53 protein-coding genes, 1 tRNA gene and 1 pseudogene (1 of these 55 running past the window's edge) are annotated in these 56624 nt (G+C 64.6%); 20 read left to right on the top strand and 35 right to left on the bottom strand.

Going from position 1 to position 56624, the window contains the following annotated elements:
• The 10 genes from CKO27_RS03440 to CKO27_RS03395 form a co-directional block, all read right to left on the bottom strand.
• Nucleotides 1-69 carry the beginning of a flagellar basal body-associated FliL family protein gene (locus CKO27_RS03440; RefSeq protein ID WP_200373482.1) on the bottom strand. 498 nt of this gene lie to the left of the window's left edge, so only the first 69 of its 567 coding nucleotides appear in the window; it begins with the start codon at nt 67-69; its stop codon lies beyond the left edge, outside the window.
• Nucleotides 70-151: 82 nt separating this feature from the next.
• The gene (locus CKO27_RS03435; protein ID WP_200373481.1) at nt 152-1654 is read right to left on the bottom strand and encodes a flagellar hook-length control protein FliK; all 1503 of its coding nucleotides are present in this window, start codon (nt 1652-1654) and stop codon (nt 152-154) included.
• Entirely contained in the window at nt 1651-2115 is a 465-nt protein-coding gene (locus CKO27_RS03430; protein ID WP_200373480.1) for a flagellar export protein FliJ, read from the bottom strand. Before CKO27_RS03430 ends, CKO27_RS03435 begins: the two co-directional genes overlap by 4 nt.
• A 5-nt stretch (nt 2116-2120) precedes the next feature.
• A complete protein-coding gene (gene fliI, locus CKO27_RS03425) occupies nt 2121-3515 on the bottom strand; it encodes a flagellar protein export ATPase FliI (protein WP_200373479.1) in 1395 nt (464 codons plus the stop codon).
• Nucleotides 3512-4453 (bottom strand): FliH/SctL family protein, encoded by a 942-nt coding sequence (locus CKO27_RS03420; protein WP_338115868.1) that lies wholly within the window; start codon nt 4451-4453, stop codon nt 3512-3514. The genes fliI and CKO27_RS03420 overlap by 4 nt, the downstream gene beginning before the upstream one ends.
• Nucleotides 4450-5460: a flagellar motor switch protein FliG gene (gene fliG, locus CKO27_RS03415; protein ID WP_200373478.1), complete on the bottom strand. Its 1011-nt coding sequence runs from the start codon at nt 5458-5460 to the stop codon at nt 4450-4452. The genes CKO27_RS03420 and fliG overlap by 4 nt, the downstream gene beginning before the upstream one ends.
• Nucleotides 5450-7126 carry a flagellar basal-body MS-ring/collar protein FliF gene (fliF, locus tag CKO27_RS03410; protein ID WP_200373477.1) on the bottom strand — a complete coding sequence of 559 codons (1677 nt, stop codon included), beginning with the start codon at nt 7124-7126 and terminating at the stop codon, nt 5450-5452. Before fliF ends, fliG begins: the two co-directional genes overlap by 11 nt.
• A gap of 36 nt (nt 7127-7162) precedes the next feature.
• On the bottom strand, nt 7163-7501 hold the full coding sequence (gene fliE / locus CKO27_RS03405) for a flagellar hook-basal body complex protein FliE (RefSeq protein WP_200373476.1): 339 nt from the start codon (nt 7499-7501) through the stop codon (nt 7163-7165).
• A 408-nt stretch (nt 7502-7909) separates the two neighbouring features.
• The gene (locus CKO27_RS03400; RefSeq protein ID WP_200373475.1) at nt 7910-9286 is read right to left on the bottom strand and encodes a sigma-54 interaction domain-containing protein; all 1377 of its coding nucleotides are present in this window, start codon (nt 9284-9286) and stop codon (nt 7910-7912) included.
• Entirely contained in the window at nt 9283-9888 is a 606-nt protein-coding gene (locus CKO27_RS03395; protein WP_200373474.1) for a PilZ domain-containing protein, read from the bottom strand. The genes CKO27_RS03400 and CKO27_RS03395 overlap by 4 nt, the downstream gene beginning before the upstream one ends.
• A gap of 135 nt (nt 9889-10023) precedes the next feature.
• On the opposite strand from CKO27_RS03395, the gene CKO27_RS03390 reads away from it, so the two are divergent.
• The gene (locus CKO27_RS03390; protein ID WP_200373473.1) at nt 10024-10299 is read left to right on the top strand and encodes a late competence development ComFB family protein; all 276 of its coding nucleotides are present in this window, start codon (nt 10024-10026) and stop codon (nt 10297-10299) included.
• On the opposite strand, the gene CKO27_RS03385 is transcribed toward CKO27_RS03390, so the two are convergent.
• A complete protein-coding gene (locus CKO27_RS03385; RefSeq protein WP_338115867.1) occupies nt 10296-11738 on the bottom strand; it encodes an HDOD domain-containing protein in 1443 nt (480 codons plus the stop codon). The genes CKO27_RS03390 and CKO27_RS03385 overlap by 4 nt on opposite strands.
• Before the next feature lie 282 nt (nt 11739-12020).
• Between CKO27_RS03385 and motA the strand changes: the two genes are divergently transcribed.
• The 4 genes from motA (at nt 12021) to CKO27_RS03365 (ending at nt 15820) form a co-directional block, all read left to right on the top strand.
• Nucleotides 12021-12875, top strand: coding sequence for a flagellar motor stator protein MotA (motA, locus tag CKO27_RS03380; protein ID WP_200373472.1), 855 nt, complete (start codon nt 12021-12023; stop codon nt 12873-12875).
• 12 nt (nt 12876-12887) lie between these two features.
• Nucleotides 12888-13781, top strand: coding sequence for a flagellar motor protein MotB (gene motB / locus CKO27_RS03375; protein WP_200373471.1), 894 nt, complete (start codon nt 12888-12890; stop codon nt 13779-13781).
• Nucleotides 13782-13997: 216 nt separating this feature from the next.
• Nucleotides 13998-15092 (top strand): hypothetical protein, encoded by a 1095-nt coding sequence (locus CKO27_RS03370; RefSeq protein ID WP_200373470.1) that lies wholly within the window; start codon nt 13998-14000, stop codon nt 15090-15092.
• Nucleotides 15089-15820 (top strand): OmpA family protein, encoded by a 732-nt coding sequence (locus tag CKO27_RS03365; RefSeq protein ID WP_200373469.1) that lies wholly within the window; start codon nt 15089-15091, stop codon nt 15818-15820. Before CKO27_RS03370 ends, CKO27_RS03365 begins: the two co-directional genes overlap by 4 nt.
• Nucleotides 15821-16017: 197 nt before the next feature.
• On the opposite strand, the gene dapB is transcribed toward CKO27_RS03365, so the two are convergent.
• The 5 genes from dapB to hrcA all read right to left on the bottom strand — a co-directional run bounded on the left by dapB (nt 16018) and on the right by hrcA (nt 21975).
• The gene (gene dapB / locus CKO27_RS03360; protein ID WP_200373468.1) at nt 16018-16833 is read right to left on the bottom strand and encodes a 4-hydroxy-tetrahydrodipicolinate reductase; all 816 of its coding nucleotides are present in this window, start codon (nt 16831-16833) and stop codon (nt 16018-16020) included.
• 45 nt (nt 16834-16878) lie between these two features.
• Entirely contained in the window at nt 16879-18021 is a 1143-nt protein-coding gene (gene dnaJ, locus CKO27_RS03355; protein ID WP_200373467.1) for a molecular chaperone DnaJ, read from the bottom strand.
• A 128-nt stretch (nt 18022-18149) separates the two neighbouring features.
• Nucleotides 18150-20072 carry a molecular chaperone DnaK gene (dnaK, locus tag CKO27_RS03350; protein WP_200373466.1) on the bottom strand — a complete coding sequence of 641 codons (1923 nt, stop codon included), beginning with the start codon at nt 20070-20072 and terminating at the stop codon, nt 18150-18152.
• 91 nt (nt 20073-20163) lie between these two features.
• Nucleotides 20164-20817, bottom strand: coding sequence for a nucleotide exchange factor GrpE (grpE, locus tag CKO27_RS03345; RefSeq protein WP_200373465.1), 654 nt, complete (start codon nt 20815-20817; stop codon nt 20164-20166).
• A gap of 84 nt (nt 20818-20901) precedes the next feature.
• A complete protein-coding gene (gene hrcA, locus CKO27_RS03340; RefSeq protein ID WP_200373464.1) occupies nt 20902-21975 on the bottom strand; it encodes a heat-inducible transcriptional repressor HrcA in 1074 nt (357 codons plus the stop codon).
• A gap of 218 nt (nt 21976-22193) precedes the next feature.
• On the opposite strand from hrcA, the gene CKO27_RS03335 reads away from it, so the two are divergent.
• The 4 genes from CKO27_RS03335 to CKO27_RS03320 all read left to right on the top strand — a co-directional run bounded on the left by CKO27_RS03335 (nt 22194) and on the right by CKO27_RS03320 (nt 26737).
• Nucleotides 22194-23093: an NAD(+) kinase gene (locus CKO27_RS03335; protein WP_200373463.1), complete on the top strand. Its 900-nt coding sequence runs from the start codon at nt 22194-22196 to the stop codon at nt 23091-23093.
• Entirely contained in the window at nt 23087-24754 is a 1668-nt protein-coding gene (recN, locus tag CKO27_RS03330) for a DNA repair protein RecN (protein ID WP_200373462.1), read from the top strand. The genes CKO27_RS03335 and recN overlap by 7 nt, the downstream gene beginning before the upstream one ends.
• A 55-nt stretch (nt 24755-24809) precedes the next feature.
• Nucleotides 24810-26036, top strand: a complete 1227-nt coding sequence (locus CKO27_RS03325; RefSeq protein WP_200373461.1) for an HD-GYP domain-containing protein — start codon at nt 24810-24812, stop codon at nt 26034-26036.
• Nucleotides 26037-26383: 347 nt separating this feature from the next.
• Nucleotides 26384-26737 carry a hypothetical protein gene (locus CKO27_RS03320; protein WP_200373460.1) on the top strand — a complete coding sequence of 118 codons (354 nt, stop codon included), beginning with the start codon at nt 26384-26386 and terminating at the stop codon, nt 26735-26737.
• Nucleotides 26738-26761: 24 nt separating this feature from the next.
• Here the strand turns inward: CKO27_RS03320 and CKO27_RS03315 are convergent, their stop codons facing one another.
• Together CKO27_RS03315 and leuA are read right to left on the bottom strand one after the other, a co-directional pair.
• A complete protein-coding gene (locus CKO27_RS03315; RefSeq protein ID WP_200373459.1) occupies nt 26762-28003 on the bottom strand; it encodes a cyclic di-GMP phosphodiesterase in 1242 nt (413 codons plus the stop codon).
• Between the two features lie 78 nt (nt 28004-28081).
• The gene (leuA, locus tag CKO27_RS03310) at nt 28082-29749 is read right to left on the bottom strand and encodes a 2-isopropylmalate synthase (protein WP_200373458.1); all 1668 of its coding nucleotides are present in this window, start codon (nt 29747-29749) and stop codon (nt 28082-28084) included.
• A 353-nt stretch (nt 29750-30102) separates the two neighbouring features.
• Between leuA and CKO27_RS03305 the strand changes: the two genes are divergently transcribed.
• Together CKO27_RS03305 and CKO27_RS03300 are read left to right on the top strand one after the other, a co-directional pair.
• Entirely contained in the window at nt 30103-30567 is a 465-nt protein-coding gene (locus CKO27_RS03305) for an Lrp/AsnC family transcriptional regulator (RefSeq protein ID WP_200373457.1), read from the top strand.
• A 114-nt stretch (nt 30568-30681) separates the two neighbouring features.
• Nucleotides 30682-31071: a hypothetical protein gene (locus tag CKO27_RS03300; protein ID WP_200373456.1), complete on the top strand. Its 390-nt coding sequence runs from the start codon at nt 30682-30684 to the stop codon at nt 31069-31071.
• Between the two features lie 12 nt (nt 31072-31083).
• On the opposite strand, the gene CKO27_RS03295 is transcribed toward CKO27_RS03300, so the two are convergent.
• Nucleotides 31084-31989: a patatin-like phospholipase family protein gene (locus CKO27_RS03295; protein ID WP_200373455.1), complete on the bottom strand. Its 906-nt coding sequence runs from the start codon at nt 31987-31989 to the stop codon at nt 31084-31086.
• A gap of 500 nt (nt 31990-32489) precedes the next feature.
• Between CKO27_RS03295 and CKO27_RS03290 the strand changes: the two genes are divergently transcribed.
• The 3 genes from CKO27_RS03290 (at nt 32490) to CKO27_RS03280 (ending at nt 35303) form a co-directional block, all read left to right on the top strand.
• The gene (locus CKO27_RS03290; protein ID WP_200373454.1) at nt 32490-33914 is read left to right on the top strand and encodes a L,D-transpeptidase; all 1425 of its coding nucleotides are present in this window, start codon (nt 32490-32492) and stop codon (nt 33912-33914) included.
• On the top strand, nt 33911-35041 hold the full coding sequence (locus tag CKO27_RS03285) for an aminotransferase class V-fold PLP-dependent enzyme (protein WP_200373453.1): 1131 nt from the start codon (nt 33911-33913) through the stop codon (nt 35039-35041). The genes CKO27_RS03290 and CKO27_RS03285 overlap by 4 nt, the downstream gene beginning before the upstream one ends.
• A gap of 186 nt (nt 35042-35227) precedes the next feature.
• Nucleotides 35228-35303, top strand: a tRNA-Lys gene (locus tag CKO27_RS03280).
• 353 nt (nt 35304-35656) lie between these two features.
• On the opposite strand, the gene CKO27_RS03275 is transcribed toward CKO27_RS03280, so the two are convergent.
• The 14 genes from CKO27_RS03275 to CKO27_RS03210 form a co-directional block, all read right to left on the bottom strand.
• A complete protein-coding gene (locus tag CKO27_RS03275) occupies nt 35657-37180 on the bottom strand; it encodes a CAP domain-containing protein (protein ID WP_200373452.1) in 1524 nt (507 codons plus the stop codon).
• 1 nt (nt 37181) lies between these two features.
• Nucleotides 37182-37766 (bottom strand): hypothetical protein, encoded by a 585-nt coding sequence (locus CKO27_RS03270; protein ID WP_200373451.1) that lies wholly within the window; start codon nt 37764-37766, stop codon nt 37182-37184.
• A 66-nt stretch (nt 37767-37832) separates the two neighbouring features.
• Nucleotides 37833-38102 (bottom strand): hypothetical protein, encoded by a 270-nt coding sequence (locus CKO27_RS03265; RefSeq protein WP_200373450.1) that lies wholly within the window; start codon nt 38100-38102, stop codon nt 37833-37835.
• A 176-nt stretch (nt 38103-38278) separates the two neighbouring features.
• Complete coding sequence (locus tag CKO27_RS03260; RefSeq protein ID WP_200373449.1) at nt 38279-38605, bottom strand: Mor transcription activator family protein; 327 nt, start codon at nt 38603-38605, stop codon at nt 38279-38281.
• 92 nt (nt 38606-38697) lie between these two features.
• Entirely contained in the window at nt 38698-39693 is a 996-nt protein-coding gene (locus CKO27_RS03255; protein WP_200373448.1) for a coiled-coil domain-containing protein, read from the bottom strand.
• Nucleotides 39694-40057: 364 nt separating this feature from the next.
• Nucleotides 40058-40531 carry a hypothetical protein gene (locus tag CKO27_RS03250; RefSeq protein ID WP_200373447.1) on the bottom strand — a complete coding sequence of 158 codons (474 nt, stop codon included), beginning with the start codon at nt 40529-40531 and terminating at the stop codon, nt 40058-40060.
• Entirely contained in the window at nt 40528-42384 is a 1857-nt protein-coding gene (locus tag CKO27_RS03245) for a DUF927 domain-containing protein (RefSeq protein WP_200373446.1), read from the bottom strand. The genes CKO27_RS03250 and CKO27_RS03245 overlap by 4 nt, the downstream gene beginning before the upstream one ends.
• Nucleotides 42385-42542: 158 nt before the next feature.
• Nucleotides 42543-43490: a toprim domain-containing protein gene (locus tag CKO27_RS03240; RefSeq protein WP_200373445.1), complete on the bottom strand. Its 948-nt coding sequence runs from the start codon at nt 43488-43490 to the stop codon at nt 42543-42545.
• Nucleotides 43487-43900: a hypothetical protein gene (locus CKO27_RS03235; RefSeq protein ID WP_200373444.1), complete on the bottom strand. Its 414-nt coding sequence runs from the start codon at nt 43898-43900 to the stop codon at nt 43487-43489. Before CKO27_RS03235 ends, CKO27_RS03240 begins: the two co-directional genes overlap by 4 nt.
• A complete protein-coding gene (locus CKO27_RS03230) occupies nt 43897-44211 on the bottom strand; it encodes a hypothetical protein (protein WP_200373443.1) in 315 nt (104 codons plus the stop codon). The genes CKO27_RS03235 and CKO27_RS03230 overlap by 4 nt, the downstream gene beginning before the upstream one ends.
• 138 nt (nt 44212-44349) lie before the next feature.
• On the bottom strand, nt 44350-44721 hold the full coding sequence (locus CKO27_RS03225; protein WP_207280582.1) for a hypothetical protein: 372 nt from the start codon (nt 44719-44721) through the stop codon (nt 44350-44352).
• 103 nt (nt 44722-44824) lie between these two features.
• Nucleotides 44825-45067, bottom strand: coding sequence for a hypothetical protein (locus CKO27_RS03220; RefSeq protein ID WP_200373441.1), 243 nt, complete (start codon nt 45065-45067; stop codon nt 44825-44827).
• 122 nt (nt 45068-45189) lie between these two features.
• A complete protein-coding gene (locus tag CKO27_RS03215) occupies nt 45190-46089 on the bottom strand; it encodes a hypothetical protein (RefSeq protein WP_200373440.1) in 900 nt (299 codons plus the stop codon).
• A complete protein-coding gene (locus CKO27_RS03210) occupies nt 46086-47192 on the bottom strand; it encodes a tyrosine-type recombinase/integrase (protein WP_200373439.1) in 1107 nt (368 codons plus the stop codon). Before CKO27_RS03210 ends, CKO27_RS03215 begins: the two co-directional genes overlap by 4 nt.
• A gap of 969 nt (nt 47193-48161) precedes the next feature.
• Here CKO27_RS03210 and istA point away from each other — a divergent pair.
• The 4 genes from istA to CKO27_RS03190 all read left to right on the top strand — a co-directional run bounded on the left by istA (nt 48162) and on the right by CKO27_RS03190 (nt 53325).
• Complete coding sequence (gene istA / locus CKO27_RS03205; protein ID WP_200373438.1) at nt 48162-49376, top strand: IS21 family transposase; 1215 nt, start codon at nt 48162-48164, stop codon at nt 49374-49376.
• Nucleotides 49376-50164, top strand: a complete 789-nt coding sequence (istB, locus tag CKO27_RS03200; RefSeq protein ID WP_200373437.1) for an IS21-like element helper ATPase IstB — start codon at nt 49376-49378, stop codon at nt 50162-50164. Before istA ends, istB begins: the two co-directional genes overlap by 1 nt.
• Before the next feature lie 432 nt (nt 50165-50596).
• Nucleotides 50597-51532: an AAA family ATPase gene (locus tag CKO27_RS03195; RefSeq protein WP_200373577.1), complete on the top strand. Its 936-nt coding sequence runs from the start codon at nt 50597-50599 to the stop codon at nt 51530-51532.
• A gap of 734 nt (nt 51533-52266) precedes the next feature.
• Nucleotides 52267-53325, top strand: coding sequence for a zinc-binding dehydrogenase (locus CKO27_RS03190; protein WP_200373436.1), 1059 nt, complete (start codon nt 52267-52269; stop codon nt 53323-53325).
• Between the two features lie 172 nt (nt 53326-53497).
• Here the strand turns inward: CKO27_RS03190 and CKO27_RS03185 are convergent, their stop codons facing one another.
• Complete coding sequence (locus tag CKO27_RS03185; RefSeq protein WP_200373435.1) at nt 53498-53800, bottom strand: hypothetical protein; 303 nt, start codon at nt 53798-53800, stop codon at nt 53498-53500.
• Nucleotides 53801-54096: 296 nt separating this feature from the next.
• Nucleotides 54097-54399: a hypothetical protein gene (locus CKO27_RS03180; RefSeq protein ID WP_200373434.1), complete on the bottom strand. Its 303-nt coding sequence runs from the start codon at nt 54397-54399 to the stop codon at nt 54097-54099.
• A gap of 734 nt (nt 54400-55133) precedes the next feature.
• Here CKO27_RS03180 and CKO27_RS03175 point away from each other — a divergent pair.
• Together CKO27_RS03175 and CKO27_RS03165 are read left to right on the top strand one after the other, a co-directional pair.
• Nucleotides 55134-55725, top strand: a pseudogene (locus CKO27_RS03175) (IS5 family transposase); the annotation flags it as partial.
• A gap of 35 nt (nt 55726-55760) precedes the next feature.
• Complete coding sequence (locus CKO27_RS03165; protein ID WP_200373431.1) at nt 55761-56510, top strand: dynamin family protein; 750 nt, start codon at nt 55761-55763, stop codon at nt 56508-56510.
• Nucleotides 56511-56624: the final 114 nt, after the last annotated feature.

The following is a 56624-nucleotide window of genomic DNA, read 5'->3' as shown; positions in this document are numbered from 1 at the left end:
CAGTTTGTTGCTCGGGGCCTTTTCTCCGGGCGCGGCTTCGGTCTTTACGGCTTTTTTCTTATCCGCCATGTTTCATCCTCGCGGCACCAGCCGCCAATGTCGGGATCCGTGAATCCAGGATTGCCGAATTCAGGATCGAATGTATACAGGATCAAATGTACAAATCGAGTCGCCGCGCAAGCGCCGACAGCGTGCTGTCGACGACCGAGCCGACGGGCTCCTCGAGCCCGCCTTCCTCGGTGTCGGCCGGCCAGTGTCCCCTCCCCGTCGGCGCCTCACGATCCGTCCCGTCGCGTCCTTCCGCGCTTCGATCCGACACCGACACGTTGCCCAGCGAGAGCCCGTCGCGCTCAAGCGCCTCGCGAAGTCGGGGCAAGGCCGCCTCGAGCACCTCCCGAACGATTGGATGGGAAGAGACGAACTGAACCTGGGTCCGGTCCCCGTCCATGGAGACCCGCACGTCCAACGCCCCCAGACTGGGTGGATGCAGCTTCATTTCCGCCGCTTCGACACCGCCACGCAGGAACCACTTCAGTTGCTCCGCCAGGCGCGTCTCGCCGCCGGGTCGAAGCAATTCGCTCAGATCCAGGGAGCGGGCAGAGACCCCACCCGATGGGGAGTCGACCGCGGCGGGAGCGATCCGTGCCGAGCCGGCGAGACCAAGCTCGGGGGATGGGTTCAGCGAATCCGACAGCGGATCCGACTCATCCGACTGGCCCGTCCGGACCTCGCCTTTCATCAGGAAGGCCAGCAGCGAATCGCGGATCGACGTCCCCCCATCCTGGGCCGAGAGCCTATCCAGCGTGCCCGTCGGCTCGGAGGATGAGCCCATGCCCAACTCGGGCGCAAGAACCGAGGGAACCGATTTCAGGATCCAGGACGCCAGCGCCTCGTCGCCGTCGCTCGTCCCCGCGGCCATGATCTCCAAGCCCAGGGAGCCGTCAGAGCCAGCCGATCCAGCGGCCGGTTCCGAGAGACCCTCGGGACCGATCGGCGACCCCTCGGCGGCCAGGGCGGCATCGAACCTGTTCGTGACGAGTCCTTGCGGCCACGGTCGAAGGGCCGTCAAGCCGCCAACCGCTCCCGCCGATCCGGCGGCCGGTTCCGAGAGACCCTCGGGACTGATCGGCGACCACTCGGCGGCCAGGGCGGCGTCGAACCTGTTGGTTACGAGCCCTCGCGACCCATCGGCGAGCGAAGACGACCCCGACGCCGGGGCATCCGCGCGGCCGAGTTGGTTCGATACGGCCAACTGCTCCAGGACGAAGGATGGCAAGGAACAGAGTGAACCGCTCGTTCGATCGCCCGTCTCGTCAATGGCGGCATCCGTCTCGGAGCCGTCCCGGCTTCCCGCGAGCGTCGTCAGGCTGTCATCCATGACGCCCAACCCGAGCGGGACATGGCCATCGAGCGGAACCGCCTGCCCTTGCACGAGCGCGAGAAACTGACTCAGCAGCGCCCCGTTGTCGATCGCCGCGACCGTGTCCGGATCCTCGCCCCACTGGATCATCAGGGCCTTGAGCTGGCCGGCCATCGACTCGACGAAATCACCGCCCTCGACCGATTCCAGCACACCGGCCTCGACCGTCCCGCCGCTCAACAACTGGGACAGAAGACCCGACAGGGTGGCTTGCACGGGGTTCGCTTGCATCATCTCGATCCTCCCTCGTCGGCCGACGAAAAACCGGCGTCCTGGTCGCGCTGAAAGGCCTTGCGGGTGGCCCACATATCCTGTTCGCGCTGTTGCCGGCGATTGTCCACGACGGCATCGAGCCGCCGTCGCCGCTCGATCAGCTTACCCAGCGAGAGACTGGCCTGGTGGCGCTCCATCCAGATCTCGCGTGCCTGATCGACCTGACTCTGGGCTGCCGCGACCCGCAGTTCCTGCTGTTGCAGGGCCTCGCGCAATTGCTGATGCATCAGTGAGAGCTGCTTCATCAAACGGGCGTCGTTCGGGACCAGGGCATTGAGATAGACCCCCTGATACTCCGTGAGCTGTTCGCGCTGCTGCTCGGCCCGGTTGAGCTCGGCCAGCCGCCCACCCAGCACCACGGCGGCCTCGTTCTCCTGGGCCTCACGCAGCAACAGCAACCGCTGGAAACGTTTCACGCTCATGACCCCTAGCCTCTCCCGTGGCCTGGCTGAAGATTCAGCAGGTTGAACAATTGATCGCGCGAGGATTCGAAACTGGCGGCCTCGCGCCGGTCCTGGCCCAGATAGGCTTCCAGACGCGGGTTGATGGCCACAGCCTCGTCCAACTGGGGATCCGAACCCTTGCGATAGGCGCCGACCGCGATCAGGTCGCGGTTGCGCGCGTAGGTCGACATCAGATTGCGAAAGCGATAAGCGGCCTTCTGATGCTCCGGCGTCACTACCGCGCTCATGACGCGCGAGACCGAGGCCCCGACATCGATCGCGGGATAGCGGCCGGTCTCGGCGATCTCGCGCGAGAGCACCACATGGCCGTCGAGGATGGCACGGGCCGAATCGACGATGGGATCGTTCTGATCGTCGCCCTCGGCGAGCACGGTGTAGAAGGCCGTGATGGAACCGCCACCCTTATCGCCATTACCGGCACGTTCCACCAGTTGCGGAAGTCGCGCGAACACCGAGGCCGAGTAACCCTTGGTCGCCGGCGGCTCGCCGATCGCCATGGCGATCTCGCGCGCGCCCTGGGCGAAACGGGTCAGCGAATCCATCAGCAGCAGGACATTGAGTCCGCGATCACGGAAATACTCGGCCACGGTGGTCGCGACCCAGGCGCCGTGCTGACGCAGCAGGGGTGATTGATCGGCCGGAACCGCCACCACCACGGTGCGTCGGCGCGACTCGACGTCGAGGATGTCGTGGATGAATTCATTCACCTCGCGTCCGCGTTCGCCGATCAGACCCACGATGATCACGTCCGCCTCGGTATGGCGGGTCATCATGCCGAGCAGTACGCTCTTGCCCACGCCGCTGCCGGCGAACAGACCGATACGTTGACCCCGTCCGACCGACAGCAACCCGTTGAGCGCGCGAATGCCCACGTCGAGCGGCTCGACCACCGGGGTGCGCGTCAGTGGATTGATCGGGCGTCCCTCGATCGGGACCATCTCCTGGGTGCGGATCGGACCGCCGTCATCGAGCGGCTTGCCGAGCGCGTCGATGACACGCCCCAGCAGCTCGGGACCGACCGGAATGCGTCGACTCTGCTCCAGCGGCTCGATCCGCGCACCTGGAATCAGGCCCTCCAGCCGACCCTCGGGCATGAGAAAGGTTCGCTCGCCCTGGAAGCCGACCACCTCGGCGCCCAAACGCTTGCCGTTGGCGGTATGGATGAGCGCGCGGCCACCGACCGGCAGCCGGATCCCCTCGGCCTCCAGCGTCATGCCGACCATGCGCGAGAGCCGGCCCTCGGGCTGGGGCGGGAGCGTCTCATCGATCCGCTGGCGCGAGCGTGCCAGCCGATCGCGCAGACCCGTGACGAGCTGCTGGGAACCCTGATGCTTCAGATCCTCGATGAGGTCGCTCATGAACCGGGCTCCACTGGACTCGTCGTTGGGATCTCCCGGTGGCTCGCCAGGGACTCGGCCGCCTCCTCCTCGCTCGGCACGGACACCTCCGTCGGCGACTCGATCAACCCGGATGGCTCATCCCCATCCTGATCCTGATCTTCCTGATCCACCTCGGCTCGCGGCTCGAAGACGGGCGAAGTCTCGACAAGCACTGGACTAAGTTCGGGTTCGGGCTCGGGCTCGGGTCGCGTCAGTTCGCCCCAGATGGCCTCGATGCCCTGGCGCAGTCTGACCTCCAGGCTCGCATCGATACGGCTTGGGCCACTGACGAGGATGCAGCCGCCCGGCTCCAGATCCGGATTCGCGATCCAGGTGACCGTCTCGCCATGCGCGCTGGCATAGATTTCCAGAATCCGCTGGTCGTCCGGATGAACCTCGACACGCACTCCATGATTGCGGGAGGGAAGCTGCCCAAGCGCCGACTGGAGCACCTGCTCGATCAACTCCGGACGGGTGGCCAGCTCGGCCAGCACCACGCGCCGGGCCAGGGCCGACACCAGCGCCAGCAGTTCGGGCTCCAGGGCATCCGCGGAATTCGCCAGAGGATCGGCGAATTCACGGGCGATCCCCACGAGCGATCCGACCGTCGCGCGCAGTGTGCTTTCCTCGTGCGCGCGCCATTCCTGCTCACGTCGCTCGCGTTCCTGCCGTTCGGCCGCCGCCTCCCTGGCCGCCAGTTCCAGCCCCTCCTGGTAGCCCGTTTGATAGCCCGCCCGAAATCCGGCCTCGGCGCCCGTCTGCCGGGCGGTTTCCGTGATGGCCGCCAACTCCTCGGGCGATAGCGTGCCGCCCTCGGGTTGGGGCGGAGTCGCGGAATCCAGGGCCACATCGGGCGGCATCCAACGCTGGATTTCCGATCCACCGAGCGCGAACGGCATGGCGTCGAAGGAAGTCACAGCATCGCCTCTCCGCCCTTGCCGCCGAGGACGATCTCACCACTGTCGGCCAGGCGCCGCGCCACGGCGAGGATTTCCTTCTGAGCAGCCTCGACGTCGCTGATGCGCACCGGCCCCTTGGTCTCCAGATCGTCCCTCAGCATCTCGGCGGCGCGCTTGGACATGTTCCTGAAGATCTTATCCTTCAGCTCATCCTCGGCGCCCTTCAGGGCCAGGACCAGCGATTCGGTCGTGATCTCGCGCATGAGCGTCTGAATCCCGCGATCGTCGACATCCACCAGATTGCCGAAGACGAACATCAATTCCTGGATCCGCACGCCGAGATCCTCGTCGACCTGGCTGACGCCATCCATGATCGACGACTCGCGGGCGGACTCCATGTAATTGAGGATGCTGGCGGCGGTCTGAACGCCGCCGATCATCGAGGACTTGGCGGTATTCTTGCCGGACAACTGACGCTCCAGGATCTCGTCGAGTTCCTGCAGGGCGGCCGGCTGCACGCCATCCAGGGTCGCGATGCGCAGGATGAGGTCCGATTGCATCCGATCCGGCAGATGCGACAGGGTCTCGGCCGACTGATCGGGATCCAGATGGGAAAGCACGATGGCCACGATCTGCGGATGCTCGTGGCGGATCATCTCGGCGATCGCCCGAGGATCGAGCCACTTGAGCGCCTCCAGCCCCTTGGAGTTGCGCCCGAGCAGGATGCGGTCGATGAGCCCCGCGGCCTTCTCGTCTCCGAGCGCCGAGCGCAGGACATTGCGGACATAGTCGTCGGCGCCGATACCGAGCGAGGTCTGGTCCTGGACCACCTCGGAGAACTCCAGCAGCACCTGATCGATATCGCTGCGCGACACCCGCTCGAGCGAGGCCATGGCGCCACCGATCTTCTGGACCTCCTTGGGTCCCATATGCCGGAGAATCTCGGCGGCGGCCTCCTCGCCGAGGCACATCATGAAGATGGCCGCGCGTTCGGAACCGGTGAATTTCTTGGTTTCAGTTGCCATCTTCCGCCAACCATGACTTCATGACTTGCGCGACCCGTTTCGGATCCTCCCTGACCATCTCGCGCACCGCGTCCAGGTCAAGCTGCTGCTGATCTGGTCCCTTGGGTCCCATCAGCGAGGCCATCGCCGAGGGCTGGTGACTCAGGGCCACCAGATCCTCTCCTTCCCCGTCGGACCCGGACTCATCTGTCAAGGCCGGACGTTCCTCGCCATCCTCCAGCGCCGCCGGCTCCTCGGGTATTTCCGGCTTGGGCGCGAGCTGCGCCAGGGCGGGCTTGACGACGACCAGCAGGACGATGAGCGCCATCAGGAAGCCACCCACCACCTTCACCAGATCCAGGAACCAGGGCTGGGTCCAGATGGGAATGTCTTCATCGGTCAAGACATCCGGGACGAAGGAGGCCGAGCTGACCCTCAGTGAATCTCCGCGCGTCTCGCTGAAACCGATCGCCTCGCGCACCAGTTCCCGAATGGTCTCCATTTCCGCCTCGGAGCGCGGGACACGCACCGGCTCGCCCGCGTCGTTGACCTGATCCTGATAGTCGACGACGACCGCCGCGGTCAGGCGACGCACGCCACCGGGCGTCTCCTGGGTGTGGGCGATGGTTCGATCGACCTCGTAGTTGCGGGTCGCCTGTTGACTTCGGCTACTCGGAACGGTGGCGGTTCCCGCCGCCGCCGGCGGCGGTGCGCCGACCGCCCCACCCGCCGGCGGCTGATTGGTCAGGGCGCCGGGGATGCCGCCCGCCGCTGGATCGGCGCCGATGCGCTCTTCCTCGTTGGTCTGCTCGGAGCGAATCGCGGTGCGATCCGGGTCGAAGGTCTCCTGGGTCCGCTCGACGCGCGAGAAATCGAGATCCGCGGCGACCTGGACACGCATCCGATCGCGACCCACGATGGGCGTCAGCAGAGCTTGCACGCGATCCACGTACCTGGACTCGACTCGGTGGGCGTAGTCGAGATGATCCAGGCTGAGCCGGTCGGTCTTGTCCTCGCCGTCGCTGGTCAGGAGACGGCCCGACTGATCGACGACGGTAACATGATCGGGCGTCAACTCGGGCACGCTGGAGGACACCAGATGCACGATCGCGCCGACCTGCTTGTCCGTCAGACTCCGATTGCCCTTGAGATGGACCACGACCGAAGCGGTCGGCGGGGTCCGCTCGCGCACGAACACCGAGCGTTCGGCCTTGGCGATATGCACCCGCGCCCGCTCGACCGGATCCAGGGCCGCGATCGAACGCCCAAGCTCGCCCTCGAGCGCGCGCTGAAACCGAGCGCCCTCCATCAGACGGCTGGTCCCGAAACCGGCATCCTGCTGGAGCAGCTCGAAGCCGATATCGGCCGACTTGGGCAGGCCCTGACCGGCGAGCAGCAGACGGGTCTCCGCGATCATCTGCTGCGGGATCTCGATCCGGCCACTGATGTTGTCGATCTTGTAGGGCACGGCCAACTGGTCGAGAGCCTGCATCATCTCGGCGGCCTCGGCACTGTCGACCTGAGCGAAGAGCGGCGCGTAGGTTGGCTTGAGCGCCCAAAAGATAATGGCCGCCGCCGCCACCAATCCGCCCGCGATCATGCCGATCAGGGCGAGTTGACGCCCGACCGGCATTTCCGTGAAGGTCCGCATGCCGGTGGACAGCGTGGCGGTAAGAGAAGACGCCATGGGTATTTCGCTCCGATGACCCGTTTATCCGGCGACCTAGACCTGCATGCTCATGACTTCCTGGTACGCCGACAGCAGCCGATTGCGCACCTGGTTGGTCGCCTCGAAGGCGATGCTCGCCTTGTTCATGGCCACCATGACCTGCGGCAGACTGGTGTTGGCGTCACCCAATTCGAACCGCGTCTGCTTGGTCGTCGAATCCTGTTGAACTTCGTTGACGTCACGCACCGCCTCGCGCAGCTTGGAAGCGAAATCCTGACCGCTCGCGCCGCGAGCCTCCTGGACAGCGGCGACCGGACCCGTGCCCTCGACGCGACCCGACTGGGCGAGGGCTCGCATCTGATGCAGCACGCTCTGGATCTGCATGTCGCTCATGTCTACCGGATCTCCTGGCTCGTGCCTCGCGGGGTTCGAGGCCCGTCCTCCCGCGACCCCGGCCCGGGTCGCCCATTGGAAGGGCGGCGTTCATAATGATGCCTCAATCCAGCAAATTCGGTGCCGTCGACGGAATCGGAATTGGCGAGTTGTGAAAGGCATCACGGAGGGAGGAGGCGCCAAGCGCCAGGGCACGACCGGCGAGGCCCCTGTCACGGCGCCTCGACTTGACGTCTCGAAGGTGGGCGGGCGCGGCCATCCACCGGACCAGGGAGCGCCAAAGGCTCCGGATCGACCAGGACGATGGTCCGGGGTCGGCCGGGGCGACTCCGGAAACGACGGTTTATTGACGCCGACCGACCACGACAAGGGTTCATTCATCCGCCTCGCCCCGCGAGGCGAGCGACGTCAAAGGCTCGACGCCTCGTCCCTGGCGTCGCGCTCCAGACCGAACTTGCGCATGCGCTCGACCAGCGTCGTGCGCCGCATCCCAAGCCGCCGCGCGGCCCTGGCCACGACATGATCATTCTGTTCGAGCGCGGCCAGGATCATCCGACGCTCCAGATCATTGAGATATTCACGCATCTCGACACCCTCGGGCGGCAGAAGATCGGCGCCAGGGATTTGGCCGGGCCTGCAGGCCACCCGCCCCGCCGGCGCGCGCTCACCGAGCATCGGAAACGGCTCTAGGTCGGTCGGCCGAAAGCGTGTCGGCAACTGCGCCAGATCGACCAACTGCTCCGGATACATGATGGAAAGCTGTTCGAGCAGATTCGCCAGCTCGCGGATGTTGCCCGGCCAGGGTTGTCGCTCCAGGTGTTCCAGCACCGCCGGCGTCAGCCAGGCCGGCTGACCGCCCTGCTCGCGCAGGCGCTCCTCCAGGGTCGCGACCAGCAGGGGAATATCGCTCTGGCGCTCGCGCAGCGACGGCAGTTCGATCGGAAAGACGTTCAGACGGAAGAAAAGATCCTGCCGGAAGTTGCCGGCCACGACCGCCTCTTCCAGATTGCGGTGAGTGGCCGAGATGATGCGGGCATTGGCCTGGATCGGCTTGTTGGAGCCGACGCGCTCGAAGGTCCGCTCCTGGAGTACGCGCAGCAGCTTGACCTGCATCGGCAGCGGCATGTCGCCGATCTCGTCGAGAAAGAGCACACCGTCGCCGGCCAGCTCGAAGCGCCCCGCCCGCGCGGTGAAGGCGCCCGTGAAGGCGCCTTTTTCATGGCCGAACAGCTCGCTCTCCAGAAGCTCGGCCGGAATCGCGCCGCAGTTCACGGCGACGAACGGCTTGTCGGAGCGATGGGAGGCGTCATGGATCGCGCGCGCCACCACCTCCTTGCCGGAGCCCGTCTCGCCCAGGATGAGGACGGTCGCGTCGGTCTTGGCGACCTGGGCGATCAGTCGCTTGACCGCCAGCATTCCAGGGTGGCGCCCCACCAGATCGACGCCCAACGGAGGCTCGGAGGTCGCCAGGAACTGGAGCCGCTGGAGGATCTGGATCACCGTACCGGGCGAGAGTGGCGAGGCGGCGACGAAGGCGCGCCCCTCGGAGCGAATCGGACCGCCGTCAAGGGCTTGACACACCACCGGCAACCGCCAGTCCGACGCTAGTCGAGCGAGCGTCCGGTCGAGTCCGGCCGCCGTATCGCACACCCAGAGCAGCGACACCTCCGCGGTCGACGCCTGGTCGATGGCGCTCAGATCGCGCACATCGCACCCCAGGAACTCCAGGATATGTCGCGTCGCGAGCCGCGCGGATGCCTCGCCGTAGAGACCGATTCTCGTCACCTGAGCGGTTTCCCCTCTCTTCCATCGAAATCCCTGAACGGATCCGCCGCTCGCCTGGCGGAAACCTTGGTCTCGCCGCGCGGCCCCTCCCCGCTCATCCGGCGTCGCGCGACTTCGCGCCGATGCAGGCGAAACACCCAACGCCCCAGGGCCTCCCGGAACAGGGGGTCCGGCGAACGCCAGATGGCCCCGGCCAGATCATCGCGGTGGACCCACTCACCCAGTTCGAGCACCAAGGGTCGCGCCAACCACTGACTGGGATAGAGTTCGATACGGTTGGCCCCAGGTCGCGTCAGCGAGGCCGGCAGCACCAGACCCTCGCCGCTGATCCAGACCCAGGCGCGTCGCGGGATTCTATCCGAAAGCAAAAAAGAGACCAGATCCGTCAGGAGATCAATCTTCGATTCAAGCCGCTGCAACTCCGGGGACGGCGGCTCTTCCTTGGCGTATCCCTGGGATCCGTCCTCGAGAACGGCGACCGCGTCGAGCAGGCGCGCGGCGGCCTCATGGGTGGTGGGAATCCGGTCGCTCGGCGCGATCGGCAATTCCAGATGAACGACGAGCCCCTCGCCGAGCACGTCCCGCCAGTCATCCACGATCATGATCCACCTGGCCGTTGGCCGAGAAATGAGCGGGCTCGATCCTAACCGCTTCGGAGGCACCGGAAAAGCCGTTCGCCACCGGATCGCGCTCTACTGCTAAGATCACGCGAAAACAACGGCCGCTCGGATTAAACCATGCCCTCGAATATCAAGAATTACTACGAACGCCTCGTCATGGAATGCATTCAGGACACCCTGGGCGAGAGCGAGGAAGCCGCCGACGGCGACTTCGTCGAGGATCTCGCCTGCCTGACGCTCAATGCGCTTCCGCCCAGATACGTGCGCCACACGGTCGACCTCTCGTCCCATCTCGGTGACGCGGATCGGGAGGCGATGAACCAGGAGGTCATGCGCGCCGTCGACAACGCGCTCACGACGATTCGCCGCCGCGAGGCCCGCGGCGAGCGCTAGGGGCGATCTCCGGTCGACCCGCGCCCTGGCTGACGGAGTGTTTCCAAAGCGCTTTCGGCCTCGGCGATCAGTCGCAGAAAGCCCTGATAGCCGCGCGCGTCCAGCGCGCAGTTCGCGGCTCGCCGGTCGGCATAGACCAGGCCGATCGGATGCCCGCCGACCCAGAGCGACCTGGCGAAAAAACCATCGACACCCGTCAGATCCTTGACGGGACTCGGGACGCGCGCAAGGAGTTCGGCGCGGTTCTCGTCATTGAGCCAGAGTTCGAAGGGCGCCTCGCGCAGACGGCCAAAGAGCCCGCTCTGATCCAGTGCCAGGCGGAAACGGTTGAAGCCGGGCTCGAAATCCGTCCCGACCAGATGCTCGGCCGTCAAGACCCCGGCCTCTGGATCGTAGGCCGCGAACACCACGCGATTCAGCCCCAGCCCCCGGTGCAGTCCTCGCAGCAGGATCTTGATGACGACCTCGCGATCCAGCGTCCGCTCCGACTGGAGGGCCAGGCTCGCGACCTGGTAGTCATCCTGTCGTGGCGCCAGACAGAACCGTGGCAGGCGGGATCCGTCCAGATCCTCGCCCTCGGTCTCGCCGGACAGGGCCGCCAGGGGGCTCAAACCATAGTCGAGTGCCCGGCGGTTGAATTCCCCGAGCACGCCATTGATGCGATCCACCAGGGTCGAGATATCCAGGTCGAGCAGGCGGGCGGCCAGACGGAGGTCGGCGGGCTGGCTGGGATGGCGCCAGCCGGAGCAGGCATGACTGGCCACCTGGGTCGCCAGCATCACGCACAGCGTCCTGGTGTGGCGGGCATTGCGGGTACGCATCGACTCGCGCACCATTTCCGGCAGCCCCCACTGGGTCGCCAAGCCCAGACCCAGATCCTCCAGGCTCTCCCCGAGCGCGACATATTCGGCCTCGTTCGGATAGACCCGGGCGCTATCCACCAACTCCAGATAGCGTTTGATCCGGGCGTCGCCATGCGCGAGCAGGAACAGCTCGCCCAGGTTGTTCAGCAGGGCCGCGAGACTGACCTCGGTCGGGAAGCGATCGCGGTCGAGCTCCGCCCAGTCCAACGCCAGGAGCGCGCCGAGCAAGGCCCGCCCGGAGCCCCGCCGGTACGCGGCCAGGCGCTCGGGCGGGAGCACATCCTCGGCCAGGTCGGCCTCGCCCGCCATTCGCGCGAGCGTCTGGGTACCCAGCATCTGAGCCGCGTCCTCCAGCGAGGACAGCTCGACCCTGAAATGTCGATGCTTGACCGCGTTGGCGCGCTGAAGCACGCGCAGCGCCAATGCAGGGTCGCTCATCACGGCCAGACCAATCCAGCGCCGCGGCGCGCGCTCGTCCGCCAGCAAACCCGCCAGCTCTTGGCGCGTGTGAGCGAGTATCGGCATCTCCTCCGGCCTCGCCTCGGCCATCGCGGTCGTCCACCAGGTCGTTTGCACCCTCGCCGGGCCTCCTTCCTCGTTAGCCTCGATCACAAAACCCCTCGATCCGCCAATTGCTAGAAGCGGATCGGCCGATGCTACTATAGGGCAACGAAAGCGACCGTCACAGCCAATCGCGGGAGACTCCCACTGAGTTGCCGGCCGAGTACGCGAGTGCGGCGATCGCAGAGGCGCCCGACCTAGGACGGCAACGGCGGCAATCTCCTTTCAAGGCAGGGCGTTTGGGTTCCGGGACAGGGATCCCGTGCGCTCCCGACAGACACACCCGGAACCAATCACGTGAATATGATCCTGGGCTCGATCATCGTCTTCGCGTCGGTCCTCGGCGGATTCGCCGCCGGGGGTGGCCATATCGCGGCTCTCTGGCAGCCCTTCGAGCTGGTCATCATCCTCGGCGCGGCCTTGGGTGGTTTCATCATCGCCAATCCCATGAGCGTCGTCATGAAGTCGCTGAAGTCCATCCCCAGCCTCTTCACCGGCTCCAAATACAAAAAAGCCGATTACCTGGATGCCCTGGGCTTCATGTACGACCTTTTCAACAAGGCGCGCAAGGAAGGTCTCATGGGCATCGAGGGCGATATCGAGGATCCCTCAAGCAGCGCCTTGTTCCAAAAATATCCGCGACTCGTGAAGGACCATCATGCCTGCGACTTCATCTCCGACTACATGCGGCTCGTGGTCAGCGGCAACATGAATCCGTTCGAGCTGGACAACCTCATGGACATCGAACTGAACACCCATCATCACGAGGCCGAGGCGACCGCGCATGCCGTGCAACGTGTCGGCGATGGCCTGCCCGCCTTCGGCATCGTCGCCGCCGTCCTTGGCATCGTCCACACCATGGGGGCCTTGGGTGGTCCGATGGAGGAACTCGGCACCCTGGTCGCCGCCGCCTTGGTCGGAACCCTCAGCGGTATCCTGATCGCCTACGGTTTCGTCAGCCCGATCTCCACCATGCTGGAGCGCTACGCAGCCGACGAGACCCGCTATCTCTCCTGTATCAAGGCTTGCATCCTCGCCAACATCCAAGGTTACAGCCCACAGGTGTCGGTCGAGTTCGGCCGCAAGACCATGTCCTCCGACTTCCGCCCCAGCTTCAGCGAATTGGAACAGCATCTCAAGGGCAGTAAGTAGGAGACCATCGCCATGGCGATCGACACCAACAAACAACCCATCATCATCAAAAAGGTGTTCAAGTCGGGTGGCCACCATGGTGGTGCCTGGAAGATCGCCTTCGCCGATTTCGCCACCGCGATGATGGCGTTTTTCATGTTGCTCTGGATCCTGGGATCCACGACCAAGGAGCAGAAGGCGGCCATCTCGGAGTATTTCAATAATCCCTCGGCCTTCGATGGCGTCAGCGCCTCGCCATCCCAGAACGAGGGCGAGGGAACCGGCTCGAAGCCCGCCATCATCCAGTTCGACGGCGCCGTCGACATGGCCCCCGAGGCACCACAGCCGACGACCCTGGACCAGGAACAACTCGAGGAGATGGCGGCCGCTCAGGATCAGGAGCGTCTGGAGTCACTGAAGGAGCTTCTGGAAAAAGCGCTGGAGCAAAGCGAAACACTGATTCCTTATAAGGAACAACTCCTGATCGATATCGTGTCGGAGGGTCTGCGCATTCAGATCGTCGACAAGGAGAACCGCTCCATGTTCGATTCCGGCAGCACGCAACTCAAGAGCTATACGGCCGCCATCCTCAAGGAGCTGGGCACCATGATCAACCAGGTTCCCAACCGCATCAGCCTGACCGGTCACACGGACGCGCGTCCACTGGCGCGTGGTGGTTTCAGCAATTGGGAGTTGTCGACCGAACGCGCGAATTCCGCCCGACGCGCGCTGTTGGCGGGCGGAATGCAGGAAGGGAAGATCGGCCGAGTGGTTGGATTCGCGGATACGGTTCCATTCGATCAGAGCGACCCCAACAACCCGATCAATCGGCGCATCAGCATCATCGTCATGAACAAGAAGACGGATGCAACGATCCATGAGGAGACCACCATCGAGAAGGAGCTGGCCAAGCCGAAATCACCGTAGGTTCGGTCCCCTTGATCGCCGTCCGCCCCCATCCGTCGGGATATTGACGAACCAGCGAACGATGAGTGGCAACAGGGGCCTGGCGCCCCAAGCACAAGGCCGCAACCCATTGTTCCGCCTCGCCGAGAATAGCGTTGGCCTGAATTATGCTTCCGTCTGACGTGAGCGCCCCCGGTTACCCGTGGGCATCCCGACACAGACGAGCGGAAGGTTGTCATGTTCGAATTGATCGCGGGCGGTCTGCTTGGAACCCTGAGTCGCCTAGACAACGCGATGATGGTCATCGGCGTCTTTACCGCCATCCTTCTGTCGCTGTTCGCGAGCGCCCTGATCCTCATCGCGCGCGGTCGCGCGGCGGCCTATACCCGAAGCGTTCCGACACTGCTCACGACCTTTGGAATCCTCGGAACCTTTCTGGGAATATCCACCGGTCTGCTGCACTTCGATGTCGGTGACATCGAAGCCAGCATTCCGATGCTGCTAGGCGGGCTCAAGCTTGCCTTCGCCAGCAGCATCGCCGGAATCTTGCTCGCGGTTTGTTTACGTCTCGTGCTGGTGCTGGGCGTCGAGAGGACGTCGGGCTTCCAACCGTCTGGCGCTTCATCGCTGACCGACGCCAACACTCCGACAACGCTCGGCGATCGCCAGGCGGAGGTGGCGGACGCACAATTGGCGGCGACCCGGCAACTGGTCGAGCAGATCGCGCGGATGGACGCTCGCCTGGTTCAGACCCTTGAGCGACAGCATGAGCAACAGCTCGCGGCCTTCAGGGATTTCGCCGATCAGCTCAGCGAGATGGGATCGCGCCAACTAATCGCCGCGCTCGAGTCGGTGATCCGCGACTTCAACAGCAACTTGGGCGAGCAGTTCGGCGAGAACTTCCGTCGTCTCGACGCCTCGGTAGAAAAATTGGTGCGTTGGCAGGATCAATACCGCGAGCACATGGAGACACTCAGCCAACAGATCGACCACGCCATCGCGGGCGTGACTCAGTCCGAGGCAAGTCTCCAAGCCCTGACCCAGCAGGCACGGCAGATCTCACGCTACATCGAGGATCAGGAATCAACCATGGTCAGCCTGCGGCGGGAAAGCATCGAGCTAGAGGCGCTGCTCGGCGGCATCGCGGAACTCCGCGACCGGGCCAACGAAGCCTTTCCAGCCATCGATAACCGCCTGAAAGTCATGCTGGAGAGCATCGAGAACGCGGTTCTCTCGGCATTCGCCACACAACAACACCTCGGCCAATACGGGGCGACCAATCGGCATCACGAAGCGACTCATCCCGAGCTCTCGGTGGTGGCGCGCTCATGAACGCCATGACGACCCGCCCCAGTCCCAAGCCGGCCCATCAGGAAGACGATTTCCATTGGGTGGCCTTGTCCGATCTCATGTCCTCCCTGATGATGATCTTCCTGTTTCTGGCCCTGCTGTATATGGTTCAGGTCGAGCGCACCTATGAAGTGGAGACCGAGGTGCGGACGAGCGCGGTCGAGTACCGGCAGTCCATTTACCGGGCGCTCGACGAGGAATTTCGGGAGGATCTCGAGCGCTGGAACGCTGAACTCGACCGGCCCACGCTGACGCTGCGCTTTCGTGAACCCGATGTCCTCTTCGACCGCAACTCCGCGCGCATCAAGCCGGAATTCGAGGCGATCCTGAGCGACTTCCTGCCGCGCTACGTGGCCCAGCTCACGCCCTTCCAGGACGTGATTCGCGAGGTCCGCATCGAGGGTCATACCTCCAGCGAATGGAACAGCGGCACACCCCCACTGGATGCCTACTTCCTCAACATGGAACTGAGCCAGCAACGTACCCAGGCCGTTCTGCGCTTCGCCTACGGACTCGCGGGGCTACAAGACAAGGACTGGTTCAGCCGGCGAGTCGCGGCGGTCGGACTCTCCTCCTCGCGACCGGTCCACGACGACCAGGGCCGGGAGAACCCGGCGGCCTCCCGGCGCGTCGAGTTCAGCGTGCTGACCGACTTCGAGTCGCGTCTGCTGGAGCCCATCCGGCTGGATCCCTCGGCCGAATCCAGATAGCCGCCGGGGCTCATGTCGACGGTCAGGACATGGCGTCGATACCGCCTCCAACCTCCCCGTCCCGCGGATGTCCCGTGTTGAACCCTGGTACGCTCCGATGTTCGGGATACAAATTCGGGGCTCGCTCCCGCTTACCCCAGCCAGGTATCGGTTATGGTCGCACCCCCGACCCAGGCGGATCGCCGAAAGCGCGGCGCTCAGTAGGCGCGCAGTCCCAGGACGTCCTGCATGTCGAACTGGCCGCGCTCCCGCGCGGCGATCCAGGCCGCGGCGCGCGCGGCCCCGAGCGCGAAGGTCATGCGACTGGACGCCTTGTGGGCGATCTCGATCCGCTCGCCATCGGCGGCGAACCAGACGCTGTGCTCGCCCACGACATCGCCCGCGCGGATGGTCTCGAAGCCGATCGTCCGACGCTCGCGCTCGCCCGTGTGACCTTCCCGGCCATAGACGGCCACCTCCTTGAGATCCCGTCCGAGCGCCTCGGCGATGACCTCGCCCATGCGCAGCGCGGTGCCGGAGGGGGCATCGACCTTGTGGCGGTGATGGGCCTCGATGATCTCGATATCCACCCCGTCGCCCAGAACGCGCGCGGCGATATCCAGCAGCTTGAAGCAGAGATTCACGCCGACGCTCATGTTGGGGGCGAAGACGATCCCGATCTCCTCGCCGGCCTCGGCGATGGCGGCGCGCTGTCTCTCGTCCAGTCCAGTCGTGCCGATCACCATGCGCTTGCCGGCCGCGCGGCAGTGGGCGAGATGGGCCATGGTTACCGCTGGGAGCGTGAAGTCGATGAAGACGTCGAACGCGCCCATCACGGAGGACAGATCCTCCACCACAGGAACGTTCAAGTGGCCGACACCGGCCAGTTCGCCCGCGTCAACGCCGATCAGTGAACTGCCGGCGCGCTCGGTCGCCGCGCCAAGCCGCAGGCCCTCGGTCTGGGTGACCGCCTGCACCAGGTTGCGCCCCATCCGTCCGCCGGCGCCAGCGATGGCGACTCTGATATCACTCATTCCGTTCACTCCAGAAGACCGAAGGATTCGCTGTCGCGCAACGAATCAGAGGCCCATCTTTTCAAAAAAGCTCTTCACCCCGTCCAGCCAGGTATGGGACTGCGGATTGTGCCGCGACCCGCCTTCCTGAACGCTGGTCTCGAATTCGCGCAACAATTCCTTCTGACGGTCGGTGAGGTTGACCGGTGTCTCGACCGTCACCCGACAGATGAGGTCGCCGACCGCGCCGCCGCGTACCGGCTTCACGCCCTTGGCGCGGACCCGGAACATCTTGCCGGTCTGGGTTCCGGCGGGAATCTTGAGCATCACCTTGCCGTCGAGGGTCGGCACCTCGAACTCGCCGCCGAGCGCCGCCGTGACGAAACCGATCGGAACCTGACAATAGAGATTGGCGTCCTCGCGGGTGAAGATGGGGTGCTCCATGACCTGCACCTGGACATAGAGATCGCCGGGCGGACCGCCCTGCTCGCCACGCTCGCCCTCGCCCGCCAGACGGATACGGTCGCCGGTGTCGACACCGGGCGGAACCTTGACCGAGAGGGTCTTCTCTTCCTGGATCCGGCCGCGCCCCCGACAATGGGAACAGGCCTCCTCGATGACCGAACCCGTACCCCGGCACTCGGGACAGGTTTGCTGGATGGAGAAGAAACCCTGCTGCATCCGCACCTGGCCCATGCCGCCGCAGGTCGGGCACTGTTTCGGCTTGGTGCCGGGCTTGGCGCCGGTGCCGCCGCAGAACTGACAGTCCACCAGGGTCGGCAGACGAATCTTGACCTCCTTCCCGGCGACCGCCTCCTCCAGGGTGAGCGAGAGGTCGTAGCGCAGGTCGACGCCACGCTGGCCACGTCTCCCGCCGGCACCGCCCCGACCACCGAAGATGTCGCCAAAGACATCGCCAAAGATGTCCGAGAAGGAACCGGCACCCGCGAAGTCTCCGGGGCCGCCGAAGCCACCCGCCCCCGCCTCGACGCCGGCGTGACCGAACTGATCGTAGGCCGAACGCTTTTTCGGATCGCTCAGAACGTCATAGGCCAGCTTAGCCTCCTTGAATTTCGCCTCGGCGTCACTGTCGCCCGTGTTGCGGTCGGGGTGATGCTTCATCGCCAGACGCCGAAAGGCCTTCTTGATGTCGGCCTCGCTTGCGTTGCGCTGGACCCCTAGAACTTCGTAATAATCGCGTTTTGCCATGTATCCGCTTCCAGCCATCAACCACCGACGTTCACCCCGGCCCGCTCAAAAGGGAAAGCGCACCGACGCTCTTCACGCCTGTACGCTTTCTTCATCCGGCGCAGGAAACCGGCGGCCTTGCCGATCAACTATTTTTTGTCGTCCCGGACCTCTTCGAATTCGGCGTCGACCACGTCATCATGCGCGCCGCCCTGACTCCCGCCCGACTGGGGTTCGCCCGCGTCGGTCGCGCCGGACTTGGCGTAGAGACGCTCGGCCATCTTGCCGGAAGCATCGCCAAGCTTCTTGGTCAGTGACTCGATGCGATCCTTGTCCTCGCTCTTCATGGCCTCTTCCAGATCCTTGAGGGCGGACTCGATGGACTCTTTCTCGCCGCTCTCCATCTGTTCGGCGAGCTGCTCCATGGACTTGCGGGTCGCGTGGATCATGCTGTCGGCCTGATTGCGCGCGCCGACCAGTTGGTGGAACTGACGATCGTCCTCGGCGTGGGCCTCGGCGTCCTTGACCATCTGCGCGATCTCGGCCTCGGAGAGCCCCGAGGACGCCTTGATGATGATGGACTGCTGCTTGCCGGTCGCCTTGTCCTTTGCCGAGACGTTGAGGATGCCGTTGGCGTCGATGTCGAATTTGACCTCGACCTGGGGCACGCCGCGCGGGGCCGGCGGGATGTCGGACAGATCGAAACGGCCGAGCGACTTGTTGCTCGCCGCGCGCTCGCGCTCGCCCTGGAGCACATGCACGGTGACGGCGGTCTGATTGTCGTCCGCAGTCGAGAAGACCTGCTGCGCCGAGGTCGGAATCGTCGTGTTCTTCTCGATCAGCTTGGTCATGACGCCGCCAAGGGTCTCGATGCCGAGCGACAGCGGGGTGACGTCCAGCAGCAGCACGTCCTTGACCTCGCCGCCAAGCACGCCGCCCTGGATCGCGGCGCCGATGGCGACCGCCTCGTCCGGGTTGACGTCCTTGCGCGGGGTCTTGCCGAAGAATTGCTCGACCTTGGCCTGGACCTTGGGCATGCGGGTCTGACCGCCGACCAGGATGACCTCATCGATCTGTCCGGCGGTGAGATTGGCGTCCTTGAGCGCGATGCGGCAGGGCTCGATGGTGCGGTCGACCAGCTCCTCGACCAGCGACTCCAGCTTGGCGCGGGTCAGCTTGACACTGAGGTGCTTGGGGCCGGTCTGGTCGGCGGTGATGTAGGGCAGATTGATATCGGTCTGCTGGCTGGTGGAGAGCTCGATCTTGGCCTTCTCGGCGCCTTCCTTGAGACGCTGCAGGGCCAGCGGGTCGTTGCGCAGATCGAATCCCTGTTCCTTCTTGAAGGTCTCGACCAGGTGATCGATGATCCGCAGGTCGAAGTCCTCGCCGCCCAGGAAGGTGTCGCCGTTGGTGGAGAGCACCTCGAACTGGTGCTCGCCCTCGATCTCGGCGATCTCGATGATGGAGACGTCGAAGGTGCCGCCGCCCAGGTCGTAGACGGCGATCTTCTGATCGCCGCGCCGCTTGTCCATGCCGTAGGCCAGCGCGGCGGCCGTCGGCTCGTTGATGATGCGCTTGACCTCGAGGCCCGCGATGCGCCCGGCGTCCTTGGTCGCCTGGCGCTGCGAGTCGTTGAAATAGGCCGGCACCGTGATGACCGCCTCGGTGACCGCGTGGCCGAGATAGTCCTCGGCGGTCTTCTTCATCTTCTGCAAGACCTTGGCCGAGATCTCGGGCGGCGCCATCTTCTTGCCGTTCACCTCGACCCAGGCGTCGCCGTTGTCCGCCTTGACGATCTTGTAGGGGACCATGTCCTTGTCCTTGTCGACCACCTGATCGGCGTAACGGCGTCCGATCAGACGCTTGATGGCGAACAGGGTGTTGGCCGGATTGGTCACCGACTGGCGCTTGGCGGACTGACCGACCAGCACCTCGCCATCACCGCTGTAGGCGATGATCGAGGGCGTGGTGCGATCACCCTCGGCGTTCTCGATGACCTTGACATTGTCGCCTTCCATCACGGCCACGCACGAGTTCGTGGTGCCGAGATCGATGCCGATGATTTTTCCCATGGGTGTGTTCTCCGAAATAACGTTGCGTGGCGCGGCGGCGCCAAATAATCCAATCAGTTGGGGGAAAACCCCGCGCCGTTCAAGCCTGTTCTCAGGCGGCCTGCTGGGACACCATGACCAGGGCCGGACGCACCAGACGCCCGTTGAGCGTGTAGCCTTTCTGGATGACCGTGACGACCGTGTTGGGCGGCACGTCGCCGCGCGGCTGCATGGACATGGCCTGATGGAACTCGGGGTCGAACGGCTGATGCATCGGATCGACCACGGCCACGCCGAACTTGTCCATCACGTCCCCGAGCAGCTTGAGGGTCAGCTCGCTGCCCTCGCGCAGCCGGGCGAGATCGGCCCCCGGCTCCATCGCGGCCCCGTGCCCCAGCTCCAGACTGTCGCGCACCTGAAGCAGCTCGCGCACGAAGCCGTCGAGGGCGAACTTGTGCGCCTTTTCCAGCTCGGCGGAATGACGACGCCGGATGTTCTCCAGGTCGGCGCGCGCGCGCAGGAGTTGTTCGCGCTGCTCGCCCGCCTCGGCCCGCGCCGCTTCCAGCGCGGCGGCCAGGATCTCCGGCGACGCCTGGGGCGGCTCGGCGCGCTCCTGGCCTGGGTCTTCGCCCGGCTCGGTTCGAACGGACGCCTGATCCGCCGCGGTGGCCTCGATGTAGGCCTCCACGGCGGCGCGCATGGCCGCGTCCTCCAGGGGAGGCGACTCCGGCTCCACCGGTTGCGCGCGATCTGGATCCATGCTCATCGTTACCTCCAATTCTCACACGACTCCGCCACGACACCGGAGACTGGCGTCCGGTCGCCGGGCGGATCTCGATCTGGTTGCGAATTACTGTCGCAGCGCGGCCGACAGGAGCCGCGCGGTGACATCTACAATAGGAATCACGCGCTGGTAGTCCATGCGCGTCGGACCGATCACGCCCAGTACGCCCACGACCTGGTCCTCGACCCGATAGGTCGTGGTGACCAGGCTGCAATCGTCGAGGAGGCCGTAGCCGGACTCCTCGCCGATGAAGATCCGCACCCCATCCGCGGCGATGCAGCGATCCAGGATGTGGAGGATCTCGCGCTTCTGATTGAAGGCCTCGAACAACTGCTTGAGCCGATCCATGCTGGCCAGCTCGCCGAATTCCATCAGATTGGTCTGACCGGCGATGTAACAGTCATCGCGACTCTCGGCCGACGCCATGACGTCCTGCGCGAGCGTCAGCGCCTGCCTCATCATCTGATCCATGTGGGCATGGGTGTGTTCGAGATCATCCAGGAGACGCTTGCGCACATCCTTGATGTCCTGGCCGGTGAACATCCGGTTCAGATAGTTCGAGGCCTGTTCGAGCTGCGACGGGGTGAAGACGCGCTCGGTGGTGACGATCCGGTTGTGGACCTCGCCCTCGCTGGTGACCAGGATGGCCAGCACCCTGGAATCAGACAGGGGCAGCAGCTCGATCTGCCGAAAGGCATGGCGCTCGTGGCGCGGCAGCATGACCACCCCGGCCAGGTGCGTGATGCCCGACAGGAGCGTCGAGGCCGTTTCGATCAGCGATTTGGGGTCCATGCGGACATCGAAACGGGTACGCAGGGACGCGATGTCGTCATCGGACGGCGGTCGCACCGTCAGCAGCGAATCCACGAACAGCCGATACCCGGCCACGGTCGGCACCCGACCGGCCGAGGTATGCGGCGAGACGATCAATCCCAGATCCTCGAGGTCGGCCATGACGTTGCGCACCGTCGCCGGACTCAGGTCCAGACCCGTGTCCTTGGCCAGGGTGCGCGAGCCGATCGGCTGACCCTCGCGGATATAGCGCTCGACCAGCACCTTGAGAAAATGCAGCGCGCGCTCGCTGACCTTGCCCTCGGCGTATGGAGAGTCGGTGGCGGTGGTGAATTTCCCGGTGCCCACAGTGATTTACGTCTACCCGAGCGTGTTGAGCGTCAGCGAGGTCAATGTTAGCACTCACTCCAGTAGAGTGCTAACACTGGAATTTAGGGATTCAGGCCTGGCGTGTCAAGGTTCGCGCCAATCGGCGCCTCGTCGAAGGCTCCGCTATTGGCGCGTCTGGCGGCCCATGCTAACGTTTAACCGTTTACGCCGTCGGCCTAATTTGGATCGATAAACCCATGCCGCCATTCACGACCGTCGGCATCATCGCCAAGCAAGGTGATCCCGAGCAGGTGCGAGGCACCCTGCAACGACTCTGTGCCCATCTGAGCGCCCGCGCCTTGGAAGTCCTGCTCGACGCGGAGAGCGCGCACCTGCGCGACGCCGCCGTGGGCGAGGCGGTTTCCATGGAAACCCTCGGCGCCCGCTGCGACCTGATCGTCGTGGTCGGCGGCGATGGCACGCTCCTGCACGCCGCGCGCGCCATGGCGCCCCATGACGTTCCCTTGATGGGTATCAATCTCGGACGCCTGGGTTTTCTGGTGGATATCTCGCCAAGTCATATCGAGTCCGCCATCGATCAGGTTCTGGCGGGCGAATTCGACTCCGACAGGCGCTCGATGCTGGGCGCCCAGGTGGTCGGCGCCCAGGGGGCGGGCGAGGTCCACGCGGCGCTCAACGACGTGGTCATCCACAAATGGAACACCGCGCGTCTGATCGAGTTCGAGACCTATATCAATGGCGTCTTCGTCAACGCCCAACGCTCGGATGGACTGATCGTCTCGACTCCTACCGGATCGACCGCCTATGCCCTCTCCGGCGGCGGTCCGCTGGTCGATCCGGCGCTGGACGCCATTCTCCTGGTGCCCATCTGTCCTCACGATCTCAGCAACCGCCCACTGGTGGTGCCGGGCCGGGGGTTGATCGAGGTGCGGGTTCGCGGACACGATCAGGGACACGTCCAGATCACCTGCGACGGACAGACCGATCTCCAGCTTCCGACCGACGCCAGGGTTCGCATCACCCGCCACCCCGACTCGGTGCGCCTGATCCATCCCAAGGGCCACGATCATTACCAGATCCTGCGCGCCAAGCTCCATTGGGGCGGCCACAACGCGACGCGAGCGCAACCATGCTGACACACCTTCAGGTCAGGGATCTGGCCATCGTCAGCCATCTCGAACTGGATTGTCAGCGCGGCCTGACCGCGCTGACCGGCGAGACGGGCGCCGGCAAGTCCATTCTCGTCGACGCCCTGGGCCTGGTCCTGGGCGACAAGGCCGACGCCGGCATGATCCGCGTGGGCTGCGAGCGCGCCGAAATCCTCGCCGAGATCGATCTCGACACGGCGCCCGCCGCCCGTCGCTGGCTGATCGAACAGGGATTGGACGACGAGGACGCCTGCATCATCCGCCGGCTGATCGCCCGCGCGGGACGCTCGCGCGCCTTCGTCAACGGTCGACCCGCCACTAGCGCCCAGTTGCGCGACCTGGGCGACCTCCTGGTGGACATCCATGGTCAGCACGCCCACCAGTCGTTGCTGCGGGCCGTGGCCCAGCGCGACCTGCTCGACGCCTACGGCGGTCATCTCCCGCTGGCCGAGGGGGTCGCGGAGGCCTTTCGCGAGTTTCGCGCCCTCGATCAGCGGCTCAAGGCGCTGGAATCGGCCAGCCGGGAGCGCGCCGAGCGCCTGGATCTGCTGCGCTTCCAGGTCGATGAACTCGCGGCGCTGGGACTGACGACCGACGAGATCGAGGGACTGGACCGGGAGCAACGCCGGCTGAGCCATCTCGGCCACCTGCGGGAGACGGCCGGGCGCACCCTGCAATGGCTGACGGAGGGAGACCCGTCCATCGAGGATCAACTGCGCGCCGCGACCCGCGGGATCGAGGAGATGGCCGCCCTCGACGCGGCGCTCCTCGACAGCCGGGATCTGCTGGAGACGGCCACCATCCATGCCGGCGAGGCCGCCGCCGGGTTGCGTCACTATCTGGATGGACTCGACCTGGATCCGGCGGCGCTCCTGGAGGTCGAAACCCGTCTCGCCCAGGTGCACGACCTGGCGCGCAAGCACCGTGTCCAGCCGCTCCAACTTCCCGGTCTCCTGGACGAGCGCCAGGGTGAGTTGGAGTCCCTGGAACAGGCCGACGTGACCCTGGGCGATCTGCGCCTGCGAAGCGAGCACGCCTGGCGGAATTTCATGGAGCAAGCCGGGGTGCTTTCCGCCGCTCGAACGGCCGTGGCCGAGCGTCTCTCCACGACCGTCACCACGGCGATGCCGCAACTCGGCCTGTCGGGTGGCCGGTTCAGCGTTCAGGTCGAGACGCTCCCCGCCGAACGGGCCAGCGCCGGCGGACTCGAGCGGATCGAGTTCCTGGTCAGCGCCAATCCAGGCCAGCCCATGCAACCGCTGGCCAAGGTCGCGTCCGGCGGCGAACTCTCGCGAATCAGCCTGGCCATCCAGGTCGCCACGGCCGAGTGCGGCAGCGTGCCGACACTGGTCTTCGACGAGGTGGACGTGGGCATCGGCGGCGGCGTGGCCGAGATCGTCGGACGCCTGCTGCGTCGCCTGGGGGAATCCCGTCAGGTACTGTGCGTCACCCATCTCCCCCAAGTCGCGGCCCAGGCGCATCATCAACTGCGGGTACGCAAGGAGGCGATCGATGGCCAGACCCACGCCCGGATCGATTCCCTGAGCGAAAGCGCCCGTGTCGACGAGATCGCCCGTATGCTTGGCGGAACCGAGATCACGCCCAGAACCCGCGATCATGCCAGCGAGATGCTGGAGTGGGGACGCTGACCGAAAGGGCTCGTGCTCACGGGCCTGCCCTTCACTCGCCTTTGGGATTCGCCGCATGATCAAGAAGATCGCCGTCGACCAGCTTCAATTGGGCATGTACGTCCACGATCTGAATTGCGGATGGATGGAGCACGGCTTTCTGCGCAACCGCTTCCTGATCAAGGCGGAGGCGAATCTCGATAAAATCCGCGGCCTCGGAATTCAAGAGCTGTATATCGATACGGACAAGGGCCTGGACGTCATCCAGGCCCCGACCGAGTCCGAGGTCGAGGAGGCGCTGGAGCAGGATCTCGCCCTGGTCGCCGGGAAGGAAGGGCCGCTCGCGGCCCATCAGGTCTCGCTGGCCGAGGAGCGCATCCAGGCGAAACGGATCCAGAACGAGGCCATCGGCCTGATGAACAATCTGATGGAGGACGGACGGCTCGGCCGAGTGCCGGACCTTGAGCCTCTGGGTCCGCTCGTCGACGAGATGGTGGGATCGATCCTGCGCAATCAGGATGCCCTGCTGGGGTTGTCGCGCATCCGCCGTGTCGGGCGTTATACCCTGGAGCACTCGGTCAATGTGTCCATCCTGTTGATTGCCTTCGCCAAATCACTGGGTCTGGACCGCCCCGCGATCCAGGCGATCGGCGTCGGCGGACTGTTGCACGATCTCGGTAAGAGCCTCCTGCCCGCCGCCATCCTCAACAAGCCGGGCTCGCTCAGCGAAGAGGAATTCGCCCTGATGCGCGAGCATGTGGCGCACACCTACCGCCTGGTGTCGCGAATCCCGAACGTCCCCAAAATCGCGCTGGCGGTGATCGCGGAGCACCATGAGCGCGCCGATGGCAGCGGCTATCCAAAGAGTAAGAAGGCCGACGAGACCACCCGTTACGGGCGGATGGCGGCGATCATCGACGTCTATGACGCCATTACCACGGATCGCGTCTACCATAAGGGACTGGAGCCGCACGAGGCGCTGCGCAAGCTGCTCGAATGGAGCCGCCATCACTTCGACCAACAGTTGGTGCAGCAATTCATCCGCTGCGTCGGCATCTATCCCGTCGGAACCCTGGTGCGATTGCGCAGCGGCCGGCTCGGCGTGGTCATCGAATCGGGTCGCGAGGGGCTGTTCCACCCCGTGGTGCGGGTGATCATGGATGCCCGGCAGCGTCGCTATCTGGCCGTGGAGGACGTCGATCTGTCACGCCTGGGCAAGGGCTCCGAGGAACGGATCACCGGCGTCGAATCGCCCCAGCGCTGGGGGATCAAGCCACATGAGGTCTTGCAGCTCCCGGTGTGACGGACGACGAATCGCGATTATCCGGATCAATGGGGCCATTCAGCGATGCCCGCGTTCTTCTCGAAATCACGGCGACTGTGTAAAACCACACCGTGAGTGAGTAGTCGTACGGACTATTCTCCCGTATGAATACCACTAGAATTGTAAACTTGTAGGCAGAGACCCTCCCGAAACAAAAGCCCGCCATACGCGGGATGACCCGACGGACTGCTGGTCAATAACCAATCGCAAGGTCCGTGACAAAGCTCGGCCGACCATCCGGTCGTACCGAGTCTTCATAAGAGACCCTACCCCGTTGCCGTGGACTTGACGGATCGGCTTGCGGCACATGACAGGAGGATAGTTCCATGCCGATGATTTCATCGTTCATACCGAGCGAGGACAGGCTTGACCTCTCGTTCAACGGCAATCTGGATCTGACGATCACCGAGGATGTGTGTCTGGTGTTCGCCGCGATCCCCGCCAATCTACAGACCTGCATCATGGATCTGACGCGACTGGATCGGGTCTTCGACTCCGGGCTTGCGCTTCTATGGCTGCTCAACGAGCGGCTCAAGCACATTGGCGCCAGGGTCGTGGTGCTGAGCGATCACCCCGAGATCCTCCAGCGCATCCCGCGCATCATGAGCAATGTGCTGAGCGTGGTGCCGCAGGACTCGGCTTACGCCGCCCGCGCCAGCGGCTACCGAAGCCTGGCCTGACAGCCTGACCGAACGACTCCGAGCCTAGGCAGGGACGCGGCTCCGGCAGGGAAGCTGGAGAATTTCCTCGCAGTCGATCCCCCAGCGATCCGGCGACTCGGCGCCCTTGATCTCTTCATTGGATCCTTTCGGCAGCCGCGAGAGATCCACGTCCTCCACGGCCAGATAGCGGCGTTGCCTGGAATCCATGACCACCCGCACCAGGGGCTGTTTCAGCCCCTCGCGGCCGTTTTCCATCACCACTCCCAACCGCCCGCTCTGAAGCATGACCAGGGCTCCCACCGGGTAGATGCCGACGCAACGGATGAATTGCTGCACCAGTCGCGGATCGAAGTGATGGCGGCTCCATTCGAGCAGCTTGCGCAGCGCCTGATGGGGTTCCATGCCTTTGTGGTAGACACGATCCGATGTGATGGCGTCATAGACATCGACGATGGCCGCCATCTTTCCGTACAGCGAGATCCCGTCGCCGCCCTTGCCGTCCGGATAACCGCTGCCGTCGAACCGCTCGTGATGCTCGGCGGCGACCGCGAGCGCCGCTGCGGGGATACCCGGCACGGCCGCCAGGGTGTCGCGGCTATGGACGACATGCCCGCGCATGATGGCAAACTCGTCCTCGGAGAGTCTCCCCGGCTTATTCAGAATCTCCTGGGGCACCTTGATCTTACCGATGTCATGCAGCAGGGCGCCGATCCCGATCTCCTCGATCAGGGGTTGTTCCAGTTCCAGGCTCCGTGCGAAGGACACCATGAGCACGGACACATTGACCGAATGCTCGAAGGTATAGCGGTCCATGTGGCGGATGCGGGCCAGGCCCATGAGCGCGTTCGGATTGCGGAAAATGGAACCGACCATCTCGCCGATGACGGGTTGCGCGCGCTCCAGGTCGATCTGCTGGCCCAGCCGAGCGTCTTCCATGAGACCGCTGACGACTCGCAGGGCCTCGTTGTGGATACGTTTCGCCTGGATCCGTTCATCGGCCAGGGTGGTCGGACCGGTGTGGCCCGAGTCCTGTTCGGTCGCCCGAATCATCCCCGCCTCCAGGTCGGAAATGACCTCCGCCTCGCTCGGAGCCGATGAAAAATCCGTCCCCTTCTCCGTGTCGATATAGAGTTCGCGAATGCCCGCGCGGCGAATCTGATCGATACCCGACTGGGATTTCACGAGAAACTGGCGGCGCAGGAATCCATGATCCATCCAGCCGCAGTTCAAATCGTGGACGTACATGCCCAACCGGATATCTTCACTATTGATCTTCTTGATCATCTGAATTAACAGTATCCTGGAAAAGGAAATGAATTCCTTCAGTATCCGATAAATCAGGATCAAAGACCGTGGAATCGGTCAAGCGGCCTCCGCCTGGCTCGACTGGCCGCGGTTCACGGCGGACAGTAGCGCCCGCAGTGACGCCGCGACCGTATCCCGATCGATCGCCGCACCGGCCACCCGCGCCCCATCGATATCCAGTCGCACATAGGCCGCCGCCTCGGCGTCCGTGCCCTCGCCGATCGCATGCTCCCGATAATCCAGCACGCTCACGCGGCGCCCGCTCCAGCGCGTCCAGGCGTCGATGAAGGCCGCGATGGCGCCCTGCCCTTCACCGCGCAGCACCCGTTCCCCGTCCGGCGTACCGATCCGCGCCTCGATGACATCGTGACCATTGCGGTCCAAACGGTAGCCGAGCAGCCGATGCGGCGCCTGATCGAAGACGAAATGACGCTCGAAAATGGCCCGCAGGCTCCCGGCGTCCAAAACCCCGCCACGCGCCTCGCTCTCGCGCTGGACCAGTCCGGCCAGTTCCACCTGAAGCCAGCGCGGCAGCACCAGGCCGAACTCGCGCTCCAGCACGAAGGCGACGCCACCCTTGCCGGACTGGCTGTTGACCCGGATCACGGCCTCGTAGCTCCGGCCCAGATCGCCCGGATCGATCGGCAGATAGGCCACCCGCCAGGGCTCGCACGAATCCTGACGGGACAGACATTTGCGGATCGCGTCCTGATGGCTGCCCGAGAAAGCGGTATAGACCAGTTCGCCAACCCAGGGATGCCGGGGATGAACCGGCAGGCCGGTGCACTCGGTGCAGACCTGAAGGATCTCGTCCGGCCGGCTCAGGTCCAGACCCGGATCGATCCCCTGGCTGTAGAGATTCATCGCCAGGGTCAGGATATCCGCGTTGCCGGTTCGCTCGCCGTTGCCGAGCAGGGTTCCCTCGACCCGATCCGCCCCCGCCAGGAGCGCCAGTTCGGCCGCCGCCACGGCCCCGCCCCGATCGTTATGGGTGTGCACCGACAGAACGATGGCCTCGCGCCGACCGATGTGGGTCGCGAAATACTCCACCTGGTCGGCGAAGACGTTCGGGCTCGACACCTCGACCGTGGCCGGCAGATTGATGATGCAGGGATGCTCCGGCGTCGGTTGCCAGACCTCCAGCACCGCCTCGCAGACCTCGATCGCGTAGTCGGGCTCGGTCGCGGTGTAGCTCTCCGGCGAGTATTGGAAGGTCCAGTGAGTCTCGGGATAGTCGCGCGAAACCGCCTGAACCCAGGCCGCCCCCTGGCGGGCGATCGCCTTAACGCCCTCGCGATCCTGTCCGAACACCCACTCGCGCTGCACCGGCGAGGTGGAGTTGTAGACATGGATGATCGCCCGAGGCACGCCGTGCAGGGCCTCGAAGGTCCGCCGGATGAGATCCTCGCGCGCCTGCACCAGAACCTGGACGGTGACGTCCGACGGGATCCGATCCTCCTCGATGAGCCAGCGCGCGAAGTCGAAATCCGGCTGACTGGCGGCCGGAAAACCGATTTCGATCTCCTTGAATCCCAGTTCGACCAACAGCCCCCAGAGACGCTGTTTGCGCTCCGGGCTCATGGGCTCATGCAGGGCCTGATTGCCATCGCGCAAATCCACGCTGGCCCAGACGGGGGCCTTCTGGACGGTCCGGCCGGGCCATTGGCGGTTGGGCAGATCCACCACCGGGCCAGGGTGGTATCGACGGTGATCGAAGCGGCTCATGATGGGTACTCCTTGGATCGTCAAATTATCGTCATCGCCGAGGGCTAGAAACTGAAATGGTCTTTTTGGCCTGGTTCGGGATCGCCGATCGGGCCACTCTGGTCCGGATGGGAACCTGAGTCGGACGGCGCGCGCCTTGTGGGCGGTTGCCTGCGCGGGTCGGCCGGTAAGCCAACGGTGATCAGAGTATCCAAAACGCCCCGGCAGAGGATTGCGAAGATCTACTCTGGTGACGGCATTCGCGCAACATTCCACCAATTACGCCGCCTTTCATTGAGCCTTACACCAGGCATTTCGGTTGGTGTCGGCCTATCCTTGCGTGACCGAAAAACCTTCTAAAACCGGAGACGAGGATGAAGATCGATCGCTACGACAAACGTATCCTGGCGGAATTGCAGCAAGACGGCCGCGTCAGCAATCAGGAGTTGGCCGAACGTATCGGACTCTCGCCCTCGCCCTGTCTGCGCCGCGTGCGCGCCCTGGAGGAAGCCGGCTTCATCCGGGGTTATCGCGCCACGCTCGACGCCAGGCAGTTGGGCCTGAATCTCATGGTGATCCTGAGCATCTCCATGGACCGTCACACGCCCGAACGCTTCGAGCGTTTCGACGCCGCCGTCAAGGACATGCCGGAAGTCCTGGAATGCCTGCTGATCACGGGCCGGGACGCCGATTATCAGCTCAAGGTCGTGGCGCGAGACATGGAGGACTACCAGGATTTTTTATTGAACAGGATCACACGCTTGGAAGGCGTCGCCGGGGTCCACTCCAGTTTCGTCCTGCGCCGGGTACTGGAACGCAACAGCCTGCCGATAACCTAGGCAAGGCCGATTGGAGCATGAGCGAGCCAGGGCCAGACACCACAAGGATGGCACGAGTGATGCTGCGAGTTGGTCAAAGACAGCATTCGCCAACCGAGCTAGGGAGCGAAGATCATGTTCAGCGAACAAGTCCAGACCCAGATCCTCAATCAGGAGAGCCAGGAAATCGAGCGTGCGCGCCGTCGGCGCGGCGTCCTGACGGAAATGACGTTGCGTGAAGAAAACGCGCTCTATGCCAAAACGCACGGTGTCAGTCAGAACAATGGATCGCTCGGGTTCCGTCCCGGCTATTTGAATCGCCACAGCGGCGAGTGGACATTGTCACGCTTCGGTGACGGAAGTCTCGCGCCTGTTCATGTGCTCGACGGTCTCCCGGAGTCCTGGATCAATGGGCGCGACGCCGATGGGCACGTCACGGAGGTCAGCGCCGAGGTCGTCTCCGGCTTCGTTCGGGACGGTCTTTTCTACACCCGCGAGGAAGCCATTCGGGCATCGGCCCATTGAGGGGCGAAGGGATCAAGTCCGCGAAGGATCCGAACCCATGGCCGACTCCGCCAGCCGATACCCCAGCTCGATGATCTCGCGCGCCCGGTTGAATTCATGGGCGGCGCAGGCATCGCGCGGGACGTCGATCAGCACATCCGGGCGATAGGCCGCCAATTTGGTCGCCGCGATCGCGTTCTGCATGGTCTCGAACGAACGCAACGTCAGTTCGAACACCCCCAGTCGCTGCGACCCGGCACTTGTAAAGTTGTCACCTATCGCGTCCAGAAATTGACGAATCCTGGCCTGATAGCCACGGTCGCCGGCGGAATCCTGATCGATTTCCGGCGCCGGCGGCTCGGGCCTGAGTGGGCGCGGATCCTGGGCATTGAGATTCACCGCGATGGTGAGATCCGTGAAATCGCGGAAGGTCGGCGCGATGGGCACCGGATTGAGCAGTCCGCCATCGACCAGGGTCATCCCCAGATACTCATAGGGTGTGAACACGCCCGGCACCGCGATCGAGGCACGCACGGCATCGAACAGCGGCCCTTGCGTGATCCAGACCTCGCGCTGGCGATCGATGTCGGTCGCGACCGCCGTGTAGCTGATCGGCAGCGTCTCGATCGCCCGGTCCCCGACCATCTCGCGCAGGGTATCCATGATCCGATCCCCCTTCAGCAGTCCGTCACCGCTGAAGGCGAAATCCAGGAAACGCAGCACATCCCCGCGACGCAGCGCGCAGACCCAGTGCTTGTAGGCATCCAACTCGCCCGCCGCGTGGATGCCGCCGACCAGCGAGCCCATCGAGGCGCCGCTGATCGAGGCGATCTCGTAACCATGCCCGGTCAGCCATTCGATGATCCCGATATGGGCGAGCCCTCGGGCACCGCCGCTGCCAAGTACCAATGAGACGGTTTTTTTCTGTTCGGTTCGCATGGTTATCCTAAAAAGCGCTGTCAGCTTCCAGCCTCCAGCCGCCAGATGTTGAGAATCAGCCACTTGGCCATTGACCGAGACCGGCCGAGGCTCACCCATTGGGTGAAGCCCGCAAGAAGCGAAAACCTCGGCCATACAATGGCTGGAGGCCGATCGCTGGCGGCTGACGGCTTTTTCTAGGGTGATTGGTGACCGCCGAGAGCCTATCCCAGTAGGCCGGCAAGCTTTCCATCTGAAGGCACCCACGCCCAAGTGCAACATGGCCAGACACCTCATCAACACTGGATCCTCGCCCCGGAGCCTCGGAGAGTCGCGGCTGGACCTCGGCTATATCCCCGGCGAATCGCCGAACGATTAGCGGATACCGCCCTGGATCCAGCGTCGAAAAAACTTGTCTATAAACGTGCCCTTGAATCTAGGTCGCGTTATGCTAACGCCATCCAGAATAGAGAATTATCAACCAGGCACCCGCAAGCCCGGGGAACCAAAGCGCTATGACCATGACTTCCAAGACCCTTGCACTCACCTCCGTCTCGCTCAGGATCAGCCTTGGCTCGGCGCTCGTGTTCAGCCTGATGGGCTGCGACGGGCTGGCTCGCTTGGTTTCCAAGCCCGACCCCAAGGCCGAGGAACCCGTGGTCGCCGAGGCGCCGCCAGCCACCACGCCGCCAATTCCAGAGGAGCCGAAGCCGGCGGAAAAGCCCCAGAAGATCTCCAGCCCACTTTACCAATGGAACAGCGATGGTCGGCCGGTCACTCGTATCGTCGTGAACACGACCGAACAGAAGGCCCGCTTTTACGCGGGCGAGGACGAGATCGGATGGAGCACGGTCGCGACGGGCGTGCCCAGATATCCCACTCCGACCGGCCAGTTCCAGGTGACGGAAAAGGTCGAGAACAAGCGCTCCAACCTCTACGGCAAGGTCTATGGCAAGGGCGGTGGCGTGATCCGCTCCAGCGTCAAGGTCGGTCGGGATCGGATTCCGGACGGCGCGCGTTTCGAGGGTGCCCACATGCCGTTCTTCATGCGACTGACCGACGACGGTGTCGGACTCCATGCCGGCCCGATCCCCAACCCAGGACAGCCGGCCTCGCACGGCTGTATCCGCATGCCGAAAAAGCTTGCTCCGGTGCTGTTCAGACACGTATCGAAGGGCACCTCGGTGACCATCGAGGGCAAGGGGCCGAGCTACGGCGATTATCTCGCCCAGCAGCGCGCCAATGCCAGGAAGCGCGCGGCCGAACAGCAACGAGTCGCCGAGCGACGCGCCAACGAGCCCGCCAAGGCACGGAAGGTCGCGGCGAAAACCACCCCGGCGCCCGCGGCCGTCGTGTCCAACGAGACCATCGAATCGCGTGCCGAGGCCAGGGACATCTCGGCGCCGACTCGCGCCCCGGACGCGACCACGGCGCAAGAGACCCGGATACGTGAGCCGACGGAAACCGTCGCCGCGCCCCCCGCGCCTACCGCGTCGGCTCCCCCAAGCGATGCCGCGCCGGTCGTTCCGGCTGAGCAGACGGCGGCCGCTCCATCCACCACATCCACGGATCCCGGCAAGACCGAAATGGCCATGCCCACGAGCGCGCCGGCCACGCCCACGGCAGCCCCGGCGACTCCCGCGACAGCTCGGACCGCGGAGACTCCGTCTCCAGCTCCGGCCGCGCCCAAACCGGCGACGCCTGAGTCGTTCACTCCAGCGCTACCGCCCGCCGAAACGGCGGCAAGCAGTGTGCCGCCACCGAAACCGGCATCAGAGCCGACTCCACCGACCGCGCCCAAGCCCCCTGTCGCCGAATCCGCCGCTCCGGTCAAGGCACCCGAGCCCGCCAAACCGACCCCTCAAGCCGCACCGGAGGCCCCTAAGCCAGCCCCAGAACCGCCGCCCGCGCCCCCCGCCAATCCAGCGGACAAGGCCGAGGGATGACCGGCGAATTCCCGCTCGCTCCCGATGTCTGCCATCTGAATCACGCCGCCGTTGGGCCTTGGCCCAGGCGCACCGTCGAGGCCGTGGCGCGGTTCGCCGAGGAGAATGCTCGACAGGGTTCGCTCGGCTATCCGCGCTGGCTTGCCGTGGAGCAGCGTCTTCGCGAACGACTGGCGAGGCTGATCAACGCGGATTCGCCGACCGATATCGCCCTCGCCAAGAACACCTCCGAGGCGCTGTCCGTCATTGCCCATGGTCTGGCCTGGGAGCCTGGAGACAGCATCGTCGGAATCGCCCAGGAGTTCCCATCCAATCGCATCGTCTGGGAATCGCTGGCCGATCGGGGCGTGATCTGGCGCGCCCTGGACCTGGAGCGCTCCACGGATCCCGAGGCGGATCTGATCGCCCTGTGCGATGAGTCCACGCGCCTGATCGCCGTGAGCTGGGTTCAGTACGCGCGCGGTCTACGCCTCGACCTGGAGCGACTCGGCGCCCATTGCCGCACGCACGGCCGGCTTTTCTGCGTCGACGGTATTCAGGGGCTCGGCGCCCTGCCCTTCGACCTCAAACATGTCCGGGCGGACTTCGTAGTCGCCGATGGTCATAAATGGATGCTCGGACCCGAGGGCCTGGCCCTGCTCTATGTCCGCCCCGAGCTACGGGAGCGCCTAACCCTGCGTCAGTTCGGCTGGCACATGGTCGCGCATTCCGGCGATTTCGACCGCGCCGACTGGGCGCCGGCCGCCGATGCCCGGCGTTTCGAGTGCGGCAGTCCCAATCTGCTCGGCGCCCACGCGCTAGAGGCCAGTCTTTCGTTATTAGCCGAAATTGGCATGGAAGGGGTCTGGAGCCGGCTCCAGGAACGCACCGAGCACCTCATCGGGCTAATCGATCGGCGCGGGTTCGAACTGCTCACCCCGCGCGACCCCGCGCGGCGCGCGGGCATCATCAGCTTCCGCGTGCCAGGGGTGCCGTCCGAGCCACTCTACCGCGAACTCATGGAACGTCGCGTCCTGTGCGCCCAGCGTGGTGGTGGCATCCGCTTTTCACCTCACTTCCATACCCCGCTCGCAACCCTGGACCGAGCCATGGAGATTCTCGACGAGATCCTGAACCGCGTTACCTAGCCGTTCACGGCTCAAGCCACCTCGCCGAGGCAAAGTCCTAGGCGTGGACCCAAAAGGGTAGCTAGCTTCGGAACAATCGGATTTTGCCGCCGGCTCACTCAAAGAGTCCCTCATGGTCTTGAATTTCAAAATTCTGGATTTGAAGCTTGAAAAACAGGTTTTCTTTGCTATAGTAGTTGATTCTTCGCGCCCTTAGCTCAGTCGGTAGAGCATCTGACTTTTAATCAGGTGGTCGTGCGTTCGAGTCGCACAGGGCGCACCAAATAAAACAAGGGGTTAGCTTCATCGGCTAACCCCTTTTTCTTTTCATGGGCCAATCTTGGGCCACTACTGCCCCACACATGGCCGCGCCTTGCAACATCAGGGCGCCCCGCGCTGGCGGATGATCGAGGGGTTCCCCGTGCCTGGAAGGGCACCAGGGCATCCGGTGCCGGCGGATGATCGAGGGCCTCATCCTGACCTGGAAGGGCACCAGGCCGTCCGGCGCCGGCAGATGATCGAGGGCCTCACCCTGACCTGGGAGGGCACCGGGGCGTCCGGCGCCGGCAGATGATCGAGGGCCTCACCCTGACCTGGGAGGGCACCAAGGCGGCTGGCGCCTGCCAAGAACCCGCCTCATATCGCGTGGACCAACTGTCCCGCCTGGCTCCCAATGTTCGGAATGATGTTCACGTCCCACTCCTCGTAGTGGATCACCCGCCCGTCACTTAGGGTGGTCGTCCGGGAGGTGGTACGGCGGTTCAGATAGCCAGGCACTTCGGCGGTTTGTACCTTCTCGCCTGGCTGAAGGTCCACCACGTACTGACAGCACCACGCGTAGATGTCGAGCGGCTGGCTCGCCTCGTTGAGCTTGGTGATCCTCCGCCTTCGCTCCGCCTGCTCGACCTGAAGCCGCGCCACTTCCGCGTCGGCGGCCAGATAAGCGGCGACCGCTTGAGCGAAATCGGCAACGGCCTCGGGCAGTTTTTTCGGCTGGTAGGTTTCTGTCTTCGGAAGCTCGATCCGGTCCAGTTCGTCCGTCGACTCCTCAGCGGCCTCTCTCGCCGGGTTGTCCTCGTCCTCGTCATCCGGCCAGTCAATGTCCAGCCCGCTCCCTGGCGCCGAGAAGAACGCGCACCAGTAGTGCCTGTACCCGCTTGTCGGCCGATGGATGTAGCTGATTCCACATTTCTTGTAGTCAGCCCCAAGCAGCGCCCCGGATTCCTTCGCTCGCGCCATCCAGGTCGAGATAACCGACTCCGCGTCTGTCTGGCCGAACCCGAGCGCGTACTCGACGCCCACGGACGTATCCACGTTGAACCCGGCCAGCTCCGCGCGCGACTCCGGGTCGGACGTCAGGTCTTCGGTCCGGCCGGTCGCCGCGAGCACCTCGATCAAGCGCCGAGCGGCCACGTCGAGCGCGTCGTTTCGTTCCAGCTCGTCAAGGTCTTCGGCCTCGCGCTCCGCGTTGATCGCGTCCAACAGGTTTTCGCTGTGCTCCTTCTCCGGCTTGCCGAGCGTCACGCACCAAAGATAGGTCCATGAGGTTGTCGGCGCGTAGAGGTAGGCCGCGCCGGCCTGCTCATAGTCCGGCGAGAGCGCGGCCGGCTTGTCGGCGAGCTTGGCCGCGGCGGATATCGCCGAATCGGCGCCGGGAGCGCAAAGGCAAACGACGGCCACTTCATCATCGGCCGAATACCCATTTTGCTTGGCCCGCGCGCCTGGTGATTTCGGGTCGTCCAGACGACCGGTCGCCGCGACGGATGCCAGGTAATCGCGCGCCGCCATATCCAGCGCCGTTGATCGCGTGAGCGCCGTCGCGCCCGAGTCCGAGTCCGACCGCTCATCGTTCAAGGCGTCGAAAAGGTCGTCGGCTTGCTCGAAAGAGACCTCGTGCTCGATGTCCGCCGGCACTTCGTTTTCAGCGGTGATGAGGTTCTGCTTCCACTGCTCAATGACGGCATTCACTCCGATCTGGGCCGCGTCCTTCGCGCTCCGAAGCTCCGCGACCGTCTCCAGCGCATCCAGGAGCAACTCGGCGGATTGCTGCTCTTGCTCTTCCAGGCGCTCCAGTTCCGCCTCGATACGCGATAGGTCAAAGTCGAGCCGAATGCGGTACAGCCCGTCGCCGATGTTCTGCAGGATGGTCGCCTGTCCCATGTCAGGGCGCCCCAGCCATGACCCACTCTGCCATGCTGGCCAGCGCCTCGCGCTCGGCAGGGGTCGGGATGTAATCCTCGGGGATTGGCGGCGGCGGTTCACTGCGACCGGCGCGCGCGGCCATACCGACGCGCTCAAGCTCCCGAAGCCAGCGGCGGAACGGCGGCGAGATTCCGTCCGGAGAGGGTGACGATTGAAGATCGATCGGCGCGAGTCCGCGAACCCTCGGGATGCCGGCGCCGAGCAGGGCCACGTGATAGAGACTCCAGATCCCTGGGTGCGGGTTGCGCGCCCATCCCGGCTTGGAAAATGCGGCCGAGACCTTGCGGTATCGACCACTCTCAACCAGATCGATCAGCTCCGGAAGCGCATGCACATGGGCGAACAGATCACCCTCAATAGCCTCAAGTCTCGTCACCCAGCCCAAGGCCGGGCCGTGGTCCTTGTGGTCCAAGGTCACTGGTGCCTCATGGACTTCCGGATCATAGGCTGCCGCAGTGGCGGCCAGATCAGCGGCAGTGATGGTGAATACCTCGCCTTCATGCTCAATGGAGAGCGGAGCGTGGTAGATGTGAAAACGGGCCATGGGGTTACCTCGTGGCTGTCTCGATCGGTCTGGCGCAACCGTCTTGCGCTACACGCAAGGCGGCGGCTAGGCCCGGGTTTTCAAGCGCAACGGCTGATCGGCCGCGAAGGCAATCCCCCCGGCCCGCGTCTGCGTCTGCGCATTGGCCTGGGTGCGTGGCTGGATCGCGGTCGCCAGGTGGCGGATGTCGTTACCTGGAAGCACATGGCCAAAGGCGGCGGCGATCCGTGCCGCGTCCGAGTTGTAGGCGATCTTGTGTGGCGCGCGGCCGTAGCGCCGCAGGGTTTCCGGGGTGTTGCCGAAAGCGGCGGCGATCCGGGTTTGCTCTGGGGTCATGGGTAAGGTCTCTGGTGTTGGGTGAAGGGTGTCGCGTCTCGCGCAACGGTTTGTCGAGGGGCGCCAGGGAGGAGGAGCGGAAACCGGTATATCCCGCCATATCCCACTTAAACCCGGCCTGATTCTGGTTGGTGCGCACCGTGCGCACCAGTGGCCAGCGGAGGCGCCACGGCTTATCACGGGGGGCTCGCCTTCCGCCCCTTCGCCAGAATACGGTAGACGTGGGTCTCGCTCAGATTCCATCGGCGAGACAGGCGGATCCGACCCTCCGGCGTCCCGTCGTAATCCCGACAGATCGCGCGGTCTCGGGCTTGGCGGTCGATGGCGTCGGTTTTCGGTACGTAGACCCAGGTCCCGCCGAGCACCGCCAGGACACCGTAAACAATCGCGTCCGCCAGCTCTTCCACTGGCTCGTCATCGGCCGACTCCGTGAGCGCGTCCACGCAAGCCTCACGCGCCAGACCGATGAATTCGGCCAGTCGTCCGGAGGGTGGATTTGACATAGACGCGGCGCTCCTCTGGAAAATGTGCGCGGTTCTTGGTGGCCCGCACCCAGGCCATGGATCCCCGCGCTTATCCATGGGGTCGGACCCCTTTATACCCCCGATGCGGCGCCGAGCCGGACCCCTTGATCGAGCAACCGCGCCCGGACGGCGGCGGTCGCGTTGGCGCGGAAGTCGCCCGCGTCCCAGAGATCCAGGGCTTTCGCCGCGCCCAGGTTGACGGGTGGAATCCTCAGCTCATGGCCGGTCTCACCTTCACCGCGAAGATCGGCGCTCGGGTCCAGACCGGACAGGACGCGCTGGAACCCGATCACTTCCCCGAAGCGCTCGAACAGGGTCTCGGCGGCTTGGGCATAGGCGATGGCGGCCCGCGACCGCTCGTCCTTGAGGTAGAGCACGACGGCCTGGTGGTGGACCGCCTCCAGCATGTCCGCATGAATCTGCGCCGCCCTCAGTCGCTCCTGGAGCCCCTGAACAAGGGCGGTCTCGCGCGCGCGCTGGTCGTCAAGCTGTCGGGCGTGCTCCAGGGCGTCCAGCCGCCGGTGCTCGATCTCCTCCAGGGCGGCCGGGTCGCTCTCGCCGAGCGCCACGGCGGCCAGCAGACGCGCGCGCTCGGCGTCCAGCTCGGCCAGCGGGTCGCTACCGTGCTCCGCCAGGGACGCGCGCCGCTCGTCAATGAGGGCTTGCAGCCGCGCCACGGTCTCGCGGGCCTCGCGCGCCAGTCGATCGGCGGCCTGGATCTCCGGGAGGGATCCGCCGGCAAGCGCGCTCAAGGCTTCGCGGATCGCTTCGCGGCGCTGGCGTAGCGCCGCCAGGGCTTCGAGCCGGCGCCGCTCTTCGGCGCCGGCCTCGCGCCAACCTTCCTCGGTGCGTCGAATCTCAGCCGCGGCGTCGGGATCGGTGGCGCGGCGGTTGTTGAGACGACCGAGCGTCTGGTTCCGCGTGTGATCGGCTTCGCGCGTCAGTCGCTCGGCGTCGATCAGGTCGGTATCGGCGTCATCAATGGCCTCCTCCAAGGCGGCGAGTTCGGCCGTCAGGCGGTCCTGCTCGGTCAAGAGTTCGGAAGCGGTGGCGGTGGTCGATTTCATGTGGGAGGCCTCGGGTTCGTGGTTGGGGGGGATGGTTTCGGGTTGTCGGTCGGTTGATTTCATGGGGCGTCCGGGTGGTGGGTGGTCAGGGCCTCGCGGCCGATTGGATGTCTCTGTGAACGTTGGTGAACGTGAAACGGCATTACTTCTATGGCCGATGGTCAAGACAAATACTCTACGTTCCACGTCGGATGAAGGATGGCCGTCCCTCTCGGAAATTCCGGAAAGGCCACATGAATTCGGTGTCCGGGCGCGCTCTTGACTCTGCCGATCCACTGGACGCCATTGGAATCGGTAAATCTGATCCTGGCTCCGCGTTTTGCCGGCACCCCGTATCTGTCCCTAATGTATTTCATGCTCATCGCTAACCTTCCTCGCTGGCGAATGGTTGGTGGGCTTGGATGTCGAGAACCCGCTCGGCGCCGAAGCGGGAGACCAGCGCGCGGCGGGCCTCCTCCAGGTCGCAGCCGGGGGCGATCAGGGTCAGCCAGTCGGGATGATCGGTCAGGCGGTAGCGGTAGACCCGCATGGCGCGGGCGGCTTGGGTCTCGGCCTGGGGCCGGGGAAGGTGAGCCTCGTGCTCCAGAATCGCCGCGCGCTCTTCAATGGCTTCATGGATGGCGGCCTGGTCGAGGCCGGAAAGCGCGGGCCTCTCCCAGCCGTTGGCGCCCTGACATCCTTGTTTTGTGATGGGACCGATGGGACCGATGGGACTGCTTTGATTGGCAAGGGGAAATCCGGTCCCATGGGCCGGTGTTTGTGATGGGACCGATGGGACCGGGGTTGTCTGTCCGAGCGCTTCCCCGATCGTCTCCCGGAACTGTTCAAGCAGGCTCATTGCACAACCTCCAGATGCCGATTCACTCGCTCGTTGCCCTCGCCCTCGTCTGGAACGTCGACCCCGTAGAGCGTGACCACGCGCCCCTCGATCTTGCGTTGCAACCGCCGCGTCTCACCTTTGTTCTGGGGCGGTTTCCCCGGTTTCAGCACCAGCCAGCCAGCGGCCTCCAGGGCGTCAAGAACGCGCGTGCGGTCGTGTCCCTGTGTCGCTTCTCCGAGTCCGGATGCCGTGAACAGGTAAGTCAGGCGTTCGCCGAGCGTTTCGGTGTAGCCCGCGCGGTCGCCTCTCAACGGCCGATCGGCGCCGTAGAGCCGAGTAAACCGGGTGTCGCCGTGGCGCTCGATGAAGTCGCGGACGGCTTCCAGGATCTTGGTCGCCTCGGCGTTGCCACGGCCGCGCGCCTCTCTCCATCGGGTGTAAGCGCTTACCGTCGCCTTCGTGGCCGCGCCCTTCTCCCATCCGGTAATCCCGGCCTGGGTCGCCAGTTCGCCAGCGGTCGCGATCAGGGCGAACTGACGAGCCGCGCGCGCCTCCTGCCCTTCGCGCGTCGGCAGGCGGTCGGTCAACTCCTTGACCATCGCGCCGAAATCGTCGCCCAAGTGCTCCACGAGGAATCGCACGAAGGCCCGGCCGGCGCGGCCGTAGTAGCGCGCGCTGGACGACTTGATCTCATCGGCGAAGGCGCGCGCGGAATCGCGGCCGTGGATGGTGTCGAACGTGCCGTGACGATGGCCGTCGACCGGGAGATTCAGGAGGCGGACATCTTGTCCGGCATGATGGCGGGCGCCGGCTTCCAGCATGCGCGCCTCAAGGGTTTTCTCGCCGCTGGACAAGACAACCGTCCGCCAGCGAGCAATCCTTCGCGCGCCTCCCGAGCGGTTGGCCCGCGACTTTCCGCGACCGTTGGCCAAGGCGTAGACGATGCTTCCGATCTCGCGCCCATCGGCTTCGCTGATCTCGTCCAAGGCGAGCAAGGCATCCGTGGACTCGGCGGCGGCGGCCTCCAGTCCGTTGCCCGTGGCGCGCCAGGTGCGCAGCATGTCCCGAGAGCCCCACACCGATACGGCGGCTTGCAAGGCGGTTGTTTTGCCTCCCGATGAGTCGCCGTGGAAGTGCAGACCACAGGATTCAAGGTGGACACGCGCCAACAGCGGACCCGCCAGCGCGGCCGAAATCGCCAGCGTCAAGCAGGTGTTCCCCGATGCCAGGGCGGCGACGTTCGCGCGCCAGTCATCCAGGGTTCCCCGCTGATCGTAATCCGCCGGCGCCGCGCTCTCGGACTGATAGCGGATCTCGGCGGGGCCGATGGCCACGTCTGGGAAAACGAAGGTATCGTCATGCCATCCGAGCGATAGCGCGGATATCACCTCGCGCTGGGGCGCTCGATGCATCAGGTAATGCGATAGACGGTCACGGGCGTTTGGACTGATCGCCAAGCCAAGGTCGAGCAACTCGCCGCGCAACTCATCGGCGGTGCCCCGCAGCAGGCGCATGGGCATGTTCCATTCGTGCCAGCGCCCACGCACATCCTGAAATCTCAGCAGGCGCCCAAAGGATTCGCCGCGCTGGTCGAAGGTGGTGGCCAGCACGACCAGCGGGCCGCAAACCCACTTGTCCGCGCGCGTCTCATCCCCTTCGCGCTTCTCTCGATCATGGTGATACACGCCTGGGGCGCGCTTGTTTTCACCATCCCGCCACCAGTCGAGATAGCAGCGCCAGCATGGGCACTGACTCACGTCCGGGGGCGCCTCCACCAGGATGTCATCCTCTTGCGGCGCCGTGATGGCGGGGTTTATCGCCGACTCCAGAACCTCCCGGTCCCATCGGTCCCATGAGGATTGCGGCGTCATGGGACCGGATTTCCCCTTGCCAATCAAGGCGGTCCCATCGGTCCCATCGGTCCCATGGGAAAGTGATGATGTTGGGGCGTCTGGCTGGTCAAGATTCGACGATGCGGCAGGCGTTTCCGGCTTGACGCGGATCCCGCGACGGGGTTTTTTACTGGTGCTCATGACGCGCTCCTCTCGCACGCGCGGCGCAAGCGGTACAGGTCGTTGAAGTCGGTGGGCCAGGTGCTCAGATCGAGCCCGGTGAAGTCTGGCATCAGGAGCTTGGCCCCGATCGCCAGCGCCGCCGCGCGGGCCTTGGTGCGTCCGGGGTTGCCCTCGGTCCAGCGGTCGTCATCGCCGCAAAGGATGATGTCGTCATGGGGATGCCGTCGACGGATGGCGCGCGCGACGGAGAACAAGTTTCCGGCATTGAACGCCACGATGGCGCGGCAACCGGTCTCTTGGCGCAGGGTCGCCAGGGTGGCGAAGCCTTCGCCGATCAGGAGGGGGCCGCCGTCTCCATCTCCCTGGATTTCCATCCAGCCTCCCGTGATCCGCCCCCCCGTGAGAAACCGTTTGTTGCCGTCCGGGGCGATGAATTGCAGGGTGCTCAGGTGCTCGCCGTCTCCGACCGGGAGGACCAGACAGCCGCGCCGATCCAGGCGCGCGCCGTGGGGCTCAATCGCCTTGCGGCGCAGATACGGATGATTGGCGTCGGTCGGCACGGACGCCTGCCAGATGGCGGATGCACGGATGGCGGCTTCCCGATACTGGCGTTCCCGCTCGTCTTGGCTACGACGTTTGGCGCGCGCGACCCGATCCCGGAGCTCGGCGCGCTCGGCGGGCGTCAGTCGATCGCCAGACTCCCAGGACCAAGATCCGGTCGCGCCGGTCTTCCAGGACCCGAAGGCGCCGGCGGGCCGCTCGTCAACGTACAGCACAAACCAGCCGGAGCGCTGTCCGTGCCGATCGTCGGGGGTGCGAAAGCGATGCAGCACGCCGTCCGCCACGATCTCTGGGGCTCCCAGACCAGCGGCGGCGAGAGCGGCGGCGAAGTGGTCGCTCACCCGCCAGAGGTTGACGACGGGGATGGGGGCCGAAGCCCCCCGATGGGGGGCGTTGGTCATGAGTCGGCCCTCTTGAAAGCGATGTCCCACGCCAGGCGCGCGGCCTCCGCGAAGCTCCGGGCGTCCCTCGCTCGGTCTTGGGCGTCGCGGAGCTGGCGCCGGAGCCGCACCACATCCTGCTCGGCGAGAATCAGTAACCGCTCGGCCTCGGTCTTGGCCAGCCAGCGGGTGAATTCGCTTCTGGTGTGTTGGGTGGCGTCGACCGTCGGACCCAGGGGCACAACCTCGGTGACGACTTCGCGCAATCCGCGCCGGACCAGATCCGAAAGCGCGGCCTGGGAGTCGTGGCCGTGGCGGCTGTCGATGAAGGTGCCCAGCGCCAGGCGCTCGCTGGCGGACAGATCGAGATAGATGTCCGCCAGCGCTTCGAGCGGATCGGGGCATGAGTGCAAGACGCTTGATGGGCTCATGCCGCCACCCCCTTGAGCTTGGCGGATTCGCCCTGGGTGGCCTGGGACTCCAAGTCCAGATACTCAGAGATCAGATCGGCGAGGGCGATTTGCTGCTTGAGCGCGCTGGCCAGCGCCTTGAGTTCGGCCGCGTTCAACTGGTCGGAGCTGAAGGCATGCTGGTCGCAATGGGTGTGGAGCAAGCTCGCGAGTCCGGCGGCCGTGGCATGGGCGTCGTTCAGGTGAGCGCGAGCGGAAATGTTCGGATGCCAAACGACGTGGATTAGATCGGCGGCGAGCTGGGCACGGGTAGCGGGGTTGAGCTTGGACATTGGGTCGGTTCTCACTTGGATGGAGTAACCGACCGCATCAGGAACGGGCAGAGGCATGAACGGCGGGCACGTGCGGACGCACGGACCCATGGGATATACTTGTTCACGCCGGTGCTCTGATCGTGTCGCGGTCGGAGCTTAGTCGTGGATCCCTTGCAGGGGATCCACGGACGGCTGACAGGCTACTCCGGGTTGGGCGCCCAAATCAACGGCTCGATGTTCGCGCATCGGGCCTTTTTCATGTCCGGCGCACGGATCGACGGGCGGTTGCCAGCCATCGGGCAAGGCGTAATGCGCGAGCCCGCGCTCATCCATGAACGTTTCGATCGGCCAGCCGTCGCGCCGGCGCAAGCGATGGATGGACGCGGCGACCCTCACCCCCAGCCCATGCTGGAAGGCCGAGACGGGATCGACCGGAGCCCGCGCCAGGAGCGCGGCCTTGATGCGGTCGTACTGGGACTGACGGGCCTTATCCATGGCGACCTCGCTTCTTGGGGTCGATGCGGTCATGGCGACGGTGCCACACCAGCTCGCGCGCCGGGGTTTTCCATTGCTCCCGCAGCTTGTTGCCGCGCATTCGAATTCTGCTCTTCCTGGGCATGGCGACCTCCGCTTAAGCCGCGCGCTCTCGCTGGGTGGTCATCCAGGCGAGATAGCTTTCCGGGTCGATCAAGATGCGACGGCCGCGCCTGAAAATGGCGCCGGACTTGGACAGCCCGTTGTGGTCGCGGTTGAACAAGTCCCAGCGGATGCCGCCCTCGGTCAGGGCGGGTTGCTGGGTGGCCAACTGGCGAACAGTCAGCAGTGAACGGGATGGGGCCGGGATCGGGGTCGCGGCCATGGGGGTGGTGGGCATGCGCCATACCTCGCAAGGGGTTGAAGGTCCGCGACGTGGTTAGCGTCGCGTTGCGGGGAATGGTGCGGCGTCGTTGTGGTGGCGTGGTCCCGTCCGGGAAAGACGGGAAACGCGGGACGCAATCAGTCTTTCAGGGCCTTGTTGATGTGCGTCTCAAGGGCGGTTGTCTCCAGGTCGGAAAACTTGCCTTCAATCAGGTGGCCGACGATGCCGGAAACGGTTCCCCGCTTCTTGTGGCATCCGACTTTGGGCCGGCCGTCCTTCTCGAACGTCTCCGGGTCGGTCTTGGCAAGCGCCAGCGTTAGGGCGCGGATGATGCGGTAAAGGGTATGAGGGGTCCGAGGGCCTAGATCGGGCTCTGATCTCTCAGCCTTGGCGCTGTCCTCCGTGGTCACTGGCTCAGGGTCGGAGCGGGCAAATATCGCCTCGCCCCATCGCTCCATCGCAAAGGCGTCAACCTCCTCCGGGTACAGTTTCCAAGACAGGTCCGGGACTTCGCCGGGGTGGTCGCTGTACTTGACCAGGGTCGAAGGGTGGCGCGGGTCAATCTCGCCGCGTGCCCATGCGCAAGTGAACAGCTCAGGGGCCTCCAGAACCAGGGGTGCGGCAAGACAAGAGACCCGATCCCCAATCAGAACGGCGGCCTCGAATAGCGACACAGGGCCGCCGTCCAATGCGGCGTCGATCGCCTCGCGGTCGAGGTAGAGCGGCCAATCGTCCAGCGATCCATCATCGCCGAGCTTGGCTCGCAGTTGCTCCATGACTGGCTTGCGTCGCTCAGGGTCTTTCGAGTGTGCCGCGTCAAAATCGATTTCTGGCAATGGTTCAGGCGGCCTCTTGCCCTTTGCCGGGTAGAAGGGGAAGAACAAGCGCCACTCCATCTCGCGCTGCCAAGATCGCCAACAGCGTTCAAGCATCATCGCCGCGCGCTCCATTTGGCGCGACGTAGCGTCTTTGTTGAGGCATTCGCTCAGCAGTTCGGCTGCATGGAGTAACAGATCATCAAGTTTTTGGGTGGTCATTTCCCGCCATCCCCGAAGATCCGCGCGTTCATCCGCTCCACCACGGCCGATGTGTGGTCGTCGCTCAGGTGGGCATAGCGCTTGACCATGCTCAGGGTCTTATGACCAAGGATCGCGGCGATTTCGGCCAGACTGGCGCCACCCATGGCCAGATAGGACGCGGCCGAATGCCGGAGATCGTGCCAGCGGAAATCCGTGATTTCGGCACGCTTCAAGGCGGTTTCCCAAGGCGTTCGCAGGTCAACCGGATGACTGGGATGGACGCGGCCGGGGAAGACCAGATCGGTATCCAGGCGCCGGACCTTGGCGCGCTCGCGCAACCGCTCCAAGGCGAGCCCGGTCAAGGGCAGGGCGCGGCGTTCGTCGTTCTTGGTCTCTTCCAGGATGGCCACGCGCCGGGCGAAATCGACCTGTCCCCAGCGTAGCCCCATGATTTCCTGTTGCCGGGCGCCGGTGGACAGGGCCAAGACGACAGCCAGGTACAAATCCGGGTTGCCGCCGGCCTGGCAGGCTTCAAGCAGCCGTTCGCGCTCGGCGTCGGAAAGGTAGCGCACGCGCCCGCGCGGCTCCTTGGGCTTGGTGACCTTCAGTAAGGGGTTGCTCTCGATCCAGCCCCATTCCTTGACCGCCACGGTGAAGGCGTGACTCAGGACCGCCAGGTAGCGATTGACGGTGGCGGGAGAGCGCAAGCGTTCGGGGGCGTCTGGAGCGGGGACGGTGGCGAGACTCGGTATCGGTTCGCGGCTCAAGGTGTCGCGACACTCCGCCAGGAAAGCGGGGGTACAGTCGGCCAGCGTCTTTTCGCCGATGCGCGCCTTCCACCACGCCAACTGTTGAAGCTGGGTCGCCTGGCTCCCGGCCTTCTTGGTTGGCATCACATCGCGAACATACCGCTCGATCAATTCGCCCATGGTGTGCCGCTTGGCCTCGGTCGCCACGAAGTGGCGCCCCTCAATGATGGCGGCCTCGGTTTGCTGTGCCCAGCGCTTGGCGTCGGTCAGGCGGGGGAAGGTCGCGGTTTGGGTCTTGTGCCCCTTGCGCCGGATCCGGACCCGATAACTGGTCGCGCCGTTGGAGTCGGTGCGCTTCTCGATGTTCGCCATGGGTGTGCCCCTGCCTGTTGGGTAGCGTCAAGGTCAGGCTAGAGTGTACAACACAAGGCAAGAAACGACAGCTTAAGATAGTCAATCAGGAGGTCTGATAGCCCAAGCATTTGTATCAAAAGGTTTTCATCAAGACGCGATCGATTCGCGGGCCTTTCCAGGGCCACGGCGGACAGAATTCACCCTTGATGAGAGCCGAATCAAGCGGATTTCAGACCCGCGCGCCATGAGCCCTGGTCGCGATGGGCCATTCTTGGGCCACTGGTGACAATCAAGCGCGGATAAATGCAACGCTCTTGGGACACATTGGGGCGGGTATGCTATTGTTATTGCTATTGCTGAATGTTGCTGGACGTTGCCAATCGAGACTTTTAATCAGGTGGTCGCGCGTTCGAGTCGCGCAGGGCGCACCATAAAATCAACGGCTTAGGCTAGATTAGCCTAAGCCGTTTTTCTTTGAGTCACCATAGAGTCACCACGCGGATCGCGGTCGACTCAACCGACCATCGTCCCTCGGCTCGCGGTTTTGGCGAGAGGACGGAAAGCCAGGCCGCGGGTGACTCTCAAACCGATCGTCGTTTGCATGCCAAGTTCAGGCGCCCGTCATTCCAGGGCTCGCCTCCTTGCTCGTGCCGAGCCGCTCGGCACCCCCATCCATCGTGGCCGCACAGACGTCGCCCTGAGCGTCTCTTGGTCGCGCCTCATGAGGCGCTGCCGGGGGCGGCCCTCTGGTCACGCAAACAACCGCGTCCGTGCGCCCCATGTCGCGTGCGTTCACAGCGCTTCACGCGCACGTCATTCAGAGCCTCAACCGTGAACAACGTCTCGGAACCTATGTCAGGCGACACCTTAAATTGCCCCCCTGACGACACGAAGAATTGCCCCCCCTGTCTTCTTCAGGAGGTCAACTTGGACAGTCAGTTTTTCGCGCTCAATCCTGTGCGTCCTTTATCGGTCGGAGCACGGGAGATGTTGGAGCCAGAAGCGGTGACGGCGATTGTGCGGCTGGGGCAATCAGGGTGGGGGGCGAAACGCATCGCCAAGGCCCTGGGGATGGCCCGCAACACGGTGCGGCGGTATCTGAAGGCGGGCGGCGCGGTGGCGTATCGTGCGCCGCGTCGGCGCGGTGCGCTGGCTGGCCAGGAGACCTGGCTACGCGAGCCGTTCCTACGGCATCGGGGCCATTGCGACGTGGTGCGCCAACTGTTGGCGCGTGAACGGGGAGTCGCGGTCCATGTGCGCACGGTCGAACGGGCCTGCCGGGGGTATCGGCAGGAGCTGGAGGCGAGCCAGCGGGCGACGGTGCGCTTTGAGACCGCCCCCGGCGAACAAATGCCGATCGACTTCGGGTCGGTGCGGGTGATGATCGCGGGCGAGTCCACGCGCGTGTTTCTGTTCGTGGCGACGCTGGGGTATTCGCGCCGCGGTTTCGTCTGCGCGTTGCGCCACGAACGGCAAAGCGCGTGGTTCAGCGGGATCGAGGCGGCCTTCGCCCACTTCGGCGGGCGGGTGCGTACCCTGCTGATCGACAACGCCAAGGCACTGGTGGAGAGCGATGACCTGGCGACCCGGCAGGTGCACTTCAATGCCCGTTTTGCGGCGTTCTGCCGCCACTGGGAGGTCGAGGCGCGGGCCTGCGCGCCGTTTCGCGCCCGTACCAAGGGCAAGACCGAGAACGGCGTCGGCTACGTCAAGAAGAACGCCATTGCCGGGCACGCCTTCGCCAGTTGGGCGGACCTGGAGGGGCACTTGGCGCGCTGGCAGCGCGAGGTGGCTGATGTGCGCCGTCATGGCACCACCGGCGAGCCGCCCCGCGAGCGGTTTGCCCTGGAACAGCCGCACCTGCGCCCGTTGGCGGGGCTTGTTCCCTTCCAGAGCGTGCGCGAGCTGGTACGCCGGGTCAATGCCGAGGCCTGCATCGAACTCGACACCAATGCCTACAGTGTCCCCTGGCGGTTGATCGGGGAGTCAGTCCGCGTACTGGTCAGTGCCGGGCAGGTACAGATTCGCCATGGCGGTCAGGAGGTCGCCGCGCATGACGAACTCGCCGGCCGGCGCGGGCGCCAGATCGACCGGACCCACCGGCTGGGGGCGGGGTGCACGCCGCCGAGCGAACCGCCGTCCGCCAACGCCCTCCTGCGCCCGCTGGCGGAGTATGACGCCCTGGTCGGGGGAGGCTGGTGATGGACGCCAGCGACCGCCTGACCGCCCTGCTGACCCAACGGCGCCTGACCGCCGTGCGCGATCAACTCGACAGCCTGCTCGACGAGGCCAGCCGCGCCCAACTCAATTTGCGTGAGGCCCTGCTGTTGCTGGCCGAGCGGGAAGTCGCCCGGCGCGATTCCCGCCGCATCCAGATGGGCCTGAAGCTCGCCCGCTTTCCCTGCGTGCGCCCCCTGGCCAACTTCGATTTCGAGGCCCAGCCCTCCATCGACCCCGCCCAGGTGCGCGACCTGGCCACCGCCCGCTGGGTCGGGCACGCCCAGGCGCTGTTGCTCCTCGGTCCACCAGGTGTCGGCAAGACGCATCTAGCCATGGCCCTCGGGCGTGAGGTCGTTGAACGCGGCTACACCGTGCTCTTCACCTCCGCCGCCGCCCTGATGGCCGGCCTGACCAAGGCCCACAGCGACGCTCACCTGGAGGACAAGCTTATGCAACTGGCCAAGCCGAAACGGCTGATCATCGACGAACTGGGCTATCTGCCCTTGGAGCCGGCCGCCGCTCACCTGTTCTTCCAACTCGTCTCGCGGCGCTATGAGCGCGCCAGCGTGCTGATCACCAGTAACCGCCCCGTGGGCGAATGGGGCCAGGTCTTCGGCGATGCCGTCGCCGCGACGGCGATCCTCGATCGCCTACTCCACCACAGTCAGGTCATCACCATCCGCGGCGACAGCTACCGACTGCGCGAGAAGCGCCGCAGCGGACGGCTGCAAAAAGATGCGGCTCCAACGCCAATTTCATCCACTCAGTGAGCAACCCCGGGGGGCAATTCTTCATGTCGCCAGGGGGGCAATTGTTCGTGTCGCTTGACAACCTACAGGGGTACCCTTCCAGGATCTGGGAACAGTGGGAACATATATCTAAATTACTGATTTAGATATTCTTATATTCGCGCAGAAGGCACCTCCTGTTGCTCCTATATGGGAACACAAGTGGGAACTGGCGACGCAACGACGCATCATGCGCGGGTGAGAGTGGTCGAGGACATTCGCTTGAGCGGCACCAACGACTGCCCTACTGATCTCGACGGCAAACCGTCATACCCTGGTCACCATCGCGCGGATCGCCGCTCTGGCCGTCCGCGAGCACACACCGACCGGGCACGTCGTTCTCTGGGCGGGTGAAGTGGACCCCGCCGACACTCTGGTGCCGCGCCTGATGGCGCCAGCGCCGAGTTCCCTCGCATCGGCCTCAAGACGGCGAGCGATGTCAACGCGCCAGGCTCCGGGACCTTCGATCCGGCCCGCGCTACCCTCGCCCTTGATGAGCGCATCGCCACCCTGAACACACCCCCGGCCCTGCTGATCCTGGATCCGATCGTCTCGGCCGTGGGCGGGGACTCGCACAAGAATGCCGAGGTCCGACGCGGACTCCAGCCCTTGGTCGATTTGGCGATGGTGCGCGGCGGCGCGGTGCTGGGGATCTCGCCTTTCAGCAAGGAATCGGCTGGTCGCGAACGGGTGGAACGTGTCACCGGCTCGCTCGCCTTCGGCGCCCTGGCGCGTATCGTTCTGGTGACGGCCCGCTTGCCGGAGAGCGAAGGCGGCGGACGGCTGATCGCCCGGGGCAAGTCCAACATCGGCCCCGATACGGGTGAATTCTCCTATGACCTCGAGGTCTGCGAGATCGAGGCCGGGATCGAGACGACACGGATCCTGTGGGGACAGACGCTGGAAGGCCGCGCCCGCGATCGGCTCGGCCGCTTGGAGCTGACCGAGCGGCCCGAGGAGCGGACCGCCACGCGCGAAGCCATGGATTGGCTCGCCGACGATCTCCGCACTGGAGCGGCCAAGGCCAAGGATGTTCAACGGGAGGCGCGCGAAGCCGGGATCAGCGAGAAGGCGCTCCGGACAGCGCGGGAACGACTGGGCATCAAGCCAACGAACAGTGGATGCTCCGGGGGATGGCGCTGGGAGTGGCCTCGCGAAGAGGCCCAAGAGGCCCTGGATAGTGGCCATATGGCCCACCCGCCTGATATGGGCCTCTTCGGGGATGGAGGGTCTCTTCGGGCCAAGGGCGGGATCGCTCACGAGCGTTCGGACGAGGCGTCGCACACGAATCGCAACCAATCCGACCCGTGTTTAGCCCCAAACGCGGATGACGATCTCGACATCAATTGAGGAGGCGAGCGCGTTCGAAACCACGTCAACCGGCGGTGATCGCTGGCGTTTGTTGTGAGTGGCGTCGCACGAAACGCGGATACGATGACGCTCAACGATTGTTACCCAGCGACAACCCCCGGCTCTGACGGGGGAGACAGTACCCGTTTGACAGGTGCGTGAGTCTGTTCTGGAACGGTTGGCTTTGATTCGAGCCTCCCCTTGTCGGGATGTTCATAATGAGGCGGCGGCCTGACTCGAAGCGATCGCGGCGCTTGAATGGCGCGAGAACGCTCAAGAGTTTGGCCGGCGATCACAATCCAGCCCTTTTGATTGGCAGCGATCAGAATATCCCGGCTTGCGGGGATTGTTACTTTCAGCCGCTCATCACCTATCAGTTACGAAATACACAGTTGGCGGGACTGGTTTAGAGCTTCTAAGCGACTGATCTGTCGATGCCAGACTTCCCCGAATCAGCCCGATTTTCCTCAGGTCGCGCGAACTGATAGGTGGTGAGCTTTCAGCCGTTTAGGCTAGCCCCTTCTCAAACGGACGGGGGCGACGAATCCCCGGTCGCGCCATGGGCGGCCGGCTCACGAGAGGCGAGCGATGACCAAGTGTCTTGAAACAAAGGCGTCTGCCGACGGTGCGGAAACCCGCTCGGCCCCGGCTTCCGAGGGGCGCGGACGACGCACGCCGTCGGTCAGCCAACACGGCCGCCGCGCGCATCGTCGACGGCGAGCCGAGCGCGACCGATGACAACGCGCCGCGCCTGGAAGCTTCCATCGGCGGGATCGCTCGACCGGCTGGCGCTGGTCACCGAGGACCTGCCGCCGCCTGGCGCCGGCGAGGCCCGGGTGCGGGTGGAGGCGATCGGTCTGAACTTCGCGGACATCTTCGCCGGCCTGGGGCTCTACTCCGCCACGCCGTCGGGCGCCTTCATCCCCGGGCTCGAGTGCGCCGGCGTGGTCGAGGCGCTGGGGCCGTCGCGCGCGGGCAGTGAGGCGGCCGGAACCGCCGTCGCGCCCGGCGATCGCGTGATGGTGCTCACGCGTTTCGGTGGATACGCGACGGCGCTGAACGTCGATACGCGCTACCTCGTGCCGCTGCCGCCGCGCTGGACGATGGCGGACGGGGCGGCGTACCTGGTGCCGGCGCTGACCGCCTGGTACGGCTTGATCCACCTCGGTGCGCTCGCGCACGGCCAGGTGGTGCTGATCCACTCGGCCGCAGGCGGGGTGGGACTGCGCGCGCTGGCGATGGCGCAGGCGACCGGCGCCAGGGTGATCGGCACCGTCGGACACGGCGACAAGCTCCCGCTGCTCGAAGCGCGCGGTCTGGCCCGTGCCCAGGTCGTGGTGCGCGAGCCCTCGCGGTTTGGGGCGCAGCTCGATGCGGCACTCGCCGCCGTCGGCGCGGCGCGCTTCGATCTCGTGTTCGACGCGCTCGCGGGTCCGTTCTTCCTCCCCTCGCTCACGCGGCTCGCCCCGGAGGGGCGCCATGTGCTCTATGGCGCGGCCGACTTCATGCCGAGCGGCGCCCGCACGAACTGGATGCGACTCGCCTGGCAATACCTGCGCCGCCCCCGGCTCGACCCAATGAAGCTCATCGACCAGAACCGCAGCGTGCTGGGATTCAACCTCATCTGGCTCTTCGAGCGCGCCGATCGCCTGCCCGCGGCGGCGGCGGCCGCGCTCGCCCTCAGTCCCGCGCCCTCGCACATCGGCGCCCGCTTTCCGTTCGAAGCGGTTCCGCAAGCGATGCGCGCGCTCCAGGGCGGCCGGACCACCGGCAAGGTGGTCGTCGAGGTCTGACGGCAACGGGCTCTCGCCGCGCCGACGCCGCCCGCGCGGATCGGCGGCTAGGGCCAGCGTCAGCGGATCGGGTGGCTCTCGCTCATCGCGATCACCGAGCGGCAGGACGGAGGCTCGTCGAGAGGCTGGAGGCCGTCGCTGCGGGTCGGTGGAGGATTCGCCCCAGCCGCCGTCATGGCGCAGGGACAAGACGACCGCCTGGTCCTATCCACAACCACACCCTTGCGGTTCGAAATCGAGTGACCGCCGAGCGAACCACAACGGCCCTGTGGTCCTGGCGATAGAGCGCCGCCGCCTTGCGCGTCCGTGCCGCGACGATCCAATGCAGGTTCGGCGGGGCCGCCACATCCAGGTCGAACCCGTCCGCCGCGAGCGTCGGCGTCTCGGGCCGGGACTCGGAGCGCACCCTCCGGTGCCGGGCCTGGAAACGCAGCGGCGCGGCGTCGTCCTGCTTGAGTGCGATCAGATAGGCCATGGGGCCAGGTTGCCCCAGCGACCACGGATGCCGCGTGACCTCAGCGCGCTCGCCCGAGGGCTTGGCCTGGAGGATCCGCGGCGCACAGCGCCGGGTGAACGACTGGATCTCCCCGCTCAGCACCCCTGGAAGAGATCCGCCGGCTGTAGGCGGAAGGTATCCGAGACGACCCGCCGCCGCGACTCGTCGAGCCGCGGGGCTTCGGGGTCGGTGAGCCGCAAGCGCCACAGCCGATCGAGCCGAGGGGGCGGCAGCTCCTCGGCCGCCAGGCGGCGGATCGGCTCCAGCGTTCACGGTCAGATCGCCGGATCCTCGTCATCCGCCTCGTCCATCCGTGACCGGCGATAACGCAACGGCTTGGCGCCGGGATTGACCACCGCGATCCGCCCCTGTGGCACCAGTTCCTGCGGATCGCGCGGCAAGGCGCGCCGACACGCCGCGTCATTCACCGATTCGTAGACTTCTTCCAATCGCGCGAGCAGGTCGGGCGCGCTCGGGCCGCACTCCTCGGGCACGCCCAAGGGCCGCCACGGCTCCAGTTGTCGCAGACGCTCGATCCGATCCTGATGCTTGGCCTCATGCTCGACAGGGTACGACAAGGGGTGTCGCATGATCGTGCTGTACTGATTGGATACTGCCGAACGGAGTGAGCGAGGACAGCCGTTCAACCCTTTCGCCACGGTCTGTCGGCTGCGGGTGCGGCTGGGGGAGACGCTGACGCCGGAGCCGTTCCTCAAGCGGCTGATGGCGGAATGGGGGCTGAAGGGGGAAGAAGCTTGAGGCGCCTGAGCTTTCGAAAGGACGCTTTGCTCGGTGTCCGTCGCGTGGCTCGGTGGGACTTCGCGACGGACCTATGCCGTGGACACCGAGCCATTATTCGATCGGTGTCCACGGCCTGTAACTGGAAGATGCATCACGGATTTCGAGCACGGCCAGTGGTAAATATAGCTTCTGTGGGCTACGGGGTAAGCTCGCGCCCGGCAGATGGTATGCGTTGCGTTGGGGGTTAGCTTCTCACCCCGACCATTTATGCCAAACAGGTTCAAGCCTAGAGTTGCTTCAGGAGAAAACGTGGTCTGTTTCTAAGGGCTGAAGTTTTGCGGTTTTGAAAACGTTGAGCGCAGCAGTGGCTTGGGATCATGGGGTTTCGGTGGGGATTGTACCCGAATGGGCAAATCCCTCGAAAACTCTCCCACCAGAGTCTTGGGAATCCCCACAACTCTTTGGAATCAATCTGATGGCAATATCATCAGGGGCCATGCCGTTAACTAGGGCGTGTCATCAATTTTACTTGTGTGGGATTATAGCCATCCGTCACTGTCGAACGACCGTGATGACACAGCGCCGCTACGCCCTGCGTGACGATCAATGGGATCGCATTAAAGATCTCCTGCCCGGTCGCCCCGGTTCCGTTGGGGTGACGGCAAAGGATAACCGCTTGTTTGTCGAGGCGATTATCTACCGCTACCGGGCTGGGATCCCGTGGCGTGACCTGCCGGAACACTTTGGCGATTTCCGCGTGGTGCACACCCGCTTCACGCGTTGGGCGCGCACCGGGGTTTGGGAGCGGGTATTCGAAGCCTTGACGGAGGATGCCGATAATGAGTACGCCAGGCTCGACAGCACCATCGTGCGAGCCCATCAATACAGTGCCGGTGCGCTAAAAAAAACGATGACGATCAATCCATTGGACGCAGCAAAGGCGGCTTGAGCACGAAAATCCATGCCTTGACAGACGCGTTAGGCAACCCAACGGGCTTTTTTCTGAGCGGCGGACAGGCGTCGGACCTGGTGGGCGCCGACCAGTTGTTGCCGGGGCTTGAGGCGGACGCGTTACTTGCGGACAAGGCGTATGACGCCGACGCACGGGTGCTGGAGGTGCTGGAAGCGGCTGATGTGTAGCCGTCATTCCCCCGAAATGTAACTGACGCAATTAAACATTATTATTCATGGAGTCCGAATGAAAGAATATCAGAAACTCAACGATGCGATTAGTAACATTGCCGATGAAGTAGCGCGCGCAAGCATTAAAGATTATCTGAAATCCTTCACTGAAACTGGTCGCTTCGACAAATTTGAAGAAAGGTTCGATGATTTCAAGCAAGACGTCAAGCGCGCAGCAGAAGACTGTGACCTGGCAATTAATAGCCCAATATATGTCGGCGTCGTCGGCCACTATTCTCACGGCAAATCTAGCCTTGTAAATGCTATGCTCTTCCCCCAGAAAATCAAAGAGCTTCTACCTACAGGCGAAAGTATTGTCACGGCGATGTGCACTCTAGTTGGATTCAAGGATGATCGCCAGGGTCACGAATTCCGCGAGATTAAACACGATGGCGTTGAAGTTCAAATCCCATCTGACGAATATCAGGGCAAAGTTTCCGGAAAAAAGAGTGGGACACTGCAAGGAGTTCATCATTTTCATATTAAGCTCAATACATCCGAGCTTAATCCCGGAGTGTTCCAATCAATGGCAGAAAAAAACATTGAATTGCTTGACACCCCTGGTCTCGGTGGTCCGTACTGGAAAGATGAGCACGCACTCCAAAGCTGGATTAAAGAATTCATGCTAATGATTGTGGTTGTAAAAGCCGACTCGATCAATAAGCGCGTGGCTGATACAGTTAATCCGTTTCTAAAATACTCCCCACGCCCGAATGGCACTAAGATAAGTCTCTCGATTTTTAAAAACAAACACCTGGTTCCGTGAACTGAATGAACCGTCTTCCAAGAATTCCCGTTACATAACAAGAGGATGGAGGTAAAATACGCCCATTCTAGGGCTCACCCGGCAGGTGACAAGTTGCGACGTTTCATCATCACG

The organism is Thiocystis violacea, from assembly GCF_016583575.1.
GTDB lineage: Bacteria > Pseudomonadota > Gammaproteobacteria > Chromatiales > Chromatiaceae > Thiocystis > Thiocystis violacea.
Note: the sequence above shows the minus strand (reverse complement) of the source record. Positions and strands in the feature narration are given on the sequence as shown.

What these genes read in the sequence shown, in the direction of transcription:
- CKO27_RS03190 (WP_200373436.1), top strand. Translation starts at nt 52,267, where the DNA reads ATGACAACGCGCCGCGCCTGGAAGCTTCCATCGGCGGGATCGCTCGAC.
- CKO27_RS03390 (WP_200373473.1), top strand. Translation starts at nt 10,024, where the DNA reads ATGCCCTCGAATATCAAGAATTACTACGAACGCCTCGTCATGGAATGC.
- CKO27_RS03305 (WP_200373457.1), top strand. Translation starts at nt 30,103, where the DNA reads ATGAAGATCGATCGCTACGACAAACGTATCCTGGCGGAATTGCAGCAA.
- CKO27_RS03320 (WP_200373460.1), top strand. Translation starts at nt 26,384, where the DNA reads ATGCCGATGATTTCATCGTTCATACCGAGCGAGGACAGGCTTGACCTC.
- fliF (WP_200373477.1), bottom strand. Translation starts at nt 7,126, where the DNA reads ATGGCGTCTTCTCTTACCGCCACGCTGTCCACCGGCATGCGGACCTTC.
- CKO27_RS03230 (WP_200373443.1), bottom strand. Translation starts at nt 44,211, where the DNA reads ATGTCCAAGCTCAACCCCGCTACCCGTGCCCAGCTCGCCGCCGATCTA.
- recN (WP_200373462.1), top strand. Translation starts at nt 23,087, where the DNA reads ATGCTGACACACCTTCAGGTCAGGGATCTGGCCATCGTCAGCCATCTC.
- fliE (WP_200373476.1), bottom strand. Translation starts at nt 7,501, where the DNA reads ATGAGCGACATGCAGATCCAGAGCGTGCTGCATCAGATGCGAGCCCTC.
- dapB (WP_200373468.1), bottom strand. Translation starts at nt 16,833, where the DNA reads ATGAGTGATATCAGAGTCGCCATCGCTGGCGCCGGCGGACGGATGGGG.
- dnaK (WP_200373466.1), bottom strand. Translation starts at nt 20,072, where the DNA reads ATGGGAAAAATCATCGGCATCGATCTCGGCACCACGAACTCGTGCGTG.
- CKO27_RS03395 (WP_200373474.1), bottom strand. Translation starts at nt 9,888, where the DNA reads ATGATCGTGGATGACTGGCGGGACGTGCTCGGCGAGGGGCTCGTCGTT.
- CKO27_RS03285 (WP_200373453.1), top strand. Translation starts at nt 33,911, where the DNA reads ATGACCGGCGAATTCCCGCTCGCTCCCGATGTCTGCCATCTGAATCAC.
- CKO27_RS03220 (WP_200373441.1), bottom strand. Translation starts at nt 45,067, where the DNA reads ATGCCCACCACCCCCATGGCCGCGACCCCGATCCCGGCCCCATCCCGT.
- CKO27_RS03325 (WP_200373461.1), top strand. Translation starts at nt 24,810, where the DNA reads ATGATCAAGAAGATCGCCGTCGACCAGCTTCAATTGGGCATGTACGTC.
- CKO27_RS03300 (WP_200373456.1), top strand. Translation starts at nt 30,682, where the DNA reads ATGTTCAGCGAACAAGTCCAGACCCAGATCCTCAATCAGGAGAGCCAG.
- CKO27_RS03430 (WP_200373480.1), bottom strand. Translation starts at nt 2,115, where the DNA reads ATGAGCGTGAAACGTTTCCAGCGGTTGCTGTTGCTGCGTGAGGCCCAG.
- CKO27_RS03370 (WP_200373470.1), top strand. Translation starts at nt 13,998, where the DNA reads ATGTTCGAATTGATCGCGGGCGGTCTGCTTGGAACCCTGAGTCGCCTA.
- CKO27_RS03365 (WP_200373469.1), top strand. Translation starts at nt 15,089, where the DNA reads ATGAACGCCATGACGACCCGCCCCAGTCCCAAGCCGGCCCATCAGGAA.
- CKO27_RS03290 (WP_200373454.1), top strand. Translation starts at nt 32,490, where the DNA reads ATGACTTCCAAGACCCTTGCACTCACCTCCGTCTCGCTCAGGATCAGC.
- CKO27_RS03315 (WP_200373459.1), bottom strand. Translation starts at nt 28,003, where the DNA reads ATGATCAAGAAGATCAATAGTGAAGATATCCGGTTGGGCATGTACGTC.
- CKO27_RS03435 (WP_200373481.1), bottom strand. Translation starts at nt 1,654, where the DNA reads ATGATGCAAGCGAACCCCGTGCAAGCCACCCTGTCGGGTCTTCTGTCC.
- istA (WP_200373438.1), top strand. Translation starts at nt 48,162, where the DNA reads ATGTTGGAGCCAGAAGCGGTGACGGCGATTGTGCGGCTGGGGCAATCA.
- CKO27_RS03240 (WP_200373445.1), bottom strand. Translation starts at nt 43,490, where the DNA reads ATGACCAACGCCCCCCATCGGGGGGCTTCGGCCCCCATCCCCGTCGTC.
- fliI (WP_200373479.1), bottom strand. Translation starts at nt 3,515, where the DNA reads ATGAGCGACCTCATCGAGGATCTGAAGCATCAGGGTTCCCAGCAGCTC.
- CKO27_RS03255 (WP_200373448.1), bottom strand. Translation starts at nt 39,693, where the DNA reads ATGAAATCGACCACCGCCACCGCTTCCGAACTCTTGACCGAGCAGGAC.
- CKO27_RS03210 (WP_200373439.1), bottom strand. Translation starts at nt 47,192, where the DNA reads ATGGCGAACATCGAGAAGCGCACCGACTCCAACGGCGCGACCAGTTAT.
- CKO27_RS03265 (WP_200373450.1), bottom strand. Translation starts at nt 38,102, where the DNA reads ATGACCCCAGAGCAAACCCGGATCGCCGCCGCTTTCGGCAACACCCCG.
- CKO27_RS03260 (WP_200373449.1), bottom strand. Translation starts at nt 38,605, where the DNA reads ATGTCAAATCCACCCTCCGGACGACTGGCCGAATTCATCGGTCTGGCG.
- CKO27_RS03225 (WP_207280582.1), bottom strand. Translation starts at nt 44,721, where the DNA reads ATGACCGCATCGACCCCAAGAAGCGAGGTCGCCATGGATAAGGCCCGT.
- istB (WP_200373437.1), top strand. Translation starts at nt 49,376, where the DNA reads ATGGACGCCAGCGACCGCCTGACCGCCCTGCTGACCCAACGGCGCCTG.
- grpE (WP_200373465.1), bottom strand. Translation starts at nt 20,817, where the DNA reads ATGAGCATGGATCCAGATCGCGCGCAACCGGTGGAGCCGGAGTCGCCT.
- CKO27_RS03185 (WP_200373435.1), bottom strand. Translation starts at nt 53,800, where the DNA reads ATGGCCTATCTGATCGCACTCAAGCAGGACGACGCCGCGCCGCTGCGT.
- CKO27_RS03245 (WP_200373446.1), bottom strand. Translation starts at nt 42,384, where the DNA reads ATGACGCCGCAATCCTCATGGGACCGATGGGACCGGGAGGTTCTGGAG.
- fliG (WP_200373478.1), bottom strand. Translation starts at nt 5,460, where the DNA reads ATGGCAACTGAAACCAAGAAATTCACCGGTTCCGAACGCGCGGCCATC.
- CKO27_RS03295 (WP_200373455.1), bottom strand. Translation starts at nt 31,989, where the DNA reads ATGCGAACCGAACAGAAAAAAACCGTCTCATTGGTACTTGGCAGCGGC.
- motB (WP_200373471.1), top strand. Translation starts at nt 12,888, where the DNA reads ATGGCGATCGACACCAACAAACAACCCATCATCATCAAAAAGGTGTTC.
- CKO27_RS03165 (WP_200373431.1), top strand. Translation starts at nt 55,761, where the DNA reads ATGAAAGAATATCAGAAACTCAACGATGCGATTAGTAACATTGCCGAT.
- CKO27_RS03270 (WP_200373451.1), bottom strand. Translation starts at nt 37,766, where the DNA reads ATGGCCCGTTTTCACATCTACCACGCTCCGCTCTCCATTGAGCATGAA.
- dnaJ (WP_200373467.1), bottom strand. Translation starts at nt 18,021, where the DNA reads ATGGCAAAACGCGATTATTACGAAGTTCTAGGGGTCCAGCGCAACGCA.
- CKO27_RS03335 (WP_200373463.1), top strand. Translation starts at nt 22,194, where the DNA reads ATGCCGCCATTCACGACCGTCGGCATCATCGCCAAGCAAGGTGATCCC.
- CKO27_RS03250 (WP_200373447.1), bottom strand. Translation starts at nt 40,531, where the DNA reads ATGAGCCTGCTTGAACAGTTCCGGGAGACGATCGGGGAAGCGCTCGGA.
- CKO27_RS03275 (WP_200373452.1), bottom strand. Translation starts at nt 37,180, where the DNA reads ATGGGACAGGCGACCATCCTGCAGAACATCGGCGACGGGCTGTACCGC.
- leuA (WP_200373458.1), bottom strand. Translation starts at nt 29,749, where the DNA reads ATGAGCCGCTTCGATCACCGTCGATACCACCCTGGCCCGGTGGTGGAT.
- CKO27_RS03235 (WP_200373444.1), bottom strand. Translation starts at nt 43,900, where the DNA reads ATGAGCCCATCAAGCGTCTTGCACTCATGCCCCGATCCGCTCGAAGCG.
- CKO27_RS03215 (WP_200373440.1), bottom strand. Translation starts at nt 46,089, where the DNA reads ATGACCACCCAAAAACTTGATGATCTGTTACTCCATGCAGCCGAACTG.